Annotated in this window: 48 protein-coding genes and 1 pseudogene (2 of these 49 cut by a window edge); 29 read left to right on the forward strand and 20 right to left on the reverse strand. The window is 50.8% G+C overall.

Features of this window, described 5'->3' with window-relative positions:
* Positions 1-154, reverse strand: partial view of a condensation domain-containing protein gene (locus Pla144_RS15615; RefSeq protein WP_146451600.1) — the 5' end (the start) only. Its footprint begins 1175 nt before the window's first position; the window shows 154 of its 1329 coding nt (coding positions 1-154); it begins with the start codon at positions 152-154; its stop codon lies off the left edge, out of view.
* 154 nt (positions 155-308) lie between these two features.
* On the opposite strand from Pla144_RS15615, the gene Pla144_RS15620 reads away from it, so the two are divergent.
* The gene (locus tag Pla144_RS15620; protein WP_146451601.1) at positions 309-1079 is read left to right on the forward strand and encodes an enoyl-CoA hydratase/isomerase family protein; all 771 of its coding nucleotides are present in this window, start codon (positions 309-311) and stop codon (positions 1077-1079) included.
* Between the two features lie 95 nt (positions 1080-1174).
* Here the strand turns inward: Pla144_RS15620 and Pla144_RS15625 are convergent, their stop codons facing one another.
* Positions 1175-1771, reverse strand: a complete 597-nt coding sequence (locus Pla144_RS15625; protein ID WP_146451602.1) for a hypothetical protein — start codon at positions 1769-1771, stop codon at positions 1175-1177.
* Positions 1772-1965: 194 nt separating this feature from the next.
* On the opposite strand from Pla144_RS15625, the gene Pla144_RS15630 reads away from it, so the two are divergent.
* Both Pla144_RS15630 and Pla144_RS15635 read left to right on the forward strand, forming a co-directional pair.
* Positions 1966-2925, forward strand: a complete 960-nt coding sequence (locus tag Pla144_RS15630) for a S1/P1 nuclease (RefSeq protein WP_197530724.1) — start codon at positions 1966-1968, stop codon at positions 2923-2925.
* Positions 2926-3184: 259 nt separating this feature from the next.
* Positions 3185-3541, forward strand: coding sequence for a SpoIIAA family protein (locus tag Pla144_RS15635; protein ID WP_146451604.1), 357 nt, complete (start codon positions 3185-3187; stop codon positions 3539-3541).
* 32 nt (positions 3542-3573) lie between these two features.
* Here the strand turns inward: Pla144_RS15635 and Pla144_RS15640 are convergent, their stop codons facing one another.
* Entirely contained in the window at positions 3574-5796 is a 2223-nt protein-coding gene (locus Pla144_RS15640; protein WP_146451605.1) for a glycoside hydrolase family 2 protein, read from the reverse strand.
* Positions 5797-5966: 170 nt separating this feature from the next.
* On the opposite strand from Pla144_RS15640, the gene tnpA reads away from it, so the two are divergent.
* Positions 5967-6401 carry an IS200/IS605 family transposase gene (tnpA, locus tag Pla144_RS15645; protein ID WP_146451606.1) on the forward strand — a complete coding sequence of 145 codons (435 nt, stop codon included), beginning with the start codon at positions 5967-5969 and terminating at the stop codon, positions 6399-6401.
* 201 nt (positions 6402-6602) lie between these two features.
* Here tnpA and Pla144_RS15650 read toward each other — a convergent pair whose 3' ends face one another.
* From Pla144_RS15650 to Pla144_RS15705, 11 genes are all read right to left on the reverse strand, one after another.
* On the reverse strand, positions 6603-8066 hold the full coding sequence (locus tag Pla144_RS15650) for a porin (RefSeq protein ID WP_146451607.1): 1464 nt from the start codon (positions 8064-8066) through the stop codon (positions 6603-6605).
* 261 nt (positions 8067-8327) lie between these two features.
* A complete protein-coding gene (locus tag Pla144_RS15655; protein WP_197530742.1) occupies positions 8328-10166 on the reverse strand; it encodes a hypothetical protein in 1839 nt (612 codons plus the stop codon).
* Positions 10167-10213: 47 nt separating this feature from the next.
* Positions 10214-11185 (reverse strand): YybH family protein, encoded by a 972-nt coding sequence (locus tag Pla144_RS15665; RefSeq protein WP_146451609.1) that lies wholly within the window; start codon positions 11183-11185, stop codon positions 10214-10216.
* Between the two features lie 67 nt (positions 11186-11252).
* Complete coding sequence (locus tag Pla144_RS15670) at positions 11253-12380, reverse strand: HlyD family secretion protein (protein WP_146451610.1); 1128 nt, start codon at positions 12378-12380, stop codon at positions 11253-11255.
* Between the two features lie 265 nt (positions 12381-12645).
* Entirely contained in the window at positions 12646-12939 is a 294-nt protein-coding gene (locus Pla144_RS15675; RefSeq protein ID WP_146451611.1) for a DUF3302 domain-containing protein, read from the reverse strand.
* A gap of 435 nt (positions 12940-13374) precedes the next feature.
* Positions 13375-13755, reverse strand: coding sequence for a hypothetical protein (locus tag Pla144_RS15680; RefSeq protein ID WP_146451612.1), 381 nt, complete (start codon positions 13753-13755; stop codon positions 13375-13377).
* Positions 13756-14006: 251 nt separating this feature from the next.
* The gene (locus Pla144_RS15685; RefSeq protein ID WP_146451613.1) at positions 14007-15605 is read right to left on the reverse strand and encodes an arylsulfatase; all 1599 of its coding nucleotides are present in this window, start codon (positions 15603-15605) and stop codon (positions 14007-14009) included.
* A 491-nt stretch (positions 15606-16096) separates the two neighbouring features.
* Positions 16097-16360: a DUF202 domain-containing protein gene (locus Pla144_RS15690; protein ID WP_146451614.1), complete on the reverse strand. Its 264-nt coding sequence runs from the start codon at positions 16358-16360 to the stop codon at positions 16097-16099.
* A gap of 241 nt (positions 16361-16601) precedes the next feature.
* A complete protein-coding gene (locus Pla144_RS15695; RefSeq protein WP_146451615.1) occupies positions 16602-16997 on the reverse strand; it encodes a hypothetical protein in 396 nt (131 codons plus the stop codon).
* Between the two features lie 249 nt (positions 16998-17246).
* Positions 17247-18683: a sulfatase gene (locus tag Pla144_RS15700; RefSeq protein WP_197530725.1), complete on the reverse strand. Its 1437-nt coding sequence runs from the start codon at positions 18681-18683 to the stop codon at positions 17247-17249.
* A 373-nt stretch (positions 18684-19056) separates the two neighbouring features.
* Positions 19057-19761, reverse strand: coding sequence for a hypothetical protein (locus tag Pla144_RS15705; RefSeq protein ID WP_197530726.1), 705 nt, complete (start codon positions 19759-19761; stop codon positions 19057-19059).
* Here Pla144_RS15705 and Pla144_RS15710 point away from each other — a divergent pair.
* The 4 genes from Pla144_RS15710 (at position 19761) to Pla144_RS15725 (ending at position 23175) form a co-directional block, all read left to right on the forward strand.
* Positions 19761-20246: a transposase gene (locus Pla144_RS15710; RefSeq protein ID WP_197530727.1), complete on the forward strand. Its 486-nt coding sequence runs from the start codon at positions 19761-19763 to the stop codon at positions 20244-20246. The two genes, Pla144_RS15705 and Pla144_RS15710, sit on opposite strands and share 1 nt — an antisense overlap.
* Before the next feature lie 80 nt (positions 20247-20326).
* Positions 20327-20557, forward strand: a complete 231-nt coding sequence (locus tag Pla144_RS15715) for a hypothetical protein (RefSeq protein WP_146451619.1) — start codon at positions 20327-20329, stop codon at positions 20555-20557.
* A gap of 199 nt (positions 20558-20756) precedes the next feature.
* Positions 20757-22163 (forward strand): sulfatase family protein, encoded by a 1407-nt coding sequence (locus tag Pla144_RS15720; protein WP_146451620.1) that lies wholly within the window; start codon positions 20757-20759, stop codon positions 22161-22163.
* Positions 22164-22221: 58 nt separating this feature from the next.
* Positions 22222-23175 carry a glycoside hydrolase family 16 protein gene (locus tag Pla144_RS15725; protein WP_146451621.1) on the forward strand — a complete coding sequence of 318 codons (954 nt, stop codon included), beginning with the start codon at positions 22222-22224 and terminating at the stop codon, positions 23173-23175.
* A 41-nt stretch (positions 23176-23216) separates the two neighbouring features.
* On the opposite strand, the gene Pla144_RS15730 is transcribed toward Pla144_RS15725, so the two are convergent.
* Both Pla144_RS15730 and Pla144_RS15735 read right to left on the reverse strand, forming a co-directional pair.
* Positions 23217-23975 carry an MIP/aquaporin family protein gene (locus tag Pla144_RS15730; protein WP_146451622.1) on the reverse strand — a complete coding sequence of 253 codons (759 nt, stop codon included), beginning with the start codon at positions 23973-23975 and terminating at the stop codon, positions 23217-23219.
* 66 nt (positions 23976-24041) lie between these two features.
* Positions 24042-25565 (reverse strand): glycerol-3-phosphate dehydrogenase/oxidase, encoded by a 1524-nt coding sequence (locus Pla144_RS15735; RefSeq protein WP_146451623.1) that lies wholly within the window; start codon positions 25563-25565, stop codon positions 24042-24044.
* Between the two features lie 277 nt (positions 25566-25842).
* Here Pla144_RS15735 and Pla144_RS15740 point away from each other — a divergent pair, with 277 nt between their 5' ends.
* From Pla144_RS15740 to glpK, 16 genes and pseudogenes are all read left to right on the forward strand, one after another.
* Positions 25843-26430, forward strand: a complete 588-nt coding sequence (locus Pla144_RS15740) for a glycerol-3-phosphate responsive antiterminator (RefSeq protein ID WP_146451624.1) — start codon at positions 25843-25845, stop codon at positions 26428-26430.
* Positions 26431-26480: 50 nt separating this feature from the next.
* Positions 26481-28412: a lamin tail domain-containing protein gene (locus tag Pla144_RS15745; RefSeq protein WP_146451625.1), complete on the forward strand. Its 1932-nt coding sequence runs from the start codon at positions 26481-26483 to the stop codon at positions 28410-28412.
* 453 nt (positions 28413-28865) lie between these two features.
* Complete coding sequence (locus Pla144_RS15750) at positions 28866-31292, forward strand: hypothetical protein (protein ID WP_146451626.1); 2427 nt, start codon at positions 28866-28868, stop codon at positions 31290-31292.
* A 59-nt stretch (positions 31293-31351) separates the two neighbouring features.
* The gene (locus Pla144_RS15755) at positions 31352-32359 is read left to right on the forward strand and encodes a DUF1559 family PulG-like putative transporter (RefSeq protein WP_146451708.1); all 1008 of its coding nucleotides are present in this window, start codon (positions 31352-31354) and stop codon (positions 32357-32359) included.
* A gap of 24 nt (positions 32360-32383) precedes the next feature.
* The gene (locus Pla144_RS15760) at positions 32384-33304 is read left to right on the forward strand and encodes a PEP-CTERM sorting domain-containing protein (RefSeq protein ID WP_231936403.1); all 921 of its coding nucleotides are present in this window, start codon (positions 32384-32386) and stop codon (positions 33302-33304) included.
* Between the two features lie 168 nt (positions 33305-33472).
* Positions 33473-33850, forward strand: coding sequence for a glycerophosphodiester phosphodiesterase family protein (locus Pla144_RS15765; RefSeq protein WP_146451628.1), 378 nt, complete (start codon positions 33473-33475; stop codon positions 33848-33850).
* A 6-nt stretch (positions 33851-33856) separates the two neighbouring features.
* Positions 33857-34405: a hypothetical protein gene (locus tag Pla144_RS15770; RefSeq protein WP_146451629.1), complete on the forward strand. Its 549-nt coding sequence runs from the start codon at positions 33857-33859 to the stop codon at positions 34403-34405.
* A gap of 360 nt (positions 34406-34765) precedes the next feature.
* On the forward strand, positions 34766-35005 hold the full coding sequence (locus Pla144_RS15775) for an AraC family transcriptional regulator (protein WP_146451630.1): 240 nt from the start codon (positions 34766-34768) through the stop codon (positions 35003-35005).
* A gap of 15 nt (positions 35006-35020) precedes the next feature.
* A pseudogene (locus Pla144_RS25585) lies at positions 35021-35170 on the forward strand (hypothetical protein); the annotation flags it as partial.
* Between the two features lie 262 nt (positions 35171-35432).
* Entirely contained in the window at positions 35433-36194 is a 762-nt protein-coding gene (locus tag Pla144_RS15780) for a PEP-CTERM sorting domain-containing protein (protein ID WP_146451631.1), read from the forward strand.
* Positions 36195-36350: 156 nt separating this feature from the next.
* A complete protein-coding gene (locus Pla144_RS15785; RefSeq protein ID WP_146451632.1) occupies positions 36351-37445 on the forward strand; it encodes a glycerophosphodiester phosphodiesterase in 1095 nt (364 codons plus the stop codon).
* Positions 37446-37455: 10 nt separating this feature from the next.
* Positions 37456-41517, forward strand: coding sequence for a PEP-CTERM sorting domain-containing protein (locus tag Pla144_RS15790; protein ID WP_146451633.1), 4062 nt, complete (start codon positions 37456-37458; stop codon positions 41515-41517).
* A 128-nt stretch (positions 41518-41645) separates the two neighbouring features.
* Entirely contained in the window at positions 41646-42656 is a 1011-nt protein-coding gene (locus Pla144_RS15795) for a DUF1559 domain-containing protein (protein WP_146451709.1), read from the forward strand.
* Positions 42657-42763: 107 nt separating this feature from the next.
* Complete coding sequence (locus Pla144_RS15800; RefSeq protein WP_146451634.1) at positions 42764-43681, forward strand: glycerophosphodiester phosphodiesterase; 918 nt, start codon at positions 42764-42766, stop codon at positions 43679-43681.
* 59 nt (positions 43682-43740) lie between these two features.
* A complete protein-coding gene (locus Pla144_RS15805) occupies positions 43741-44358 on the forward strand; it encodes an EF-hand domain-containing protein (protein ID WP_146451635.1) in 618 nt (205 codons plus the stop codon).
* 44 nt (positions 44359-44402) lie between these two features.
* Complete coding sequence (gene glpK, locus Pla144_RS15810; protein WP_146451636.1) at positions 44403-45905, forward strand: glycerol kinase GlpK; 1503 nt, start codon at positions 44403-44405, stop codon at positions 45903-45905.
* Positions 45906-45949: 44 nt separating this feature from the next.
* Here glpK and Pla144_RS15815 read toward each other — a convergent pair whose 3' ends face one another.
* Positions 45950-49399, reverse strand: coding sequence for an AAA family ATPase (locus Pla144_RS15815; RefSeq protein ID WP_146451637.1), 3450 nt, complete (start codon positions 49397-49399; stop codon positions 45950-45952).
* 72 nt (positions 49400-49471) lie between these two features.
* Entirely contained in the window at positions 49472-50707 is a 1236-nt protein-coding gene (locus tag Pla144_RS15820) for a metallophosphoesterase family protein (RefSeq protein ID WP_146451638.1), read from the reverse strand.
* A gap of 346 nt (positions 50708-51053) precedes the next feature.
* Here Pla144_RS15820 and Pla144_RS15825 point away from each other — a divergent pair, with 346 nt between their 5' ends.
* From Pla144_RS15825 to Pla144_RS15845, 5 genes are all read left to right on the forward strand, one after another.
* On the forward strand, positions 51054-51320 hold the full coding sequence (locus tag Pla144_RS15825; RefSeq protein ID WP_197530729.1) for a hypothetical protein: 267 nt from the start codon (positions 51054-51056) through the stop codon (positions 51318-51320).
* Positions 51321-51434: 114 nt separating this feature from the next.
* Positions 51435-55049: an isoleucine--tRNA ligase gene (gene ileS / locus Pla144_RS15830; protein WP_146451639.1), complete on the forward strand. Its 3615-nt coding sequence runs from the start codon at positions 51435-51437 to the stop codon at positions 55047-55049.
* Complete coding sequence (gene purN, locus Pla144_RS15835) at positions 55046-55684, forward strand: phosphoribosylglycinamide formyltransferase (RefSeq protein ID WP_231936383.1); 639 nt, start codon at positions 55046-55048, stop codon at positions 55682-55684. Before ileS ends, purN begins: the two co-directional genes overlap by 4 nt.
* On the forward strand, positions 55647-56381 hold the full coding sequence (locus Pla144_RS15840; RefSeq protein WP_146451641.1) for a class II aldolase/adducin family protein: 735 nt from the start codon (positions 55647-55649) through the stop codon (positions 56379-56381). The genes purN and Pla144_RS15840 overlap by 38 nt, the downstream gene beginning before the upstream one ends.
* Before the next feature lie 3 nt (positions 56382-56384).
* Positions 56385-57122: a PIG-L family deacetylase gene (locus Pla144_RS15845; protein WP_146451642.1), complete on the forward strand. Its 738-nt coding sequence runs from the start codon at positions 56385-56387 to the stop codon at positions 57120-57122.
* Positions 57123-57141: 19 nt separating this feature from the next.
* Here Pla144_RS15845 and mscL read toward each other — a convergent pair whose 3' ends face one another.
* Both mscL and Pla144_RS15855 read right to left on the reverse strand, forming a co-directional pair.
* Positions 57142-57534 (reverse strand): large-conductance mechanosensitive channel protein MscL, encoded by a 393-nt coding sequence (gene mscL, locus Pla144_RS15850; protein ID WP_197530730.1) that lies wholly within the window; start codon positions 57532-57534, stop codon positions 57142-57144.
* Between the two features lie 82 nt (positions 57535-57616).
* Positions 57617-57671 carry the end of an RluA family pseudouridine synthase gene (locus Pla144_RS15855; RefSeq protein ID WP_146451644.1) on the reverse strand. It continues 1022 nt past the right edge of the window, so 55 of the gene's 1077 nt are visible here — the last part of the coding sequence; its start codon lies off the right edge, out of view; the stop codon is at positions 57617-57619.

Raw genomic sequence — 57671 nt, forward strand, 5'->3', positions numbered from 1 at the left:
GGCAAGCAAGAATCGCGGCCTCCAGCGGTTCGCGCTTGAGCGGCCCGCGAAACAATAGTTCCAACGGAAACGTTGTCGGATATTCTGGGCGATCGTCACACCAGTAGTAATACTCGAACGGTGTTAAGGGCAAAGGAAACAGCTCTTCGGCCATGGCTTTCTCTGCCCGTGTGGGCCAAGTTCTCGCTCGTTTTGAGGTGTCGTCTAAGCAATAATTGCCTGACACCGATTGTGTTTGTGGTTACAATATTAGTTTACTTGCCATCGCAACCCCGCCGGGGGAAAAAGTCCTTTCTTCAGGAATTACTATGCCGATCGACTACGCTTGTCAGGGCGCCGTAGGCTATATCACGCTTAACCGACCACCCGGAAACAACTACGATCTGGCTGGCATGGAAGAGCTTAACCGTGCGATTCAAGCCGCCGCTAATGATACCTCATCACGGGTGGTCATTCTACGGAGCGGCATTCGGGCGCTTTTTTGCTTGGGGGCAGATGTCGGTTACCTCAGCGAGGCCGCTCTGGAGAATAACATCCACCTTGCCGAGTGTGCCCATGCCACCCTGAGCAGCATTGCCGAAGTTCCCAAGCCATTTATCGCATTGCTCGAAGGTCACACACTCGGTGGGGGCCTGGAAATTGCACTCGCATGCGACTTTCGGTTCGCTGCGAAAGGAAATTATTTTATTGGCCTCCCGGAAGCGGGGTTAGGCATCATGCCTGGAAACGGCGGGACCCAGCGACTGTCTCGCCTTGTGGGTCCTACCAAGGCCCTCGACCTGCTCTTCTCTGCTCGCCGACTCAATCCAAGCGAAGCCAACGAATTGGGAATCGTCGATCATTTGTTTCCGCTGGCGGAAGCGGCTCGCAGCACGCACGAATATGCCGAACGGCTCGCCGCAGGTGCGAGCACAGCCATCGGGGCAATCAAACTTGCCGTCTGGCAAGGCATCGAGCGTCCCCTTAGCGAAGCCTTGACGATTGAGAAGAATCACGCCACTCCATTGCTTACCAGTCCTCAATTCCGTGAAGGTTTGCAGGCTTTCCTCGAAAAGCGACCTCCGAAGTTTCACTCATGACGCTCTAATCAGCTCACTATTTCAAGGGATGAATCGCCCCTGGCCGTAGTTTTCGTTTTTGCGTCCTCCAGAACCGCGTTGCGTTTCTTCGAAGATCACGGAAGCGGATGTTGTTCTGATAGCTTCGTATCCATCACCGCATAGATGAAGACGAACACCGCATAGAAGCTGACAAAGAAGCACCAATAACTGGCACCGCTGTCGGTGAGAAGAAAACTTACTGTTGCCCAGAACCAGCCCCATGACACAATGAGCAAGCTTTGCCAAAAAGGCCGCCACCAGAGCAAAAAGGGAGTGCCGATCACAACCGCCCACAGTCCGAATGCCCAAGAAAGGAATACAGGTGGGTTCTGCGGCGACCACCAGTTCAGATGGCCTTGTGGCGTCACCAGGGTATGGGTTGGGTGATAAATAATGCGGGCAGTGACAACCATGAGTAACCCAGCAACGAGAAGCAGGAAAAATGGCAGGCGACGCTGTCGCAGGGGCACAACAAATGTCGAGCCGAACAGCGGTCCCCAAGCTTGAGCCAATAGAGCTAACGGAATCAGACCGACGGTTATTAATTGGTTTATCGTTCCGTGCGGCAAAGGTCCGTCGAGCCACAACACGGCCTCGACCCACTGCATGGCGGTGACTCCCATCAGTGCTACCGCGGCAAACTTGAGCCGCGGTTGTTCATGTCGCAGCAAATAGGCAGCAACACCATAAGAACAACCGCCAGCAACCAGACTAGATGTTGCATCGAAACAGATACGATTAGCCCTCCATCTTTCTCTCACCCGCTCTTGCGGGTATTTTGCTATTATGAGCACTTGGCATCGCAAGTAAAAGCGTCCTGTTAATGCAGTTAGAATACGAGAAAAATGCGAACGTGAAACCTCTAATGAGATTACTGCTGGGTGTATTAGCTCTTCTGTCTGGATCTTCCGATCGGGCGTTCGCCTGGTTCGAATCGGGTCATCATCTTATTGCCTTAGTAGCTTTCGATCAGCTCACAGTCGAAGAGCAACAGCAATTGCTAGAAATTCTGGCTGCACACCCGCGCTATCGAGAAGACTTCACCCCACTGGCTCCGATTAAGAATGTCGACCGCTGGCGGATCGGGACAGCAGCTTATTGGCCAGACATAGCCCGTGACCAACCGAATTACAACCGACCAACGTGGCACTACCAACTCGGGGCAACGCTCACGATCGGCGATCCAGCACAAATGCAAATTCCCAAAGCGCCTGGCCCCTTGCCTTCGGGTGTGTCTCTTGAAACTCAAGAACTCTACATTGCTCAGGCTTTTGAATTGTGTCGGAATGTCTTGCAGTCTAATGACGCCACACCTGGAGACAAAGCGATAGCCCTTTGCTGGCTTGCACACTTGGCAGGCGATGCTCACCAACCTTGTCATGCAGGAAGTCTTTACGCAGGGGGGCTCTTCCCGGAAGGGGACCGCGGCGCGAATCTGATTCCAACTCTCCAGCGGGACAATATGCATGCCCTATGGGATTCACTGTTAGGTGCGGAATATGACGAAGTTGAGATTGCAAATAGATTGCAAACAATCAGTGATGATCCTCGCTACGCTAGGTTTGGTCAGAAGTGTCTGGAAGACTCTAGTGCTTTTCACCCATTGTGGTGGCTAAGCGAAAGCCGCACCTTGGCAAAAGAATTCACTTACTCCCATGAAGTCTTAGGGCCTCTCCAAGCTGCGATGAGAGAGCAGGTTAGATTGCCGACGCTTTATCTCTCTCAGAGGTACATTGATTTCGCTGGCAAGCTAGCCAATGTGCGAGCGATCCAAGCTGGCTACCGCCTGGCAGAAGTTTGGCGGGAAGGATTGAGGAGCCCTTGAAACGTAAAATTGTAGAGCCTCTTTTGCTCCTCTCTCGGGTCTCTTTGCCAGTTTGCAGTCACAATCGAGTTGCTCGCCGAATCGGTGTAAGTTCTCGCAGGCCGAGTTTTTTCAGCTCTGCCTGAGGGAATGCCACCCTTGAGTACAGGGTTACAACACATAGCTGAATGAAAATCGGGAGAGTGACAAGTGAATGGTATTAGCTTATGCTATGGCTATCTCGTTCTACTGTCCCACGAACCTGAAAGGAGTGTTATTCATGATCGAACAAATCAAGCACGATTCTGAAAAAGTTCTAGGCTTCAAGCTTTCGGGGAAGCTGCACGACGAAGACTACAAGACATTTGTGCCCACGGTCGATGCCGCGATTGCCGAGCAGGGCAAGGTACGAATGTTGGCGTTGTTCGAAGATTTCCACGGTTGGGACATGCACGCCTTATGGGATGATACCAAATTTGCCACAACCCATTGCACTAAGATTGAGCGAATCGCTCTGGTCGGTGACAAAAAATGGGAAGAGTGGATGGCGAAGGTCTGCAAGCCTTTTACGATGGCGAAAGTCAAATACTTCGATGTCCACCAGATTGACGACGCTTGGAAGTGGCTTGACGAGTAGTGGAATCGTTTAGATCATTTGCAGTTGGCCTGCTATTGCTGATCTTGTTCGGTGGCAATCTCTAAGCCAATATCAATATACTGGCCGCCGCCGGTCTGATGGCAGTGGACAGCCAACACGTTTTTGCCATCTCGCAATGCTATCATCGAGTTGTCTTTCGTGGGCAATGTCACGTATTCATTAACGTATTTAGGGTATTCAGTTAGCAATTGGCCGTTGAGATATACTTCAGAATCTTCATCGTGATGTATCCGCAAATAAAGCCGGCCATCTTTCGGCAGTGAATCGATTTGAAACGATCGCCGCAGCCAGATGTCGCTTGTGTCCCAGTTAGTCCTGACGACGGCACCTGGCGTTCCCTCGGTGCCGAAACCTCCCTGTCCACTCTGCCAGCTTGAATCATCGAAATCGGTTTTCTTCCAGTCTAATACTGGTTCGGTCGTCGTGAAGCTCCACTCCTGAGGGATCTTTTCGCTTGTCGGTGCCAACACAGACAGAGTCGGAGGCGGACCATAGAGCCGTTTGGCGGCCGCAGCGATCTGATCGGGATCCATTTTTTCTAGTTTACGATCGTAGGTGAGCATTCCATTCACCTCGATCTCAACGTCGGATGTCTGTGTATAGACAGCGGCTGACAACCCTTCTCCAATCAGGAATCGCATCGCATCGAGCAAGGCCACGTAGGCGTCGGTTAATTCATCCTTCGTTTTGTAAGAGACGTATCCCCAATTCGACTGGTCTTGCCAGGTATGCCCCGGGATGGGCAGACCTAAGCCACCAAATTCGCCGAGGACCACAGCGCGATTCTCTTCGATTGGCCTCATGCCTGGGCCAGGGTAGTTGTGCATATCAGACATTTGGCTGCTACCGCGGTCATGCCACCCGCTTGCTTCATTCACGGGCCGTGTGGGATCGTATTGTTCCAACCAGGCCACGACCTCGGGGGTATCGTGCTGCCCCCAACCTTCATTGAAAGGTACCCACATCACAATCGACGGATAATTGTGCAAGGTATCAATCATTGCCTTTAGTTCGCGGCGGTAGTTGGCTTTACTTTCAGGAGTCTTATCGGCATCACCAGAAGGCATGTCCTGCCACACGAGCAAACCCAGTTTGTCGCACCAGTAGTACCAGCGCGCAGGTTCATACTTGGTGTGCTTGCGAGCCATATTCATGCCAAACTTCTTGGTCATCTCTATATCAAAAACAATCGCTTCATCGGTGGGGGGCGTGTACAACCCGTCAGGCCACCATCCTTGATCGAGCGGACCGTACTGGAAAAGCACTTCGTTATTCAAGAACAGGCGATTAATCCCCTTGTCGTCCTTGCGGACCTCGATCTTGCGGAGCGCACAATAGCTCTCAACCGAGTCAGCAACTTCTCCACTATCCAAGAGTTCGACTTTGAGATCGTACAGGTGGGGGGAGTCGGGAGACCACAACTTAGGCTTCTGGAACTTCACTTTAATCGCTTCACCGACCTTGCCTTCGGCTTCAGAAGTGCCATCCTGGTCACTAGCGATTATTCTCACGCCCTCACCGCCGATAGCATTCACAGTGATGAGTACGGTACTGGTATCCACATCTGGTACGATCTTAAGAGAACTGATGTACTCATTAGGGACAGACTCAAGCCACACAGTTTGCCAAATTCCAGTGACCGCCGTGTACCAGATCCCTTTTGGATTGAGTACCTGCTTGCCGCGCGGCTGAGTCCCAGCGTCCGTCGGGTCCCATACGGCTATCACAATTTCGTTGTTTCCGTCGTGTACCGAATCGGTAATGTCAATGCTGAACGGATCAAAGCCACCTTCGTGTTCGCCCACTTGCTGGCCGTTGAGCCATACGGTGCATTGCCAGTCTACCGCTCCAAAATGAAGCAGCAGGCGATTTCTCCCATTTGAGGGTGCATGCGAAAACTGCCGACGATACCAAAGTGTTTGGTCAGGTGTCACTGCCCTGGCCACACCACTCAGCGCGGATTCGACCGCAAACGGAACCAGAATTTTCCCATCCCATGTTTGAGGCTGAGCATCACTTCGCGGACGGATCGCATAGTCCCATAGTCCATTGAGATTCGTCCACTCGGATCGCACCATCTGCGGGCGAGGGTACTCCTGCCAGACGTTTTCGGGCGAAACGTCCTTCGTCCAGCGAGTTGCGAGGGGTGCCTTAGCAGGTTGCCAATCCGCGGCAACGCACCGAGTCACCATACAAGCAAGCAATCCGATGATAATTGTGAATTTAAAGGACATCAAAGAGGCAGCTCCAATGGTTCATAGATGAGACATCTGATTTCAGCCAGGACTAATTCAAATTCGTAAACTACCAGCTCTGCTGGTGCGTACCCAATAGGCTCCGCCGTTCCCGGAGTATAAACAGGATCCTCTTGAGGAAGGCCCCGAGGGGCTCAGGAGGATCCCCAATGAAAGACTGGCGTAGCCAATCCCATGTGAAGTGGGACTGCAAGTATCATGTAGTGATTGTTCCAAAATACAGGAGGCGCAAGTTTTATGGAAGTCTTCGCGGGGAGATCGGAAAGATTCTCCGCGATCTTTGCCGGCAGAAGGACATGGACTTGGTGAAGGGTAATGCATTGCCTGACCACGTTCATCTGCTGTTGAGTGCTCCCCCGAAATACAGCATTGCCAACACGGTGGGATTTTCGAAGGGGAAGAGTGCCATTCGGATCAACCGAGACCTCGAAAAAGTGAAAGGAAACTTGTACGGACGAGCGTTTTGGTCACGCGGCTATTGCGTGAGTACTGTGGGACTGGATGAAGCGATGATTCGAGAGTATATCCAGAACCAGGAGAAACATGAGCGTGACCAAGAACGCGGATTATTTGACATAGACTAAACCAAGTGGCCCCTTTTAGGGGCCTTCCTCATACTACCGGCTCTGCCGGTAGTTATTGATTTAAGAATGGAGAGAAAACTAAAGCGAATAGCTTCTTGAGGAGACGACATTTGCAAGTCGAATGGTAAAAATTAGCAGTCGCCAAATTGCCGGCCTATAAGCCAAGTAGCTGACAATAGACCACGGCCAGGCCAGAAATTCCTAGAAGGCAAATTGAATTTGCGAACGAAAGAGCCACCCGATGTCGCCGGGCGACATGTCCAAGGAGGCAGAGTCGATGGGAGCTCCATTGATATAAGTTGCATCAGCCGTCAGCTTGGCATTCTGTTCACGAATGTACCAGGCAAAACCACCTGCGATCTCTTCAGAGCTTTGATTTGCGACTCCCAGCGTTCCAGAGTTTCCATCAACGCGCGACCATCTCGAAAGTAATTCGAGTTTACCCGGTACGATGAATTTGCCGAGCTGAAACCAGAATCCATGATCGAATAAGTCGGGGATTGCCCCTCCCTCGAAGTCATTGATATTGCGAAAATAATATTCAAATGTTTGAGACCATCCCCGCCACTTACAAGAATGATTGATCGAGTAGAGATTGACCGTATATTGATCGATATTGGCTGGAAGTATTGAGGCAAGAGTCTGCCCCGAGTCCACGACGCGACTACTATCGAATTCAGTACTGCCACTCTTATTGATCGCCGAGTTGGCCCATCCTGCTCCGACGCGTGTTGCCAGCGTTTCATGCCATTCGAAATCGGCCAATTCACCGTATCCCCATTCTCCAATTGGATAGGCCATGGCTCGCGCAGAATAAGCGAAGTTGTCGTCTAGTTGGCCGCTACTGCCAGTCTCGGCGCCACCAGTCACCAGTCCATTGAATATCGCGGTTTCCCAGTGCCAGGGGATGATTAATCCATCTACAGTTCCGTACAATCCCCAGGCCAAACTGCGGTTGGCATCGAAGTACATGCTGGCCATTGATCGGTCCGTGAATTCGAATTCGCGACCAGAGAGATAGCGAGCTAACGAAAAGGGAATCTTGTATTTGCCGGTTTTAAATCCGAGTGTTCCCTTTTCATATCCCAGTCGATGGTGGCCTACATCGTAGGTCATATAATAATCCAGCAAGCGAAGATTGTCCCCGCTGCTGCTCCTACCATCTAACTGAACGAAATATTCAAAGTCGGGAGTAAAGGCGCTGCCAGAGAAGACAATCCGAGCTCGCTTCAATTGAAACTGATTTTGATTCGGATTCGCGCCTTCCGATTCAAACGTGGTATGCCTCAATTGACCCCAACCATTCAGTCGCATGACAAAGGGAAATTCGTCATCGCCCAAATCGAGATCCCTCTCACTGGCTAGTACGAAGCCATTATCGTATCCGCATCTTACCTGGGTAAACCACTGATAATCCCCCGAATTTGGATAGTAATCTGAGTAGGAAGCCAAGCTTACGTCGGACACATCTGATAATCCTAGTGACTCAATTTGGGTGCTTGTTTGCTGAGCGGTTAATGGATCAGAAACTTCTTGAACCGTTTCTGCAAGCGCAGGCAGCGGGACGAATTCTTGCGCGGAAGAGGTGGAGAACCATCCGCCAAGGGCAGCCAATCCCAAAGCGATTGTCCATCGAATTCGTTGGTATGCGAACGATGACTTCATGGTCAGCAATCACTTCATGCAAATCGAGAATAGAAAGAGCGATAAATGGGCGCGCAGGAGTGCCCAGCCACCATTTACGTAATCGGCATAATCACTAGATTTCCTGCAGTTTGACAGCACGCAGTGCTAGCAAGTGGATGCTGCCATGCGACAATGCCGCTAAACTGCAATCGCGCCAGCCACAAGAACCCCTCCCCCAACCTACGGGGAGGGGTGATGTGTGTACGACAGAAAGTGTGGGAAACCCCGCGAACTCTGAGGCTACTGGTCTTTCTGCTCGTCAAGTCTCACCATCAGCCACTGCTGGGTTGTCCCATCTTCAAAGTGGATCAACGCAGGCGCAGTATCTTGCGTCAGATTGCTGATGCCTGTCTCCATCAAAGGCCGGGTTTGATCCACAATGGTCCAGGCTGCTCGCTGGCTTTCCTTGTCGACCATACCTTCGATAGACTGGACAGAATCCGTGGCTGTATTTTGGAACGAGCCAGAGAGAATGCCTTCCTTGCTGACCGACAACTGGATGAACATCGTGGGGTCTTCGTCAGAATTCTCCCCATCGTTCGTCAACGCAAACACACCCAAGGACATCCACGAATCTTCAGCCGGCTGAACATCGGGGACGCTTGTAGCAATTTGCTCCGCTTGATAGGCGTATTCGTCAGCAGAGCAGAGCGGCTCGTTGTTGTAGTAAACCGTGTCTCCTTGATAGTAGACATTGTCTCCATAATTGTAGTATCGAGGTTCATTCCACCCCCAAGGCATCCAGCTAGCAAGTGCACCGTATGTGGCGACTCCCCAGTAATTGAAGCCTTGACGGAATGGGTAGTGGACATGGGGATATCTTCCCCACCAATTGTTTCCATACCAACCACGGTATCTACCCCAGTTGTTATGGATGTTGGCATTGATGTTTGTGTAGTGATTGCGTCGCCAGGAATTCCATTGATTGTTATCACCGATGTGGCCAGGGCGATGATTTCCTCCGCCATGTTCCCAACCAGGACCTCCGGGTCTGCCGGGTCGATCTCCACCACCTGGCCGTCCAGGTCGTTCACCGTCTCCACCACCGGGTCGTCCTGGTCGATTGCCATCTCCACCACCCGGTCGTCCGGGTCGATCACCGTCTCCACCACCAGGCCGTCCGGGTCGATCACCGTCCCCACCACCCGGTCGGCCAGGTCGATTGCCACCCTCTCCCTCACCCCCGCCAGGCCTACCTGGACGATTGATCCCGCCACCTTCACCACCGCCAGGGCGACCGGGGCGATTGATTCCGCCTCCGTCACCGCCGCCAGGACGGCCAGGACGGTTTATTCCACCACCGTCACCCGCACCAGGGCGACCCGGTCGAGTTCCAGGTCCAGCCGGAAGCGTGGTTGCCCCGCCCCCGGGACGGTTGTTGAAGAAATCATTGGCTGCACCTCCCGATGGTCGGCCAGTGCCAGGTCTTCCGGGTAGAGTTGATGGCCTGCCACCGGTCGAGGGCCTATTTGCAAGCGAAGGTCTTCCCCCTCCACCGCCGCCAGGTAGATCAAGAAAGTTGTTCAGATCTCCCCGCGATGGCCTTCCACCCGTGTTGGGGCGACTAGCCCCGCCACCGAGTTGCGGTCGATTCCCACCCAAATTGGGACGTTGTCCAGGAGCACCCGACCCAGGCGGACGATTTCCCAGATTAGGTTGATTGCCAATGTTCGGTCGGCTGCCGAGATTAGGGCGATTTCCAGCACCCCCACCTACATTTGGTCTACTTCCTGGGTTCGGGCGACTTCCCAGATTCGGTCGGTTGCCTGCTCCTCCACCAATGTTTCCACCAACATTCGGTCGGTTCACTTGTGGCCGCTGAGCGGGTCGCTGAGTTGGGCGAGGTGCCGGTCGACTTACACTGGGCGCGCGGTTCATGGCGGGACGTGCTCCACCTCCTCCGCCACGAGAGATCCCTCCACCACCGCCACCGTCACGCATTCCTCCTCCGCCACCACCACCACCGTGGAAACCACCTCCGCCCCCACCTCCGCGACCACCGCGGGCCATAATATCGCCGACCGAGTAGGTCAAAAAGGTGAGTCCAATTGCCAGTGTCAACAGAATATTTTTATTCATCGAATTACCTTTCTTGATTTGATCGAGCATCCAATAACAGTGTGCAATTACTCAGCAGACCCATTCTGTTCGAGATATTCATCCTCTCCAGGTTGGTCGCGAACTATTAGCACTTCCTCGACATTTGGCAGTAACTGACCCCCGACCTGCCGGCTTACAGATTGCCAAGTGAAGGAATCCTCGTCCACAGGTATTACGATGTTCACCGACGATGATTTTTCACCCGTCGGTAATGTTCCTTTGGAGTGAATTACCCACTGATCTCCCTCGTGGGTCCAGGTTCCCTCGGCAAACCCGCCATGGGAATCGAACACCCAAGAGCGTATTGATTTGGCAGCGGCATCCCAGCCAATGACTTGTACACCCGATAAATCGATCTGATCCCTGACCACCACTGCAAAACTACGAGTCATGAAGTTGTTGTTCTTCGTCCACTTGCACTCGGTCACGATGGAGGAGTCCTCGTCCCCATCGACCCAGGAGCCAATCATCCACTCCAGTTCCTTGAGCTGTTCATAGTTGGAAGGAGGCGGGGGCGGTACCTCAGACTCTGACAACCGGTCAATGAGCCACTTCCCGTCGCGCTTCACATGCACGGCAGAATAAGCCGTTACTTCGGGTTCTTCATCCGGCAGAATCACTGTAGCTCTGCCAGTTTCGATAGCAACGTTGGGTGATACAAAATCGATCGAGTCGATTGTCACTTCGATCTTGATATCAGGTGTGGCCGCAAATTCTTCTTCGAATTGGGCCGTGATTTCTTCCAGGCCGACGATTCCGTCACCCGTGATCGGATCCATGTAGACCGCCTCTGGTGACCACATCTCCGCAACGGCTTTCGCATCCCGTTTGTTGTAGGCCTCGACATAGGCCTCGGCATTGGCGCGAATCGCTGTCTCATCGGGGCTGGCTTGTTCGCTTTCCTCCACTTTCAATTCCTCTTCCTGTCCCCAGCAAAAACCTGGGAGTGGAAGTCCAATTAATACTAACGCCAGAAGCCAAAAGAATGATCTTTTCATATCCTATCTCCACTGATAAGGAATAAACTACAAGGAGGCATAAAGTCAAAGCGACAAGCTCAGTCTATCAAAACAAGTATCCCAACCAACTCTTCATTCGCACAAGTACCATCATGGGGATTCCGGCAATTTGGGCATGATCCGTGTACACGGCTGCGTGGCCCTGAGAACCAGCCGGCATCCGCAAATCTTCACAATCGTCCAGCTTGATGCGGACAGCAAATCGAGTCTTTTCTTGCGATCTTAAAGTACTTGGCACGTTTCCAGAGGCGTCAAGTTGTCCAGCACTAGTCACATCAATCGTGGTGAGGACTTTACCTGTGAAGACCTCACCAGGATAATCCGCCAAAGCAACCTCTGCATAATTCCCGGGTTCAATCAAGAGATAGTTCTTCTGGCCAAAAGTAGCCACGACGACCCCTTGTTCTTCCGAGTCGCGATCAGCCACAAAAGTCAATACAGAATTCGCGCCCACACCCCCCACGAGCATCCCTGACTGCAGTTGCAGATTAGTGATATACCCGTCTCCAGGTGCCACGATCGTGGTTTGTTCCAGGTCGTACTTTGCATCAGCTAGTTGAGTCTGAGTTTGCTCGAGTTGTGCCTTACCAAGCTCTACCGAGATTTCCGCCTGACGAAGTCCGGCGTTCGCCTGCGCCAATGCCGCTACTGCGTCTTCATAACGCGTTAACGATCGCTCATACTCTTCTTGGGAGATTGCTTCGGTGCCAACTAGCTTTTCCGAACGGTCTCGTTCGTTGGTGGCGTACTTGAGATCGGCCGTGGCACGACGGACTGTCGCCGAAAAACTTTCGATGGAGGACTCTGCAACCTTAATTTGCTGTTCCACTTCCTGAGGGGCTGCCCTCAGCCGTTGGACCGAATTCTCATAGGGGACTTTATCGACGTCGAACAGCGGCTCTCCCTTTTTGATCGCCTCGTTGGGCTTTGCATAGATTTCAGAGACACGCCCCATTTGCTTTAGCTGGGGTATGATCGGCACAAACTTCTGGAAGACATGCACGTCCGACGTATAGGGATGGAAATATTGCATGCAGAACAGCACCGCCAGAATCGCCGCTGGCCCGATCGATGCGGTGATGATTGCCAAAGGGAGCGACAACCTCATCAGTTTCCACTTGGCAAACACAAGCCAGAGAACTAGGCAGTAGAGCCCACCAACTAACCACATCATCGAGTCAAGCCCTCCCTGATTGCTTGGCAAGGAGACGAATGCGCTTTTCAAGCGAATCGACTCGTTTTACCAACGCCGTTAGCTGTGCGTTTTCGTCGCCGGAAGTACCAACGGAATCAAGTGTTGGCGAGTTACCTTGATTCAGCTCGTGATAAAGATAGATCACAAAGACACAAGTTAATATTGCAGGAATCATGTCATGTCACAGTGCCTCCGGGGCTTCGTTCGAGGGTATCGACAACTCCCTCAAGTTGGTCAAGATGCGTCACCAACCTTGCAAGGGAAAGGGAACTTGCCTCATTAGACGACACTGCATCGGCAGTGGGCCGCAAAAAGGCCCATACCAAGGCAACAACCCACAAGATTCCCGTGGGTGTCCTAGCCAGCCGCAGATGTTAATAGCAGAGGCCTGGGGATTGCCGCGTCGGGCGGCAATTCTCCCTGGCAAGCCCGCCAAATAAACTGCAAGGGCGACACCTGCCGCCACCAAGGCAAAGAGTATCACCAGAGCCAGGACATGCAGCGCCGGACCAAGCGATTTAAACGCAAAGTCGCTCATAGATGGGCCTAAAGTATTCGGTGTCAGAAATGGACTAACTTTATGAGAAAGAGTGAATGCCTTGATTTCCTCACATTTAACTACAATTTGCAAGGAGTCATTTCGAATCTCTTCACACTCCCATTCCCATTCACGGCAAAAACCACAAGCAGGTAGTTCGGCTTCGAGTACACCTTTGTGAGACGCAGCGGCCTAATTGGCCATTGACCCAAGTAACTCAAGAAGAGGGGCATGACTGACTTGGATTAACCTCCGCCGAGGCCGATCGAAGTCGAACACTACTAACAGCACTAATGCCATCAGAAGATTCAGCACGGCCCACATCCCCCCAATGGCGTCGTCCAGAGAGTCCCGAACTATGACCGATGAGCAGACTTGACATCAACACCGAGGCCACAAGCAATACCAACACAGGCGTCTGCAAATGACTTGAAACTAGCCACTTGCGTGTTGCAGCCAGGTCGATTGTTTCATTCGTGCTCTGAACCAACGTGTTGAGTCGCGTCGGTTGTGCATCTTCCAAAAGGCGGTTGCAATTTGGTTCCACAATTGATCGAGCAATTCACGGAGTCTCGCATTGTTCTTGACCGTGGCCGTCGTATCACGTCCCTCCTCAAGTAATCTGAGACGTGCCTCAACACACTCGCGGAGAATGTCCTGTACTGCCTCACGGGCAGCTTCGTTCAAGAAATCGGCCCGCATATACGTGGTCCCCAGCGCATTAGCTTCATCCAGCACGACATGGCGGCGCTCGAAGTGCCTCGTGGAAGTCAGGGAAAATGAAAACGCGAGCAACGACCCGGCCAGGCCAAACACACTTCCCTCGACTGTGGAAACGGCACTGCGCGAAAGCTCGGAATCATCTCAGGCTCTTTTCACAGCCCAGCGGAAGCCCAGCTCATTCGATATAAAAGTGAAACATAGCAAGCACGCAATAATGGACCACGTGGGAAGCTCGTGCAAAAGTGTCAATATGCCTAATATGGTATGGCTCCCTCCAAGCCAAAATCATTAAACACTGGCAGGGCAGGGAGCCTCAAAGTTCACTTACTCACCTCTTCCCTTAACTAGTGCGAACTCCCACTCCCTTGCAACATTTCCATGGCATCGCCGACAGTAAAACTTGCTGCTTTTTGGCGGGGTGGGAACTCTTTGAAAGTTGCCATGAACTCACCCACCACATCTTGAGCAGGCAGTAACAAAAAGGCGTGGTCGAGATACCAATCCCAGTAGGTATTGGAAGTGACCGTCGCTTTTTCATAAGGATCCGTTCTTAGGTTGTAGAGCCAAGGGATGCGCGTCTTTACAAACGGCTCGCCCCAGACGGCTAGAGTGCCGGGGGAACGCTGCTGGGCGAATACGACCTTCCAATTATCAAACCGCAATCCAGTGAGATCTCCATCGTCGGAAAAATAAAGAAAGCCCTTCCGCGGTCCTTTTTCTTCTTGGCCGGTCAAATAGGGCAAGAAGTTTTGACCATCCAGGTGGACCTTAAAGTCTTTCCCGTTTGCCGAGTAACCTTTGAGCAACTTCTCCTTCACGTCGTCTTCGCCGACAGCGGCCAACAACGTCGGCAACCAGTCCATATTGGACATGATCTCGTTGCATACGGCTCCTTCTTTGATCTTGCCGGGCCAGCGGATGATACAGGGGACCCGATAAGCACCTTCCCAGTTAGTGTTCTTCTCGCTGCGGAAAGGGGTCATGGCTCCATCAGGCCAAGTGTTCATGTGCGGGCCGTTGTCCGTGCCATAGATCACGATCGTATTGTCATCCAAGCCAAGTTCGTCGAGTTTATCGAGGATCGTGCCGACGTTCTTGTCGTGGTCGATCATCGTGTCGTGATACTGGGACTGCCAGCGCCCGGCTTGCCCCACGCTTTCTGGCTTAGTGTGCGTGCGAAAATGCATGTGCGTGAAGTTTACCCACACAAAGAACGGCTTGTCTGCCTTGGCCTCGCGCTCGATGAAGTCCACCGCCCGATCGGCTACATCATCATCGATAGTTTCCATTCGTTTCTTGGTCAGCGGCCCGGTGTCCTTGATCACCTGCTTACCCACGCGACCCCAGCGAGGTTGTTCCGTCGGATCGTCCGTAGCGGAAGCCTTGCAGTCCATCACGCCTCGTGGCCCAAATTTTTCGCGAAACTTTGGATCCTTAGGATAGTCAGGCAGCTCCGGTTCCTCTTCAGCATTGAGATGATAGAGATTGCCATAAAACTCATCGAATCCATGCACCGTGGGCAAAAACTCATTGCGATCTCCCAAATGGTTCTTGCCGAATTGACCCGTCGCGTAACCGTGGTTCTTGAGTAGCTCGGCAATCGTGGGATCTTTGCTGCTAAGCCCAACCGGAGCCGCCGGCATGCCAACCTTGCTTAGACCCGTGCGGAAGACACATTGCCCCGTAATAAACGCCGAGCGACCAGCCGTGCAACTCTGCTCGGCATAGTAGTCCGTAAACAGCATCCCCTCGCGCGCCAGCCGGTCGATATTAGGCGTCTTATAGCCCATTAACCCATGGGTGTAAGCACTGATGTTTGACTGACCAATATCGTCACCCCAAATCACAACAATGTTCGGTTTATCGACAGCTTGAACGACTCCTGTGGCGAGTGCTATGCACGACAGAATTTGACAAGAGATCACACTGAACTTGAATCGCATGGTTGAGTTTTCCAGAGAGTTCAAAAAGAAAGAAAAAACAGATTCTTCGGGCTTAAACAGCCACCGTGTCAAGAACCATAAGCTAACTCGGTAAGCCGATACTTTCAATAGTTTAGATCGCTCGCGGAAAAAAGATGGACTATTGTCGATGTTTTTGGAGGAAGTATTATCCCAGCACATTCAGTGCACAGTCCTGAAACGAATCGAAATCAGGACACGGTGTGCAACCCATCGCCGCAACCAGTTTTTTGATTATGAGTAAACTCAGCAGGAGTCAATTCAGCTCAACGAATACTGGAATAAGAAAGAAAGTTAGACTCAGATGAACACTGTTTGGACGGATTTACACGGATTCCAGAGGAAGTCGGTCTGATTATGATCCGCGCTTCATCCGCTAAATCTGCGTTTGTCCGCGACTAATTTTCCCTCTTTGATTCATGCTGAAATAGTTTTTCGCACCCTGCAAGAAATTGAATCGATAATAGCACAAGTTACTCAGAGGAGAGATAATGCTTTTTAAAGTGGCGAAACCTCAGGACCCCCAGGCCACCAACGGTAATGCCCCCCACGATGATGAGCCATCCAACTATCATCAGGGGAAGAGTCTCCGCCAACAATTTCAGAATGGTTCCACCCGTGGCGAGAAGCATTAATGCCGTGCGAAGATAAGCCAGCAAAGTCCGTTCATTGGCCATCCGCGTCCGCATGAGAGCCAACTGATCGCGGACCGCACTATCGCCTTCCTTTGTAAGCATACAAGCTACCAGCCAAGATTAAAGAACCGCGAGGCAAAGAATTCGTTTCAACTAAGAGTGACAGTTGATCGTAACCAAAGTGAAGGGATGATTCAACAACCGAAGGAACTAGGAATGAGCTCACGCTTTTTTTCGCTTAGAAGCACAATCTCTCCCATCGGCGCAAATCAGCCCAATCAGCGTTTGTCCGCGTTCCATTTCTCCCAAAACCTCTGTTACCTCCGCTTCTTCATGTTCAATCTTATTCCTTGCGTCGAAACCCAGTCGTGAGCCAGATCTCCCGATCCCCCAGGTCTTGCAGCATGGAGAGCAAATGACCCTGGTGGTCGTACAGTTCCCAGATCGTACAATGCGATGCTAAGCGATTGTGATCGTCCAGTTCGATCCGAACTGCCACACGCTCACAGGCCAATTCGCGGACCTCGACAATACGCCGATGCACATTGCTCGACAGCACCCGCCATCGGCCGATCTTGACGTTGATGATGTTATCCTCACCATCGCGATACACGTCCAAGGCAGAGCGTGCCACTTTTTTGGACTCATCAGACAGGCAACTCCGCTCTTGAAGCATGTTCAACAAAATGGAATCAGTCGGGGATTGCGGCTTGAGTGAATTAGTACAGACAGAAACCATGTTCAGCACCTCCAGAATTGAAAAGGACGGGAGACGCTCCGTCCCCTGGAGTACTAAGCGAAGGGGGGATCGGGGTGTTACAAAGAATTTCTAAACCCCTGGTTTGCCGAGAAATACCCTGTTTTTGGCCGCAATTCCACCACTACCCGCATATTGGCAATTGGTGAAGATCGGGAGATTCACGCCCTATTCAAACAGAAAACTTCCCATTCACGAGATGACAGATCACTGAAGAGTTGCTGAAGTTGCTTAGAGGTTTTTCTTAGTCTTGGCTCGCTTGATCGCTTGGCTTTCAGCGGCAGCATTGTATTGAGGATTTAGATCGGTTGGCATCGGCGCTTTCAGATCGTGCTGCCATTCTTTCAGGATGCGATGTAACTCATCGCGCTTTTCCGGCAATTCTCCAGCAAGATTATTCCTCTCACGAATATCCTCACGAAGATTGAATAGCGAGATATGGCCATCCTCAATAAACTCCATCAACTTGAAATCGCCGACCCTAACAGCACTCACGGGTCGCGAGCGGAAGAGAGGGTCTCGCTGCTCAGAGTAGACAGAATAGCTTTCAAGATATGCCGGGAAATGCCAGAAAATCGGACGATCCCCGAAGCTCTCTTGTTTTCCTTGGACCAGTGGCACGATACTTCGACCATCGAGCGGCTGGTGAGGCAATGGTGCTCCGGCCATCTCGCATATTGTCGGAAAGAGATCGACTCCAATGATTGGCTCGAGTGATATTGTTCCTGGCTCTATGACACCCGGCCAATTCACAAAAAACGGGACTCGAATACCACCTTCGAAGTAGGTCCCCTTGTATCCCCATAAAGGATCCATATCCGTTGCTGGTCCATAGCCTCCGTTGTCTGAGAAGAAGAGGACAATTGTGTTTTCGCGAATCTTCAATTGATTCAGGACGGTCATTAATCTACCAATCCCGTCATCAACGGCTTGAATCATGGTCGCCATCACAACGTGATTATGAAGTTTACCCGGCTTCTTTGACTCATATTTTGACAGTAGCTCTTGTTTCGCTTGCAGAGGTGTATGAACTGCAAAATGAGAGAGAAAGACACACCACGGCTCGTCCTTGCTCTGTTTGATAAAATCGATTGCCTGGTCCGTCAATACATCGGCTAGATATTCGCCATTAGGCCCAAAATGGCCTTTGAAACCGGGCAACTTATTATACTCAACGGCCACATCGAAACCTTGTGTCTTGGGATCAGTTCCCAAGTGCCACTTTCCGAAAATGCCAGTACGATACACTGATGCCTGCAGAACTTCTGCCCATGTGACAATTTCCGGGCTCAAAGTATCAGTCCCTGAAATCGGAATCAAGCGGCGATGCTTGGCCTTTCCACGAGGCTTCGTGCCAACGTTAAAAATCTGATGTCGCGGAGTGTACTGGCCTGATAAAAGACAAGCTCGGGCTGGGGCACAATTTGCCGCGCAAGAATAGGCGTCTTGAAAGATCATTCCCTCACGCGCCAGTGTATCAATGTGTGGAGTTTCATAGAAGTCGGATCCCATGTAACCCGCATCTCTCCAACCGAAATCATCCAGATAAACAAACAAGATATTTGGGCGATCCTTCGCATAGCAACAGGCAGAGAGGACTGTTAATAGCAAGAGACAACCGACAGATTCCGTATAACGTCGATGGAGGTTGATTGAGATCGAGTTCATAGGAATCACATCTTGTAACTCGAAGGACAACATTTTGATCGATTCATCTGAATCAACTGTGAGAAGTCAGATCTTGATTTGGCCGGTAAACGACTACGGGAATTAGAGAAGAAGTTCGACAGATAGTACACATGATAACTGTTTCAAGGAGAAACGAAAGAGAAATGTGGGGAAATGAGCGTTCTCTATATTCTAACCGAGATGAAATCCTAAAGAGATTAAAGCCACTAGCCCAGCGCAATTCAAAGTGAGTACCACGAACTTTGACGCCACTCTGGGTTTAATTTCGATAATTTCTTAGTGAGAACACTATGCACTCAAAACGTTGACCGAGATTGCCAATCCGCGCAGGCAGAATGCTGAGGCGGAAAGCTTACTGAGGAAATTCCAGTAGCGGCAGGGGCAGCTCTTCCACTGGTTGCTCGACCGGAGACGGTATCTCTACCGGCGGCTGTTCATCGGCTGCTGGGCCAGATGTCAACGGCTCCTCGCTCGGCAGGCTCAGCAAAGAGACGTATTCCCGAAGCAGCCGATGCGTCGAGCGGAAGGAATGGAGTTGTGCGATCTTTCGCAATTGGTCATTGCTGGCCACCTCATCGAAGTTGTCGAGCGCAGATTTAACGGCGATCGGATCGGGTTGAACCATCGAGCTTTCGCCAGCAGTCTGTCCCTGCCTGAATTCAGCCGGCAGTCGTAAGATCGCTTGCCAATGACTGGCCGAGCGGAATCCGCTCAGATCGCGTTCCAGTCGCGAGGCGGACTTGGCAACGAGGCGGCGTTGGCGTTCCAATAGCGAGAGGTCGGCACCTTGATCGACGTCGTTATAGGTATCGACTTGCTGATCCACAGAGGGTCGTTGGCGATAATGTCGGCCGTATGCAGGTGTACCGCCGTCAACTCTCGTAAACGGCGCCCGCACGGACGTACCATAGGGAGTTCGATAGACTCGCACAAACGGCGCCTTCACATACCCCGGTCCGACTTGAACCAACTGAGCCTCAGAGACCCCCGCCGCAGCCAGAAAACTAGTGAGCATTGCCAGTTGAGAGAATATTGAATGGGAGAGCATTCGCTTCATTGAGTACCTCGAGAATCTTTGCCAGCGTGAAGTGCCCCCCTATAAGTACCTCGGTGCATGCTTCGCCCGAACTTCACCCTCATCGCCACTCAGCCATCGCTTGCTGGATCTCCTACAACGATTATGCGGAATGGCTCAGAACTGCCGGCCCACACCGGGGCCAAGATCGTGGCATCCGATGTTTTGATCCACCAGCGAATCATTCCATTAGATCCATATCCATTCAGCTCCGCACCGCGCACCACATCAACTATTACCAACAGCAACGAAGCTGGTTCATAGTCGCGGCACGTCCAACAGCTTACCGATCGTGGACCGCGGCGCGCGTCTACCAGGATTTTCGTTATCAAACCAGAAAAAGCTGGAGCCGAGATCGACGTGTCATTGGCAAGGCCGAACATCTGGCCAAGGGAGCAAAACCACGCTTTGTGTTCACCGGTTTGTCGACTGAAGATTATGAGGCAGCGACCGTTTATGAAAAATAGTATTGCGGACGCGGTAACAAGAAGAATCGCATCAAAGAGCAGCAATTGCATCTATTTGCGGACCGACGAGTACCTCCACCATGCGGGCTAAACAACTTCTACTCTGGCTTTCGAGTGTTGCTTATGTCTTGGCCAACACGCTCCGTGAGGTGGGCTTACAGGGAACCCAATTCGCCAAGGGAGGGCAGCCTCAATTACCGTTGCGGCCAGTTGCCGAAGGCATTATTTATGTGTTCGGTACGGGAGATAAATGGAGTGGTCGAAAACATTATCAGCCTCTTGCGGCATTTCTCAGCAGTTTTGTTGACTGACGGCAGCCAAAGGTCGTTATCGTAACTCTCAGGGGTTGATTTAGTTTTAGACAGAGTTCATATTCAAAAGGCAAAAATTACATATTTCCGTTGAACAGCGTTAATAAGATCCATCGAGCCAGAGAATTATTAGAAGGGCTCCACGGTTTAACCGTGGAGCCTTTTTTTGTAGCTCAGACGTATTTTTTGAAAGTTAATCATGTTACATCGATCACTGATCTGTTTTCTATCACTAACTATCGTCGCTGGAGTTATTCACGCTGCAGAGCGGCCAAATTTTGTCGTAATATTTGCTGATGACTTGGGTTACGCGGACTTGGGTTGTTTCGGTGCGAAAGATATTGAAACACCTGCTATTGATCGAATGGCTCGCGAAGGGCGTCGGTTCACAGATTTCTATGTTGCTTCTCCAACATGTACTCCTTCCAGAGCCGCGCTGCTGACCGGTTGTTATCCGCTGCGCGCCGGATTTGATGTTTCAATTGCAGTTCGCAAGGATGGGAGTCGGTCCCCAAGCCGTGTTCTTTGGCCCGGATCACCTATGGGTCTCAATCCTGAAGAGGTCACTGTGGCAGAAGCACTTCAGGATGCAGGGTATGCCACTTGCATGGTCGGTAAATGGCACCTTGGAGATCAGCCGGAATTCAATCCTGTGAATCATGGGTTTGATAAATACTTTGGCGTCTTATACAGCAATGATATGTCCCCTTATGAGTATGTTCGCGGGACTGAGCGACTCGATGAACCGCTGGATCGAGATGAGCAGCTTCAGCGGTACACCGAGGAAGCGGTCGACTTTATCCAGCGAGAACGGGATAAGCCGTTTTTTCTGTACTTAGCCCATACAATGCCCCATACGCCTTTAGGGGTGTCAGAGAAGTTTAGAGGTGTGTCCAAACGAGGCCTTTATGGGGATGTGGTTTCCGAAATCGACTGGAGCGTCGGCAAGATATTGGAAGTCCTCCGCGAGCTGGAATTAGACGAACGAACATTGGTGGTTTTCACATCTGATAATGGCCCTTGGCTACACCGCGGGGAAGATGGTGGATTAGCGACTCCGCTACGCGGGGGCAAAGGAAGTACCTATGAAGGTGGGGTGAGAGTACCGTGTATCATGTGGCAGCCAAATACCGTGCCCGCCGATTCTGTTTGCAATGAAATCTCTACTACGATGGATATTTTACCGACCTTTGTTTCGATGTCGGGGGGGGAAGTACCTACGGATCGTACCATCGATGGTTATGACATCTCGCAGCTCGTCTTAGGAGAATCCCAGGCCGCTTCACCCTATGAATATTTGCTATACTATTTTGGCAACGAACTGCATGGTGTCCGTAGCGGTCGTTGGAAGTTGCGTGCGAAGAATAATCTTCGCAATGAAAACATCTATAATTACAGCGCTCCTAAGGATGTTTACCTCCCCGCAGCACTTTACGATCTAGAGCGTGATCCCGGAGAGCAGAAATCAGTCCTCAAAGACCACCCCAAGATAGTCAAACGTCTTCAGGGTTATCTGGATGCAGCGAGGGCCGACTTAGGCGACTCGCTAACAGGTATTAAGCCTTCCAACATGCGGCCTATCGGACGAGTTGTGTCGGCACAGTAAAGAGATTTTGCTTTTCCTAGCCTCCGTGTTCCAATAATTCAGCCCTAAGAAAGACTTCATGACTACTCTCAATTGGCAAACTCGTATCGTAGTCACTTCGGTTTTATTGAATGTGCTTTTTTCAACACTGAGCCATGGCCAATCACAAGCTGCCGAAACCGTAGAATCGACTTGCGAATCTGAAGTTCTATTTTTTGACGATTTCTCCACTTCTGCTTTAGATCGTTCGCAGTGGAATGTAGAGGTCGTGGAAAAACCGCATAATAATGAACAGCAGACTTATGTGGACTCCCCGGAGACACATTATCAATTACAGGGCAGCCAAGTCGTGGGTGCTCTAAATGGTACTCTCGTGCTACACCCCCGATTTAAGGCTGGATATAGAACTCCTGGGGGAAGAACTGTCGATTTTGTTTCCAGCCGGATCAACACCAAGGGAAAGGCAGAATTTGTCTACGGTAGTATTGAATCGAGAATAAAACTTCCCAAGGGGTCGGGAATCTGGCCAGCGTTCTGGGCACTTGGGTCTGGTCCTTGGCCGGCAACTGGAGAGATTGACATCATGGAGTGTGTGGGCGAGCCGGATTGGACTAGCGTGGCACTGCACGGTCCAGGTTACTCAGGCAATACGCCTTTGGTCGAAAAACATTTCTTTAAAAGTGACGAGGACGTAGCACACTGGCATGTCTATTCCGTCGATTGGTTACCGGCGGAACTTTTATTCAAAGTAGATGGACATCCGGTCTACCGTGTGACTCGGAAAATGGTTGAGCAATACGGTGAGTGGGTGTTTGACAGCCCCAAGTATCTTATTCTCAATGTTGCATTAGGAGGGACTTACCCATCCAAGACGAATAATGTGAAATTGCCTTACTCAGGGATTCCGGAGTCCACGGTCGAACTAATTCAGAATGACAAAGCAAAGATGTTCGTCGATTGGGTCCGTGTAACAAAACATGTAAGTAATGCGCCAGCTAGTGATGGATCACATGCTGATTCGCTTGATAAATAGATTTCTATTGATCGAACTTTTACTGGTTTTGCTGGTGGACCTCAACTGATCTGCAAGTAGATGACGGCCGCCAAGACCGCGCCGGCAATGGGGCCCGCTACAGGTATCCAAGCATAGTCCCAATCGGAATCACGTTTCCCGGGGATCGGTAAGAATGCGTGGACGAGGCGAGGCCCCAGATCTCGCGCTGGGTTTATGGCATAGCCCGTGGTTCCCCCCAGAGATAAACCGATCGAGAGTACTAGCAATCCAACCGGTAGAGCACCTAGCGTCCCTAAGCCAATCTTCGCGCTGGGAGAATCGATTCCGGCAATGGTTGGCCCTTCGGCCAGCAAAGATGGCTCAACCGCTAATAAGACGGCCAGAACCAGAACCATGGTCCCAACGGCTTCGCTCAAGAAATTGCTAAAGTTCCGTCTAATTGCTGGGCCGGTTGAGAACGTAGCCAGCTTGGCATTGGCATCATCTGTCACAGCATAGTGATCTAGGTAGACAAGATACACCAGCACAGCACCTGCAATCGCCCCTGCCATTTGCGCCCCGAGGTAACCCGCTACATTCGCCCAGTCAAATTCACCCGCCGCGGCCAGGCCCAAGGTGACTGCCGGATTGAGGTGGGCTCCGCTCATCGGGCCAACACACCAGACACCGACAAACACTGCCATTCCCCAGCCAAAGGTAATGACGATCCAACCGGAATGATGCCCCTTGGTTTCAGATAAGTTGACATTGGCAACAACCCCGTTGCCCAGCAGAACCAATAGCAAAGTGCCCAGAAATTCACCTAAATAAGCAACCATCCGCGAAAGCTCCTATAGAACAAGATCAGATTCAAAGTTTGTCAAAAGAGTAGTCTGAAGACCAAGTCACGATTTGCTATATGTATCTTCTCGCGACAAAATACTTGGGTTTCCATTCAAACTATTATTGAAGTGGGGTGGAGGAACTTTGCCGGATTCAGCAAGCATTTCATAGTGGCTAAGTTCTCGATTCATTGCAACATCGCTCCAGCCAAGGAAGTTCCCCATCCAGTCTGCTACAATCCTGGCAATGCTCATGTGGTCTGAGTGATAATAGCGCCAACTCGTGCGTCGAATCATCACGTCATCAAGATGCACTGCCCATTCCTGGTTGCAATAGTGTTCAACTGCCGCTTCTGACACTTCGGGGGGGAGAATGCCACTCACATGAATTGAATTCGGAGTCTCTAAGAGTGGCGTTGTGGCAGTACGGCAGGGTTCGATAGATGGTCGAAGAAAATGAGCTACGGCATCCACTGTTTCCTCAGCCATTAGCCGATAAGAAGTTAGTTTGCCACCCGTTACATCCCACCATCCCGGATGACTCATCTTGATCTCGTGCCGACGAGAAATGTCCGATGGATTTCCATGCTTGTCGGCTACTAGAGGCCGCAAGCCAGCCCATGTGGAGAGGACGTCTTGGTTCGAAAGGCCGACGGCAGGAAACGCCTCGTTTACTACGTCGAGCACGTATTGTTGATCTTCAGGTTCGCAGCGAGGAGAGTCGATCGGTCCGTCGTAGTCTGTGTCGGTGGTCCCCAGTATTACACGTTCACCCCAGGGGATAGCGAAAAGAATCCTTGACCCTTCCGCAAATACTACTGCGTCCGGCACGGGGAGACGCGAACGATCGATGACCAGATGAACTCCTTTGGTAAGACGCAGAGAAGTTTTGGAGTGTGGCAGATTATGAGACCAGGGCCCCGTCGCGTTGATGACACACTTGGCATGAATTTCATAGGACACATTTGTTGTCGTATTTTGCAATTCGCAACGCCAGATATCATTTTCTTGGTGTGCGTCGATAAAACGAACGTAATTGGTAACTGAGGCACCGTGATTACATGCCGATCGGAGGGTGTCTACTGTCAATCGCGCATCGTTGGTTATGCCGTCAAAGTAGCGCACTGCACCGCTCAAATTCGAGGTCTGCAAACCTGGGAGAAGTTCGAGAATCTGTTTTCGATTAAGAACGGTGCTTTTCCCTAGATTACGTCTACCGCATAGAAGATCGTAAACTTTGACACCGATCCCCAGTTTCCAGAGTGACCATGTCGATCTCTTGTGGGTGGGGAAAATGAAAGCTAAGGGATCAGAAAGATGAGGTGCGATTTTGTGGATGACCATTTTCTCGCGGCTGGCCTCGCGGACGAGTCCAATGTTGCCTTGTGCGAGATAGCGAATACCCCCATGCAGCAGTCGACTTGATCGGCTACTTGTCCCTGATGCGAAATCCTGTTTGTCGATCACCGCAGTGGCTAACCCTCGCATCGCGGCATCCCGGGCCACGCCGGAACCAACGATCCCGCCCCCGACGACAAGCAGATCGAATTCACGATTAGAGAGATCTTTCTCGGTTGCTAAAGCCATGGGCGATATTCCAGTGATTGCGCAATAAAAAAAGGCCCCGCGGTAACACCGCAGGGCCTTCTATTTTTTCTCTAGGCCACTAAGTGCACTAACCGGCAATTGCCGAGATAGCAAATATCGAATTGTTCTTACTAGTTTATACTGTACACTTGATCGAAGTAGTGTCAATTAACTTGTTGCAGTTAATAGCAGTTACTTTATACGCTTGCCATTCGGTATTGACAGGCTTGATTGGTCGAACCGTCGCTGATTCCCGCAACTTTTCACTTCCAGTAAGATGCCAAGTTCTCATCAAATAGATCGTTTTTTCACAAAGCCCGTCATACCGGTCCTCTGGGATATTGGAGCATATTCCGATGTGATTGCCTTAGCAAGTAGCGTAATTCTGCAAGGGGGGCCAATTGTAGAATTATCGAGAGCCATTGATCGCTTTGCCAATCCTCCACTCGATCATTTGCGAATCTTGGTGCATATTGATCTCGTCGCAGGTCTCGAAGCCAACGAAGCTGGACTCGAACTATTGGCTGACATGGGGAATATTGATGGCATAGTAACGGTTCATCATCAGTTAACGAAAGCAGCAAAACGCTTGGGGCTTCTCTCGATCGTCAGAATGTTTCTCTCCGATAGTCGGGCCTTGGAACGCGGGCTAAACGTCGCTGAAAAATCGCGAGCAGATGTTGTCGAAATCTTGCCTGCGGCGGCAGCTGTCAAGGTAGCTTATGAACTCCGTTCCTGTTCCATTCCACACATTACTGGGGGCCTTTGTCGTACAGAAGTCGACATCCGAGAGGCTCTCGAAAGTGGGTGCCTGGCAGTCACGAGCACACGTCCAGAGCTTTGGAGACTGAACGAGAAGATATAGGCGAGTATTGGTATAATAGATCAATTCGGCGTTTCTGAGGTAGTCTTGCCATGTGTGTTATCAGTTCTGCTCGTGCTTTAATCCCTTTCATGCTGCCCAGCATTCAATTGGTGGTATTTCTACTCACTTGCTTTTCTACTCGGCTGGCTGTCGCTGAGGTGATTATTAGTGAGATTATGTATGATCCTCAGGGTTCGGATACTAATAAGGAATGGGTCGAACTATTTAATACCGGGTCTTCAGCGGTTGATCTCGGTGGGTGGACACTTGAGGACATACAAGACGGCAGCGTATCTTCGGTGATTCAATCCGGTGTCGTATTGTTACCGAGTCAGGCTCTCGTCCTCACTGGAGATTCTGCGTTGTTTGATGTGAATTGGGGGCTGGGGATTAATCGCTTGCAACTTAGTTCCTTTCCGACTTTGGCCAATACTCCCTCACCAACAAATGAAATCATCGCAATCCGCGATCATCTAGGAATCGTTCGTGACCAGGTGAACTATGACGATGAATTTGGCTGGCCTGACCTGGTAGGCTCGGACGGGGAGAGTATTTTTCTGCGGCCGAACGCTCTTTCCGCATCACAGAATGACGACGGTACAAACTGGCTTCCCTCAATGACCGGACTCTATGGCGCTTTTTTTACCAGCATGGGTGGCCTCGGAGAAAACCACGGCTCTCCCGGCTATGTGGAACGTCAAATCCAGGAACCGTTTGTTCCATCACCTGATGCCGCTTGGTCGATGGTAATTTTTCCAGATACGCAGAACTATGTGAAGAACGCCTCCCAAGTTCCAATACTGAGCGAGATGACTCAGTGGGTGAGAGACAATCGAGAATCTTGGGGCATCCAACTGGTCTTGCAAGAAGGTGATATCGTCAATAACAACGACACAGTAACTCCAAATAGTGGAGACCAAGACAGTTCGCAACAGTGGCAACATGCCAAAGATGCTTTTTCTCTACTCGATGGGCAAGTGCCTTACATTTTTGCTACTGGCAACCATGATCACGGTTTTCTGAACACGGAAAACCGCGACACGGAGTTTAATACTTATTTTAGCTCCTCAGATAATCCTTTGGTCGACCCCACTCAAGGGGGTATTCTGAAAGGAGTCAAGGATCCAGGCGAATTGCAGAATGCGTATTACGAGTTCACCGCTCCCGACGGACGGGAAATTCTTGTCGTTAGCCTGGAGTGGGCACCGCGCCAACAGACCGTCGCCTGGGCGAATCAAATTGTTTCGCAATCCAAGTATGAGGAGCATACAACAATACTACTCACTCACGGCTATACGGATCAGGATGACACCAGATGGCAAATAGATCCCGCTACTTATCCAGCAGTTACTGATGGGAACGATGGGGAGGATCTTTGGAACGAACTCGTCAAACTTCACGGAAATTTTGAGTTCGTATTTAGCGGTCATGTAGGTGGGGACGGCCTGGGATACCTAACCAGCAATGGCGTTGAAGGAAATCTCGTGCACCAAATCCTTTTCAACACGCAGTTCGAAGCGAATGGCGGCAGCGGTTGGATTCGTGTGTTGGAATTTCTCGATGATGGGCATACTGTGCGCGTGCGAACCTACTCTCCGCACCACGATCTGCAAAAAACTGATCTCGCCAATGCGTTCTTGATGGACATTTCCCCAATCCCAATTTTCACTGCTGATTTCGATGGCGATGGAGATGTCGATGCTGCTGATCTGGTTAAATGGCAAGAAGCCTATGGTTTGACTTCATTGGCGGATGCAGATCAGGATGGAGATAGTGACGGAGCAGATTTCTTGGAATGGCAAAGGCAGTTCGGATCAGGAACTCCTGGCACAGAATCGCTTCGCACAGTACCAGAACCGAATTCAATTCTACTAATCATAATTGTCGGATTTTTTCAATCGTGGTATTTTCGTTGCGTACAACAATTGACCTGCCCAGGGATTGCGATAATTTCGGACCATTTGGTTACAAATCGTCGGTAGAAGGATATTTCTCCGAGAAATTCACTGGATTTACTGGTATCTGCTGGATGCTGGTAAAGGCATTTTCTTGTTCGCCCCTCAGTAAACTGAGCCGGAGGAATCAAACTCCCAAACTGTTGACAAGCATTCTATAGCTGTTAATATCTGGAGATAACTTGAAAACTTAGCCTTTTGTGGGCACTAAGGTCGAGTGAGCCAGAGAATAATGAGAAAGGCTCCGCGAACTGTTCGCGGAGTCTTTTTTTTTGCAAACCCTTTTCAAGATAGGTTTTCTTTTCATTGTAGCGGAGAGATTAACGGTTTTTTCACAAACAGATCGTAAAATCTCCCCCAAATGGGCAGCAATTGTTCTGAACGAACACTAGTTTTAGGGCGATCAACTTATTCATAGTCACGCACATTTCTACCGATTGGCATCAAAAAGGTCCACTTGAATAACAAACGAGGAATACTATGAAGCGATTACTTTTCAGCATTGCATGCAGAGTTTCCACAGCATCTTTGGCAATAGCTTGCTTTACCTCGATTCAGGTACTTCAAGTTTATGCAGTTGAAAATGCAAACATTAATGTAAGTGGCGCCGGAGCCGTTACTATTCCGGCAGGCCAATCAACGAGTGACTTTAATATCTCAGGCAATGGCGGAACTGGTGATATTCCTATTCGAATTGGTGCTAGTTCCACTGATGACGCATCGGGCGGGATCCTCATCGGATCGATCTCTGAGAATGGGAGATCTGCAAACACAACGACTGCGGGTTCGGAAACTCTTTATGCTTCTAGTTCCACCTCGCTTGATGGATCAGGTGGATTGAATCTGATTACAAGAAGAGCGGGTGAGGACACACCCGACACAGTATTCCCGGGCGGGGCACGATTCGACGCTAATCTCGGGGCCGGCTATTTCCCTTTCTCTGAAGGCTGGTTGGGTGGAACCGTTTCGTCCACCGCAGGATCCACCTTCAACTCCTTTAATCTCAACGGGCTCACTTCGGCGAACATTTCGCAAAACCTCTACGGGAACGGTGACAATGTTGTGACCTTCCCGGGGGTCACCGACTCACGTCGCCAGGGCATACTATTGGCCAACCACGCGAGCGATACCAATCAGTATACGCTGGCAACTCCTACTCCAAGTGGTGATGGATTCACTATTACCACAAAGCCGAACAACACTAATGGCAGTGCAGGAACTAGCAACCAATCCATGTCTTTCGTTTTTATCCCACGAAATACACCAGGCGTCACATTGGGTCGGGTCAATGGCGGTAATTCGGCGCTTCCCCCTTCGACTGCCTTCCAAAGTGGCAGCGCGGTGACAATTGTTCGCGAACTCGAGGGCCAGTACCGAATGAGTATTGCTGGTCAAACACCTTCCTCGGGAACTCTGCTTGTGACTACCCATGGTGGACCTACTGGAGAAGGAACTCGCGCGAGCGACAATATGATTACTTATCAAGCATCTGGAAATGACTGGGTAATTCTTTCACAGGATTTGGCTGGCTTAAATGGTTCGGGGCAAGATACGAACGAAAACGAATACTACTTCGATTTCGCATTCTTGCCATTTTCAGGTGGTGCTACGGGACCGGGTGCGATTCCTTCGGTCAGTTCACTCACTAATTTCAGTAAATCCCGAGTTTTTGCTTGGAATGCGAATGTAGCTGAACTTTCTGCGGGCAATAACCCTGGTGAAACTTTGACAACAGTTCCCCAAAAAACCTCAGACGTAGAAGTCACTCCTTTAGGTTTTAACCGAGGGGATAACTTCTATGCCGTTGACGGCGCGTTCCTTGCCGCCACCGACGGCGTCATGCTTGCGTCGGTTCGTGAAGGTCTCCGCGACAACAGCTTAACTGGTGGATTCACTGAATATGGCCTCGCTAGCACAACGCTTTTGCGGGATAGTTGGCAAGTTGGAACAGCCACCTCAAGTGCTTCGCCCGGTGGAAGTACAGAATTTAACATCAATCACGCAGTTGCTTTTTTTGGAGCTGATTCAGGTTTTCAAATGGGAAGCAATCAGTTGGTAAACATGACAACTAGTGAGTTGAGTTTCACACTATCCGGACTTGATCCGGAATCGAATGGTGTATTGATGGTGAATCCCAACACCAACGAAGACAATTTCTTGACTGTGACTCCCCAAGGCGGGTCGGGCACGGGTTGGGACGTTGTTCTGCTAGACAATAGTGGTGAACCCGAGCAAACGCCCGCTTCAACAACTAACGATGGATTCAACTATGTTTACTTGCCCTATGATGCCCAGAATTTAGTGGCCGGAGTTACTCAGGCAAACGGATCATTGATTAGTTCAACCAACACAGCTGGTTTTACGCTCTCTAAAGTCGGCACGGGCGAGTACAAGCTTACGATCCCGGGGAAAAACCCAAATACTGGTATGTTACTGCTTAACTCAACGGCAGAGGGTAATGGCGATAACAGTGTCGTTTATGAGAACGACCCCGATGGATTTAGTTTCCGCATTCTCGGCATCGATCACAAAACTGTCGACGAGATTGAAAATCAGTTCTTGCTGACAGAACCTGAGGACACCGGGTTTTCATTTGCTTACATTGACTTCGAATCGCCACCTGTTTTGCAGATGATAAACGATGCAGATTTTGATCAAGATGGCGACGTCGATGGCAAGGACTTCTTAACTTGGCAACGAGGATTTGGTACAGGATCGACGCTTGCTGAAGGAGATGCCAACGGCAATGGGAGTGTCGGTCCCGAGGACCTTGCCATTTGGAAGACTCAATATGGAAATACGCCACTCGCAGGTGCGGCAACCGCTGTTCCGGAACCCTCCTCAGCAGCAGTCGTTCTGCTGTTGAGCACGATGATTGTAAGTTTTCGCAAACCGAAGGTGAATTAGAGAAACCGGTTGAGGAAGACTTCCCGTTTTGCTAAGGATGCAAAGTTAAGGAATTCTCTATGAACAAACTGAAATCTAATTTGGAAGTTCGAACGTTTGACCAACGGAGTTTTGGTTTTACGTTGGTCGAACTCTTGGTAGTGATTGCGATTATCGGTGTTCTGGTCGCGCTGTTGTTGCCGGCTATTCAGGCGGCTCGCGAGTCTGCCAGGCGCAGTCAATGTACAAGTCAAATGAAACAGATTGGCTTGGCCTGCCTGATGTATGAGGGCCAAAAAAAAGAATTACCTCCTGCATACACCTCTGGAGGAGTTAATGTCACCAATGACCAGGCGGCATTTTACAGTCACAACCTGATTACTTTTTTGCTGCCTTTTATCGAGCAGCAGAATATAGCAGATCTCTATAATTTTAAGCAGAATTGGAACGAACAACGCAAGAAGAATCCCAATGGGATGACTAACTTCGAGGTCTCTCGCAGCTACCCATTGTCGTTGATGCAGTGCCCGTCTGTTGGTAGCCGAGAAGAAGATGTCGTCTCGGATTATTCGGTAAGCGCATACATATCGGCAGCTCAAACAACGGGTTTTGCCCTTCAAGAACTTGAACAACGCTTGAATCGATTAGCTCCGGAAGACCAGTGGGCGAGCATTCTAAACAACTACGATCCCACAAGGACCTATTATAAGCCGGTCAGATTAGCACAAATAAGTGATGGAACCTCCAATTCCTTCATGCTTTTTGAGATCGGTGGACGCCCCACGGTCTACAATCGATCGCATATTGTAAATGGACAAACAAACTCATACGGAAGGTTCTGGGCGAATAGCGAAAACTGGTTTGCACTGCATGGAAACTACACGGATGAATCGGGAAATGACAAGAATAATTGTGACGGCCAGATGATCAATTGCACGAATCTGGAGGAAATTTATTCTTTTCATCCCGGCGGGGCTAATTTTACTTATGGTGATGGATCGGTCCACTTTATTTCCGAGGACTTGGATATTGTTACTTTCGCAGCTCTGCACAGTCGTGCCGGTGGCGAGGTGGTGGAGTTGCCATAGTAAGAGTGCCGTTTTTATTTGTTTGTGTCGGAATGTGCGTTAGAATGGAACTTTGTACTGACTTCTTTGAACTTTACTTGGGAGGTAACGCTGATGAAAAATTTTATGATTGTACTATTATTGGTCTTTAGTTTTATGCTAATGGCCAACCACTCACAGGCAGCTCTTTTGATTAACGAAATTGAAGTAAATACAGAGAATGACGGCCCAAATTCTAGTGATAGTGGAAAAGAGTTCTTTGAGATCCTTAGCGACTTGGGTTCAGAGAGCCTCTCGGGTTTGACTTTTCTCGTGATTGAAGGAGACGGTGGTGGGTCCGGCACCATCGACAAAGCGTTGAGTCTTGACGGTTTCTCAACGGGCACTAATGGACTCTTCCTTTGGAGGGATGATTCAGCAGTCTTGTTGCCTGCTCCAGATGCGGCGACTGTAATCAATGTAGCCGATTTCGATCCCGATCTTGAAAATGGTTCAAATACATTCGCCCTTGTCAGAGGCTTTACCGGCCTAGAAGGCGATGACTTGGACACCGACGATGATGGAACAATCGATGTTGCGTTGCCCTGGTCATCTGTCCTTGACGCAGTATCAGCTAAGGACTCAGGGAGTTCCGACAACGGCTATGCAGCTGCGATGCTTGCTGGAGGGATTGATTTCCCAAATATTTCCTTCGCAGCAGACTCCTTGATCCGTCTTACTACGGGGCAATGGATTGCTGCTGACATCGACGAGGCAAATAGTGATTACCCTGGGCCCTACCCCCTTGATGACACTCAGGCCATCTTTTCCGATGGCACAGCACTTGTCCCCTCGACGGCTCTAACCTTCAATACCCTCAGCCCTGGCAGCGCCAATCCAGCTTTGGTTCCTGAGCCTGCGAGCTTGGTATTAATGTGTTTAAGTGGGTTGTTGGCGGTCGCAGGTTTAAGGCGTCGACAATCATAGTCAAGGCCGTCGAGGCCAGATTAGACTTTTTTAGGATGCACTCTCAAGAGTCGCGTTATGTATCAATCCACCCCTCCCTGGGCATTTCAGGGAGGGGTGTTGTATATTGAGTTTTCTTCTCCCAATCTCAAGCTACTTAGTTACCATTTCACTGGGAATTGATTTAGTATGCCTGTTTCTCCTAGCCGTGCTTTTCGCATGAGAATTTTCGTTGTTGTCGGTCTTTTTTGGGTCTGCCAACTCTTCTGCCTTGGGACTTCGGTTTACGCCCAACTTCTAGTAGCACATCGAGGAGCATCTGCTGATGCTCCAGAAAATACGCTCAGTTCATTTCAACTCGCTTGGGAAGAAGGAGCCGACGCCATCGAAGGAGACTTTTATCTTACGTCCGACAACCAGATCGTCTGCATCCACGATGACACCACAGAACGTGTCAGCGGCGTGGATTTGGATGTTGCTAGCGCCACACTTGAAGAACTGCGTAAACTGGACGTGGGCAGTTGGAAAGAACGCAAGTATATCAATGAGCGAATTCCCACTCTTTAGGAGGTTATGGATACAATTCCGCCGGAGAAGAAGTTTTTTATCGAGATCAAGTGTGGCCCAGAAATTGTTCCCCATTTAAAATGCGTCTTACTCGACTCCAGTGTTCCTCTGGAAAACTTGAAGATTATTTCATTTGATGAAGAGGTAATTCGGGTAGCGAAGCAAGACCTGCCAGAAATCGAAGCCTTTTGGATCGTCCGTTTCAAAGAAGTTAAGAATCAAAACAGACTGACTCCAGAAGTAGACGAAATAATTGCGATCGCGTCACGCATAGGCGCAGATGGGCTGGACTTACAGGCCCGAACCGAAGTCCTCGATGCGGGGTTTGTAATGCGATGTCGATACGCGGGCTTTGGTCTTCATACGTGGGTTGTTGATGATCCTGCCTTGGCAAAGCAACTGGGAGGACTAGGATTCGAGTCGATTACGACCAATCGCCCCGGATTCTTGCGAAAGTCGCTTTCGGCACAGGAGGGAACCGTTCCAGTGACGTCGGAATCGCTTCCTCTCCGAAACAATCCTTCCATTTCGCTTGAGAATGCTTCGACAAGGTAAGTCATCATGTCTTTTACTAACCGGAGCATCCTTGGCTGCTCTCTCGATAGGTGTGAGAGTGTGGAAACTGAGAAAAACTGGTATTCAGCCCTTTTTTTCACCCAATACGCCCAGAATAATTGACACGGAGATCCCCTTTCTATTAAGCTGAGGAGTAGTAGAAAACAGATTTGTAGTTTATTGTGGCTTAACCGCCGGCCTAGAGATATCGAGAAAGGCCCCACCCGGTTTCGGGAGGGGTCTTTTTTTGTGGGTTGCTTTTTGTAGGTCGGAGGGAGATTTGAAGAGTTTTAGGCTGTTTTCGCGGCGCGAATAGAAACGGCCCCTTATCATGGAATTGACTAGGGTGCGAATAGTGAAATGACTAAGGATGCCCCAGATTTCGATTGGTTTCTGGAGAAGCTCCTGGCGACTCAGACTGGCATTCAAGCCAAGGACAAACTCGTCAGAGAAGTCGCAGTTGTGATTTGGAGCAATATACATCGTTCGATTGACGTTAATGCGATCGTGCGAGAGATACCAGCGACTCGTCGAACCCTGGAGCGACGTTTTCGGGATCAGTTAGGACTCACGATTTGCGAGGTTGTTGCTATTGCCTGATTTGAGTTAGCAAAATGGCTCTTAACAGAAACTTCATTGCCAATCCATATAGTAGCAAGACAAGCTGGGTATGCTTCTAGCGATTGGATGGGCAAAGTGATTCGCCAAAATTTGGGGATGACCCCTAGCAACTATCGACTCAAGAGCAGAGAACGACAAAACTAAGATGCATTGAGGTCCATTGAATGGACTGTAACCCTTTAATTGGACTGGAAATTTCGGAAAGGAGAGACTTTAGAGGTCCGATCACTACTTTGTCAGGCATTGCGAAATCGACAAGTTTTTTGGGTTTGTCGCATCAGTCTGATGAAGCATTTGTAGTAGCTGACAAAAATTAACTATATGGGGCCGACTTTTCCTGAGTGTGCGCTCGTGTGCACACGTCTGTATCGGCTCTAAGACCCTGTACCCATTTGGGAGGAGACTAATGATGAGCACTCGAATAACTACAACTCTCGCCGCGCTGGGCCTTGTGGCCCTTCTGGTCGGACCGACTCAGGCAACTGTGCTGGAGTTTGGCGGTCATGGCAGCAACGAAGATATGGCCTTTGACTACGGCAGCAATATATCTGCTGGCATCGCAGGTGAATTTGACATTTCGAATGGGGCTACCCCTAATGTGGCTCTTACGTGGGGACCTCAAATTCCTAACGTGCTTGAGTTTCACAATGCCTCGACTTGGGTAGCTCCTTTAGTAGCGCCCGGTGTATTGCAATTGGATGTGGACACTTCCAGTCAAAACGGGCAATTCCCTGCGGATCCTACGGTCGACTTTTCAGTGCCCGCGGGCGTCCGAGTGAGAATTAATTCTCTGATCATCGGCAACGCCAATGACCAGCACATAGATGACGGTCATGAGCCTGCCAACGATTGGACCATCAATCTGATCCGACTCAGTGACAGCGCAACTGTATTCACGCACACTACCACCGCCTGTGGCGTGGCAACGCAGGGTAGTGGGTGCGGTGAAGTTGTGAACATTGATTACACTGGTGATCCAGGTGTGAGCTATCGGTTGCTCTTCGATGACGGTGGCGACAATACGACTCCTAGCCACACCGGTGGAATTGGTGATCATCCTCGTGGTGCAATTGATAACCTGAGTTTCAACCAGATTCCGGAGCCCACAACAATGGCTCTCTTGGCTTTGCTTGGCTTGGGGGCTGTCGGCACACGGCGCCGAAGCTAAAGGAGTTGATTTACAGATAGCTCGAATCGATCCGGCCTGCCTCATCGAGAATGATGAGGCAGCCGGGTGGATCGGTCTAGCGGCTTATTACAATGTTTTGTTGACAGACAGAGAATTGGACCAAGAGGAATCGAGCTTCGAATCCTCTGGCTGAGAATGATTATCGGCTATCGTAGATTTATTTTGGCGGCGATCGTCTTCATCGCAAGTACTCCACTGGCAGTGGGCAGGGTACTTGTGGAAGCACATCGCGGTTATTCGGCTGTGGCACCCGAAAACACCATTGCCTCTGTTGTTGCGGCGCAGGGAATAGCGGACTTAACTGAATTCGATGTTCGTCCGACTTCGGATGGGGTACTAGTTGTCATGCACGACGGCACAGTCAATCGCACAACCAACGGCACGGGGAGTGTCTCCTCACTGACGCTGGCACAAACAAAAACACTTGATGCGGGATCATGGTTTTCTCCCGCGTATGTAGGCGAACAAGTTCCGACCATGAACGAATTAATGACTTCCGCAATCTCAGTGGGCTTAAAGCCTCTTGTCGAACGTAAGGCAGGCGATGCTCAAGCCTATCACAATGAGTTCGTGACAATGGGACTGGCGACTACAGATTTTAGTGTGATCTCGTTCGATTGGAATTTTCTCAGCGACATGGATGCCTTGGATACAAATTACAACTTGGGAGCCTTGGGCAGCGGTACCCTAACACAAACAACAATCAGCCAGATTCAAGCCCAGGGGGTCGACTTTTTGGACTGGAATCATAGTACGATCGATCAGTCAGTCGTCGACCTGGTGCATGCCAATGGCATGGAACTGCATGCCTGGACCGTCGACAGCCAAGCACGAATGCAACAACTTATTGATTTTGGAATCGACGGAATTACAACGAACCAACCAGCTTCCCTACACCAGTTGGTGATCAATACGCCTGAGTGGGCGGATTTGAATGGAGATGGAATGCTTACTAATGAGGATTGGTTCCAATACAACTCGGGCCGGGGTGTCGATCTGAAGGGAATGTCCCTCGCCGAAGCGCATGCCTGGGGAGATATGGACGACGACTTTGACAATGATATTGCAGATTTCGTGAGGTTCAAGAATCTGTATATCCAAGGCCGGGGATTGAACGCATTAGAGAACCTCTTATCCATACCTGAACCCGCTTCGATTCACTCCGTTCTATGCGGACTCCTGGCGGTTTTTTCTTATTTAACTTGCGCAAAGCGGCACTTTGGCATTTAGAGAGGCTACGATGATAACCCGAATAAATTCCCTATTGTTTGTTTCTGTTGTTGGTGCATTCTTGGTCCAGTCGGCCCATGCGACAAGAATTACGTTTGATAATGCGGCTGGCGGTAACAATGAGGACATTCCGCTCAATTACGGCAGCAACATAGCTGGCAATAGCACTGGTTTCGTAACGACTGACGGATCGGGAGCCACACCAAAGATTGGACTCACTTGGCTGGGAAATGTCCCTGATGAGTGGGAGTATCACACCGCAACCACTTGGACTCACGAATCTCCAGTCCATGTGGCCCAAATTGATCAAAATCGTTTCGAAGGGAAAGATGGCGTTTCAGAGATTCTCTTTAAACCCATCGATGGTCGATCCGTTGTAATTAATTCGTTCCTGTTGAGCGGAGCGAACAATCAAGGTGGGACTGCCGAATGGACTTGGGAAGTTGTCGGCACCGCTTTTAGTAACACAGTGAATGTGCCAAATGACGGTAATACAGGAACCATTAACGTAGGTTTCACAGGTACCCCAGGCTCGGCCTACACACTGCGATTTACCCGAACTCCAAGTGAAATCGATTCGGGGTTTGGAACTGCCTTGGATGATCTTAGCTTCAGTGAGACTTTGCAGGCCGGAGCACCGGTTTTCAAGTTGACCGTAGATCGCTCTACTGGTGGAATTACGCTTACCAACATTGGCTCCTCAGCTGTGAATATCAAAGGCTATTCGATTACCTCCGAAGCCGGTTCGATGAACCAAACCGGCTGGAAATCGATCTCCGGTAACTACGACGTGAACGGTAATAAATCGGTGGATATCAACGACGACTGGACGAAACTTCCTCAAGCGGGAACCAATTCGGATTTGAGTGAATATGAATTCGGAGGGAATGGTGGCACAATTGCTGCCTCTGCCTCGGTGGTTCTCAACCAAGCATCCCCTAATCCCAAAGGGATTGCCTGGCTCAAATCACCCTTTGAAGACTTGAAGCTGGATTTAGTACTCGCTAATGGCAATATCAATCAATACAGTGTCGAGTACGTCAATGGTCCAACGAGCGGCTACGCCATCGGGGACTTGAATTTTGACGGGAGCGTCACAGCCTTGGATTGGCCTATTTTTAATGCTGGACGCGGAGTCGATCTGTTGAACAAATCCTTAGCGGCTGCCTACCAGCAAGGCGATTTAGATGGTGACAAGGACAATGACATCGTCGATTTCGTACTGTTCAAGAGTCTCTTTATTGCATCACAAGGGGCAGCCGCTTGGGCCGCCCTCGAAGCCATTCCAGAACCAACTTCGGGTTTGCTGGTAATTACCGCGCTGGTCTCTTGCCTAGGTGTAAGACCAGGAAGACGAGAGAAATCCCCTAGTAGTCATTTTCAACATCAACGGAGATATTTCGTGAAATCTCAATGTATAGCACTTATCGGTGCGCTGGCTCTGCTATTCACATTAGCCGGACCGTCAAGGGCTACAATTCTCAACTTCAACATGAATGCTGCTGGAGCTATTCCCGCAAGCAATAGCGACATCAATACTACTTACGGCAGCAACATCACCGCAGGAAATATCATCGGTGCCACGGCTGGTGCTGAAGGTTTTACTCCAAATATTGCCCTCACTTGGGCTCCCACAGGAGGTGTAACGCCAGGTGGTCCAGATATTGACATCTTAGAATTCCACAGTGCGGCTTCGTTCTCTGGTGCCGGGTTTAATGTTCCTGTGTTGCAGTTTGATCTGGATTTAAGCCAGCACTCTGAACTGCCGGCCGACCCGACAATTGATTTTACGGTGAGTGGAGGAAAAGCCCTCAAGCTAAATTCCTTCAAGATTGGCAATGCGACAGACCAAGGAGAGCCTGCCTATTCATGGACAATTAATTTGATCCGACTCTCAGATATGAGCACGGTCGCCACCCAAACAACAGGACTCCTGAGCGCAGGAAGTATGGAAACGGTAACTTTCAACTACACAGGCAACAATAACGAGAGTTATCGACTCCACTTCGACGATGGAGGTGCAAATACCGTGCGGAGTGCCATCGATGACCTGAACTTCGCCGAAGTCACCGGTGGTGTAACTCCCCAGCTAAAACTCATCGTTAATACCACGACTGGAAACGTATCTCTAGAAAACACATCGGGACAGAATTTTGACATTGATTCGTATGAAATAACTAGTTCTACGAATTCCCTGAATCCGAGTGGTTGGAGCAGTCTTCAAGATAAAGATTTTGAAGGGAATGGAGCACCAGGAACAGGAAACGGCTGGGAAGAAGCTGGTGGCATTGGAGCGCATCAGTTGATCGAATCCTATGGTTTCGGCAGCAGTGTGTTTGCGAACGGAATGACGCCCATTTCCCTAGGAAACGCCTTTGATACCAGCAAACCTGCTAATGTTTCTTTCGGATATCATGTGACGGGAACGGGAGGCTTCTTGACGGGCGCGGCGGTCGAGTTCATTTCACCTGTCGTCGACGCAGATTTTGATAACGATGGAGATGTTGACGGGAAAGACTTCCTTATCTGGCAACGTGGTTTTGGCTTAACTGGCTCGGCTACGAATTCGCAGGGGGATGCTGATGGCGACATGGATGTCGATGGCCAGGACCTCGCCGCATGGAAGGGCACTTATGGAAACAGTAGTCTAGCTGCCGCTTCGGCAGCCGTTCCAGAACCCAATACTGCCGGATTGTTGGTGTTCGGCTTAATCGCTGCATCGCTTAGCTTCAGGAGAAAACGAACGTCTAGTGAGGAACCCACGATGATGGGTAATTCATTTATGTTATTGCCCTTGGCGTGCTTAGCTATGACGATCTGCTCCACGGAGTTGGCATTAGCAGCCAAGACCACGGATCGCCTGTACAAATTCGGCGATGGAGCTACAAGCAATACGCTGGACTCAGTCTCTCAATCCTCTTCTGACCAACAAAATCTTTCAGTTGGATTTGGAGGTACTTCACCTACCTACGTGAACGTAAGTTCCACCGGATTGAATCGACCTGGAGCTGCCACGGGTGACCTCGGTGCTCAATTCAATGGCATCAACAATGTCCTTTCAGGAACGCCGCTTAACCGACCTGATGAGACCGGTGGCCCCGATTTTGTAGGTATCGGTCCCCTCCTCTTCCCATTTCCTTATAATTACGACAACATTACTGCTCGTGGATTGCAGATGTGGGTTCGCCCAGACGCCTCAGCGCTCGGTACCCATCGTCAAGGCATTGTTTTTGACACCCAGGCTGCGGGTGGCGTATCAATCACCGCTGATGGTAAATGGACTCAGTCCAACGATAGTAGAGTTACAGACGGACTCATCGGCGCTACCGTTCCAGTCGTCGGCAATCAATGGTATCACGTAATGCATCACGTATATCGGTCGGTTGATCCAGGCGCTCCTCAAACATTGCCCGGCGGGTCGGTCCTTGATGCGGGTTTTACAAGCGTGGTCTATGTCAATGGAATGGCAGTTTCTGCCAACAACGGTAATCCTACCCCAGGCGAATTAGACAATGGGATGAGAGTAGGCGTTCTGGCCGTAGGTGCCGAAGAAATCTCCGGTGATGGCTTTACTCCCGTATTCGATAACTATTTCAAAGGAGTCGTCGACAATCTTGAAATGTATGTATATGGAGATAATTCGTCACTCGCAGGACCACCTGCCGGACAAAATTACGGCACATTCAACTTATTAGCCGACAACATATGGATTGCCGACCAAATTGCTTTAATTCCCAATGGCGGCATTCTTCGCGCTGGCGACATCAACCGCGACGGTTTTGTAAACCAGGGAGATGTTACACCCTTTGTGGCTGGCTGGATGAAGGAAAAACGGTTCCAGGGCGCTCTGAACGAAATAAACGTCGGTGACTGGCAGACCTGGGGGTGGGGTGACATCAATCTAGACGGCATCGTGAACCTGAAAGACGCCATCATCCTTGATCAACAACTACAATCTGGGGGGCTGGCCGGACTTGACTTCAATCTATTGGGAACGAGCGTTCCCGAACCAGGAGCTTTTGTATTAGCATTCATGGGGGTGACTGCTCTGATGCTGCGGCGTGCGAGATGAGAGCCCAAGATCACTTGGAAAAAGACTCCTTAAGGAATTTTCCTTTCATTTCGCGATTAATTTAGAGCATCATGGCAGTCTCTTTTATTATTGCTTTAATCCAATAAGGTAACGAAAAGGAACTCAAAATGAGATCAGCCCAACTTGGCAGATCCCGATCAAATTACGGCTTTACGTTAGTCGAGCTCTTGGTGGTAATCGCAATCATAGGTGTATTGGTAGGCTTGCTTTTGCCGGCGGTCCAGGCTGCCAGGGAAGCAGCCCGCCGCATCCAATGCACGAACAAAATAAAGCAGCTTGCATTGGCTGTGCAGAATCACACTGATACCCATCGCTATATGCCTAGTGGAGGCTGGGGCTGGAACTGGGTGGGGGACCCTGACCGGGGTTTTGGCGAGTCTCAACCAGGAGGTTGGACCTACTCGGTTCTTCCTTTTATGGAACAAGCCAATATCTGGAATATGGGAAAAGGTCTACCCGACGGCGCAGATAAAAGAAAGCTCTTGGCAGACATGAATGCGATCCAAATTGCGGATTTTATTTGTCCCAGTCGCCGTCCAGCTGTTCCAACAGGAGTCAAGCCGCACTGGACGCCAAGGAACTGCGAAAAGCTAGAGTTCTCTGGCAAGAGTGATTATGCGATCTCGGTCGGCGACACTGACACGGCGGACGGCCCCGACGGCCCAACGACAATTGCGCAAGCTGAAAACCCTAATTATCCCTGGCTCAAAGATGATAAACATCCTTGGAATGGTGTCTGTGACATGCATAGCGAGCTGCGGCTCGCTGAGATTGAGGACGGGCTTTCGCAAACCTATTTGATTGGCGACAAATACCTCCGTCCAGAGGCCTACGAAGGGGTAGGGGCCATTGGTTCTCCCATGTACACGACTGGAGACAATGAAACGATCTTCACCGGATTCAATCGAGACGTTCAACGTTCCACTAAACTACCTCCTTTCCAGGATCGACCTAGTTTAGTTTTGCCGGAGAGCTTTGGCAGTGCCCATCCAGGAGTCTTCAATATGTCGATGTGCGATGGCTCCGTTCAAAGCATTTCATTCGATATCGACGAAGAGACTCATCGATGGCTCGGGGTCCGCAACGATGGAAGAACCGTATCCAATTCCCAGTTATAGTCACCTTAGAGAGTGACAAAACACAAAGAGAGTGTTGCAATTTAGAGTGCCTCTATCTCCTTCTCCTTGTCATGATATAGTGACGATCTCCTCTCAGATTGAAATACATGAAAATCGCTGTTCTGCTTTGTCTTCTAATATTTAACCAAACTGTCGGAAAAGCTAAATCTGCTTTAGCACAAGTTATCGTAGCACATCGCGGGGCATCGGCGGATGCACCGGAGAATTCGATTAGTTCATTTAATCTTGCTTGGAAACAAGGTGCGGATGCGGTGGAGGGTGATTTTTATCTTACAGCAGATAAGCATATTGTCTGTATACATGATAAAGATACACAACGTGTCAGTGGCGAGGACCTAGAAGTTTCAGAGTCCACTTTAGAGGTCTTGCAGAAGCTGGATGTAGGGAGCTGGAAGGGGCCGCAATTCTGTAACGAACGGATGCCGACTCTGCAGGAAGTACTGGCTGTCATTCCGTCAGGAAAGATTCTCTACATCGAAATCAAATGCGGTCCAGAGATCTTGCCGTATTTGAAGCCCTTGCTAATGGGTTCTAAATTAGAGGCCCAGCAGTTGCGGATCATTTCGTTTAATAAAGACGTTATTCGAACCTCTAAGTTGGTCATGCCAAGCATTGAGGCCTATTGGCTCGTCGATTTTCAGAAGGACAATGACAAGGGCCTTTGGTATCCCTCTGTAGATGTTATAGTGGATGTCGCTCAACGCATTGGAGCGGACGGAGTTGATGTAAGGGCAAAAATGGATTTGCTTGATCCACAGTTCATCTCTCGATGTCAAGAAGCTGGTTTGAGCTTGCATGCATGGACTGTTGACGACTCAAATGATGCCAGAGAATTACAGCGACTGGGATTTGACTCAATTACTACGAATCGACCAGAGTTCCTCCGCCAAGCAATTTCCCAGCTAGAGAACATGCGATCAGGGACTTCTTCGTTCCAAACTCCCGCTGTGTCTCACACCGAAAGACCTTCATCAGCTATTCGCATGGAAGCCAGCACAGAGTGATTTGTTTTACTCTCACAAAATTAGAAAGAATCAACTGGTAGCGTAGGAGAACAATGCTCATGCGAAGTTCACATTATAAGCTTATGGCACTTGTTTTTGGTGCCGTTACAATACTTGGTTGCTATGGTCGACCGGGCGCAGTTGAAGTTCCACATATTGATGCAGATTCGGCAGCGGAGGACGCGCTTAGCAAATACGATACAAATGGCGATAGTAAGCTATCGAAGGATGAGCTAAAGAACTGTCCCTCACTGCTTTCAGCAATTGGCAGTTTTGATAAGAATAATGACAAGAGCATCGACAAGGAAGAATTGACGGATCGATTAGCTATGTGGACCAACAGTGGCCTTGGCGTATCTAACTTGGCCTGCCGTGTCTTTTTTAAGGGCCGACCTTTGTCTGGAGCGAATGTCGAGCTGATTCCCGAAGATTTCCTCCACGATGTGGTGAAACCAGCGAAAGGAGTCACTCAGGACTCGGGGTCTGCGCAGCTAGGTATCGACAGTGCATTTTTGCCCGATGATTTAAAACGATTAAAAGGGGTCCACCAAGGGCTCTATCGCGTAGTGATCACTCACCCGGATATCGAAATTCCATCAAAATACAATGCAGATACAGAACTTGGATTAGAAGTTTCGTACGAAACTGGAAAGAACATGGTTGAGTTTAAACTCTGAATCCAATTTATATATTTGATGTTTTTCCAATGGAGAAAACACGAATGCCCTATCTCTTAGCCCTCGATCAAGGGACCACCTCCTCGCGCGCGATTATTTTTTCTGATGCGGGTGACATTAAAGCGATCGAGCAGAATGAGTTTAAGCAATATTACCCCCAGCCGGGGTGGGTGGAGCATGACCCTGAGGAAATTTGGCAATCTCAACTCGAGGTAGTAACCGCCGTCTTGGACTCGGCGCGGCTAAAGCCTGCTGATATTTCAGCTTTGGGTATCACCAATCAGCGCGAAACGACGGTTGTGTGGGATCGTAAATCGGGGCAGCCGATCCACCCAGCGATTGTCTGGCAGGATCGCCGCACGGCTGATGTCTGCCAAAAATTGCGATCAGCAGGGCATTTGCAAACAGTTCGAGAGAAAACTGGATTGCTACTAGATCCCTATTTCAGTGGGACTAAGATTGCCTGGATTCTGGACCATGTTCCTTCGGCACGCAAGTTGGCAGATTCAGGTCAGCTCGCCTGTGGAACCATAGACACCTGGTTAGTTAATAAGCTTACAGGAGGCTCACTCCACATAACGGATGTTTCCAATGCATCACGTACGTTGTTGATGAATATTCACACGGGTGATTGGGATAATGAACTTTTAGAATTATTCCGTATACCTCGCAGCATCTTGCCAGAGATTCGCCCCTCTAGCGAAATCTACGGAGAAGTAGATTCATCACTTCAGCTTTCAGGAATGAAGATCGGGGGGATTGCTGGCGACCAGCAGTCTGCCTTGTTTGGACAATCATGTTTTGAGAAGGGTGCGACCAAGAACACCTACGGCACCGGTTGTTTCATGCTCATGAATACCTCGACCGAGGCCGCTGCTTCACAGAACAATTTGCTCACCACGGTTGCATGGAAGATTGACGACAAGATCGAATATGCCCTGGAAGGGAGTGTCTTTGTCGGGGGGGCTGTGGTTAGTTGGCTGCGTGATGGGCTGGGGGTAATTAAATCCTCTTCCGAAGTAGAGGCTCTTGCCAGTTCCGTGCCCGATAGCGGAGGCGTGTTCCTTGTGCCCGCGTTTGCTGGCTTGGGTGCGCCGCATTGGGATCCCTATGCCCGAGGAACGATTTTGGGCATTACCGGTGGAACCACTGCAGCACATATTGCCCGAGCAGCAATCGAATCGATTGTGTTTCAAGTTGCCGATTTATTGGAAGCGATGCGTAGCGATACTGGAGTCCATTTGAGTGAGCTGCGCGTGGATGGGGGGGCTAGTGTCAATAATGCAATGCTTCAATTTCAAGCAGATATTTTACAACTGCCCGTTGTTCGCCCCACGGTTACCGAGACGACTGCACTGGGGGCTGCTTATCTAGCTGGTCTGGCGAGTGGAGTATGGGGCAGCCGAGAGGATATTGCTCACCACTGGAAAATTGACCAACGCTTTGAACCTCAAATGCTCCCCGCTAAATCAGAAGTCCTTCGAGCCCGTTGGCAAGAAGCCGTAGATCGCACCAAGAACTGGGAAAAGGCAGAACCGTCTGCTTGAATCTCACTCCGTTGCCGAATCAGGAGGGATAGGAAGTACAATTCTCAACGATAGGTCCTATGGGGCTCGAGATGGTCATGGATCGAATGCTCATAAAGTTGTTCTTTTTGATCGTTCTCTTCCCCGTCCCAAAGCCATTCGTAGGTGGTTTCCGCGGCGGGAACTGTGTACTCAACTACCGGGCTACTGGTTTGAGTGACTGGTGACCGTACCACTTCCTCTTCCACTCGCTCGACAAAGGGATAGTCGTAGAAATCAACCGGCTCGGGAGCGATTACCTCTTGCACTTTCACTCGTCGGAGCTTGCGTGATTTCTTTGGAACTTGTGGTGGTTCCTCTGCGAGTACCTCTTCAACGATCTCGCTTGGCGGTTCCTCAACGATTTCGAGCGTGATACCCGTACGATTTGGAAGCCGCCGACAATCCACTTCAAGGGCTTTAAACATTTGCCACATGTGCTCGTGACAGGTGAATACCAGAAGTTGATGTCCGCCGTCGGCAAAATCTTTCAGGACCTTGGCAGCTCGCTGGGCGCGGATGGCATCGAAATTCACCAGCACGTCGTCAAGAACCATTGGCAAGCGTACACCTCGCTTGGCAAAAGTCGAAACAACCGCCAAGCGGATACTTAGGAATAGTTGCTCTCTTGTGCCGCGGCTGAGTTTGTCGATGGTGATTGATTCCCCGGCGGAATTCTCCACCAACAAGATGTCGTCGGCGATAGGAGTCCACACACGTCGATACTCACCGCCCGTTAGTTGCGACATATAGCGAGTCGCTTCGCCCAGCGTCTCTGGTTGGCGATTGGCCTCGTAGTGATGGCGAACCCGTTCCAAGACGCGGCTAACTGTGGCATGCTCTCGCCAGGCCTGCCGGGCGTTGGAGAGTTGCTTTTCGAGGCAACTCAGCTCTAGCTGTCGCTCAGCGAGGGACCGATCCTCAACAAGCGTTTGTTGCTCATGCCGCAGAGCCCCTCGCTGATCGACCAACGATTTAAGTTCCGTTTGTGAAGCCTCTAATTCGTTGGAATACTGCTCCCATAACGTGTCGAGTCGGTCGATGCACTCTGGGTCGAGCAGCGTCGCAAAGGTTTCTTCGGATGCGTGATTGCCAATAGCTGCGATAATTTCACGGGTAACTCGTTTTCGCTGGCTGCGAAGCTTTTGGGACTGCTCCTGTTCATCAATGAGTCGCCGATAGGAGGATTCATCTTCGCAGTCGGCTGCCTGAAAGAGCGCCTCACGGCGCCGACGAATTCCAGCGATGGTATGACGGTGCTGTCCTTCCTCGGCCTTCAACTCCTTCGCGCGCTCATAAAGTTGCTCACGGCGCTCGACGTCAGCAAGTTGTTTGCGACGCTCAGCTATGAGAGTCTCCAACAAGTCGATAGCAGTGTTTTCACCGTCTACGTCCTGAACACAGCCGACTTCAAGGGCTAGATCGCGAATACGGCGGGTGATAGTAGCATGTTCCCGTTGACGGGCAACGATTTCTTCCTGGCGAAGTTTGACTCGCTCGTCGAGGTCACCAAGCGCGGAGAAACGTTCCGTTACGGCAACAAATCGCTGCGGATCAAGTTTCTCAGAGAATCCAAGCCCCACGAGTTTAGTTTTCCAGGCTGCAAGCGCTTTGTCGTATTGCGCCTTGGCCTGGGTAAGGCGTGATTCAGCCGAGGAGACTTCGTGCCCAGCCCTTTTCCGCTGAGCTTCCACTGGAAGAACGTTCTCCAATTCTGCCAAATGCTTTTCGGCAGCTTGCAGTCGCAGCACTGCGGAGCCATCCGTAAGAGTTAGTTCCGCGTCAAGTAACTGCTTGTCTCGCTCGGCTTCTTCTACTTGGCGGGCAAGCGACTCCATTTGCCGCTGGCAAGCGTCAAGCTTGTCGGCAGCACTATCCTCGATAAAGTACTTCAAGACGAACATGAAGACTGTGGCGGCTAGCCCGGCCAGGGCGATGAGACTGCCATGACTCCCCAGGGGATTGTTAGGTACCCACAACCATAGTCCCACCAACAGCATTCCGATTACCACTGCTGCGAGAGTCCAGCCAAACATCCAAAGAGGCAAAACTTGGTCTTCTAGTAGCTCATGGCTCTGGTGCTCAAGGTCAAGCTCGTGGCTGCGGGCCTGTTCAAGGCGTTGTTCCACTTGCAACCGACGACGCAGCCGAGCGACGAGGTCGCTGGCCTCCTCAAGGTCCATCGGCAAGCCATGGTGCTCTCCTGCGACGATCGCGGACTCAATGCGGGACTTTAGGGACCGTTCGTTCTCGGCCAGACTTGCGAGTTCCTTTGTCTCGAAATCAATCTTTTTTTGTGCAGCCTGAATATCATCCAGCAGAGGGTGCAAACTTTCAAACTCAGATGTCGTGATTTCCTGTAGGTGACCTGTTCTGGTTATCCCCAGCGCCGCGGCAAGACGTTCCTGTTCCGTCGTGAGTCGTTGCTGTAGATCGCGAGATTCGCCACTAAGGTCCCCGATCTGGCGATCAAGCGAAAAGAGCCAGTCGCGTTGTTCGGCGAGAGCATCAATCCGGCAAGCATTCTTTACCAGGAGCTCATTGATTCCCAGTCGTTCGGTCTCTTCTTTTAGTTGGCGGCGCTGTCCTTCAAGAATATCTGCCTCGCGCTGGTGTTCTTCAATCTTGCTGTTGAGAGAGTCGAGCCGAGAAGCGGCGTCCTCAGGGAGCTGGATCGCACCGCTGATTTGCTGAATTTGTGCCGTGAGTTTCAACCGGCGTCGCCAATTCTCTTTGAGTCCCACGGCAATTTCCACCGTGCGGGCTTGATGTTCTGCAGCAGAGACTTCGGCTTCCTGAGCGATGATTTCGGAATCAAGTTCTTCGATTCGCACGGCAAGCTGTGCCCAGCGACGATTTTGCTGCGTTAGCTGGCTAATCTCGCCCCGGAGAACCTCTCGTTGATTTAGCAGCTTCGCGATCTGGGAATCTTGCTCCCGACTGGAAAGCAGCCCTTGGCGAGTTTGCCTGAGACCTTGGATCACGTCGTAGAGGCTTACACGGTCTAGCCCCGAGGTGAGCCGATAGAGCCACTCGGCAGCTTGGGTGTCGGTGAGCGAACCGAGTCTCTGGATTTCGCCCAGTCCCAAGGCGAATATGTTTTCATACGTGACCTCGTCGATGCCCGCGAGCGCATCCCGGAGCAGGCGATCGCCTGTGGAATGCCCCTCTTCGTCGGTGATGGAGACGAGGCCCAAATCAATGTCATCTCGGTCGGCATAGCGTGAAACGGTAAGCGTCTGCTGGCCATCGGACAATTCAATCATTCCGCCGGGGCGACCTCCGTTGATTGGCGGGAGGTAGCGACTTCGCCGGGTCGGTGACACGCCGTACAGGACCGACCGCAAGAACTGCATGAGCGTTGTCTTGCCGGCTTCATTGGCACCGTAAAAGGCCGTCAGATTCGGAGAGATTCCTCCAAGGTGCAGATCGTGCCACACGCCGAACCCGTCGATGTGAATTTTCTTGATTCTCATAAGATTTGGCTCAATAAGTTAAATGAGTTCATTTTCTCTGCGACTCGTTGAGTCGCGGCAAATTACTATCCTCTAGCCTCTACTCAGCACTTCTTCGCCGTCCATGAGGTCGACTCCCAGTTTTGAAGCCGCCCAGAGCAGTTCGGCCCGATCTTCTGGTTCGACGACTGCCACGTCGGCCAGCGAGCCGTCGCGGTATTCAGCGGGGAGAAACTCCTCCAATTTGAGCGAAATGTCAGAGTCTGCTTCCAGTTTGCGGAAATCTCGCAGCAAATCGCCCATGATCGTTTCTTCGTCGACCCATTCCTGGGGCACATCCAGCGGAGCGCGGCATTCAATGCCCACCGTCCAGGCTCCGGGGGATTGAGTGGCGTAGCGTCTTCGTAGCACGTCGACCATTTTGTCACTGATTCCCCCGGATCGAATGTGATTGACGACGCTGCCTCGACCAGTAATCTCCCAGGTGATCAGCAACTCGCTGCCGTGGTGTTTGGTGCGTAATTTGGCAATTCGATCCTCGATCTGCGACATGAGGGCGTCCTCGTCGGTGCCTGCCGTGATTTCCACGATTTCCGAAATCCAGCGAACTGCATCCGTGGCAACAAAGTTTGTCTTTACCTGTCCCGCGTCATCCACGAGCACCACCGTACAACCCCGGGGTCCCGCTTCGCTGGGGTCGCGGCCCTGCGGTGTCCCGCAGTAGTGGGCGATCCCCGGGGACTGATCCACGGTTTGTCGATGATGCTGCCCCCCGAGTGCCATGTAGTCGACGCGATCTCCCTCAGCGCCAGGCGAGGCTGCCGTTCCATACGCTATCCCGACGGTAAACAACCCCAAAGCATCACAATGAAATCCACTGTCGTCGGGGGCTACTCCCGGGGTACGGCTAACCCCCTGAATGCGGGCCACCGGCTTCCCGTCCCTCAGCAGCTCGTAACTCGCCACATGACCAACAGGAAAAATGTGAACGTTCTCGGGCAACTTCGCGCAGGCCGGCCAAGTGTCGGGGGCATCCACCTCACCACAGGCCCAGTAGACAGGGATCCCATGGTCGGCGAGCCTCTGGAAATGATCGCGAAGAAATACTACGGCCCGGGGACCGGCCAGTTCTGAGTCGAGCAAATCGCCGGAAAGTAGTAGCGCGTCAGCTCCTTCAGCTAATACGGTCTCAAATACTTGGCTGGCAGCCAGAAAAGGGGCTTCGAGGAACAGATCTCGTCTTTCTGGAGGAACCTCCGAGACCCCTCCCAGGGGACTTTCCAGGTGAAAATCACTGGCGTGAACGAAGCGAAGCGGTGGATGCGACATCGGAGCCTCCTTGCCGACCGACATGGTGACGGCGCCTACATTGGGCCGTGCAGATCTATGATTACTAAAATCCGACGCAGAGTTTACCCCGAATCTCGAATTTCTCCAACTTCAGATCGTCAGATGCTTGAAGGAGTTATGTGTCCAGATTTGGGTACGAACTTGACAAGACCGGCTGTCTTGAGTCAGAATCCGCGCCTACAATAATTGCTTGGTAGTAAACACTTTAAGTCGATTTCTGCTCAGCAATCTGTGAAGAAGCCAGTGAGCGGCCTACGTAGGGCTGTTTGTATATTGATTTAGTTACGCAGAGATAGGTGAGCGAATGGGGTGCGGAGTGCTAGCTATGCCAGATTTGGCGAGGCCAATTATCGACGAGTCGTGGGATCTGACAGGTAGGACGGCCGATATCGTCGCTGAGATGGATGATCCGTTTGACGATTTCGACGACGACGATTTCGACGACGATTTCGATGACGATTTCGAAGAAGATTGGGAAGACGACCTGACTGAGGACAATGAATTCCCAGACACTTTCGGCGATGATGATGATGATGATAAAGACGACGATGACTCGCCGTTTAGTGACGATCCCGACTTTGACGACGACTGATGTAGATGAATGTCTAATTTCCAATGACCAATGACCAGCAATACGATTGGTCATTGGTTATTTGTTTTTGGCCGTTGATGCACCCGCCGAGATAAGAATCTGCTAACGGAAGCCATGTTTCCTACAATTGATAAGAGCGAAAGTTTTCCCGCGCGTGAATTGGCCATTGGCGAGTTTTGGCGTGAGAATGACATCTATCACAAGTCGCTCGCTTCGCGTGAGGGTGCGCCGCCTTTTGTTTTCTACGAAGGCCCACCTACGGCCAACGGGATGCCTCACCCGGGGCATTGTCTGACTCGCGCGATAAAAGATCTCTTTCCACGCTACAAGACGATGCGTGGCTACCGCTGCGAACGCAAAGCGGGTTGGGACACACACGGACTGCCCGTGGAGGTAGAAGTCTGTAAGGAGATGGGCATCCACTCCAAGGAAGAGATCGAAGCCTTCGGCATTGAACCCTTTATCCAGAAATGCCAACAAAGCGTATGGCGTTACATGCAAGAGTGGCGAAGACTGACCGAGCGGTTAGGCTTTTGGGTCGATCTCGACCAGGCGTATGTCACCTATCATCAGAGCTACGTCGAAAGCGTCTGGTGGAGCCTTAAGACGCTCTTCGATCGGGGCCTGTTATACCGTGGCCACAAAATCGTCTGGTGGTGGGCCCAAGGTGGCACGGCTCTTTCCAGCGGCGAAGTCGGCCAAGGATACCGGCAGGTGGCTGACCCCAGTGTGTATGTTAAGTTTCCGCTACTGGATGATGAGAACAACGAAACGGATACTTCGCTGCTTGTATGGACGACGACACCTTGGACCTTACCGAGTAATCAATACGTAGCGGTAGGCTCTGATGAGATCTATTTTAAAGTTACTGATCCGGATGACAATGGGCGCAAGTTGCTTGTTGCTGAGAACAAGATTAAGGATCTAGAAGTAAAAAGAAAGGTAGAACTCAAGGAACTAGAAGGACCAATTGAGGGATCAACACTTCACGGATTAAGATACAGGCCTCCCTTTGAGCAATACCATTCTAAGTTCAATACTCAATTCAGTGAGTTATCGTATTTAGGCTATGAGGACGCTCCTTCCAGAGCAATCCGCGACTTTTTCACAAGTAATAGTCTTTTAAATAGTGTGGTCGAGGGAGAGCGGACCCATCAAGACAATTTTGAGATTGTAGAAGAGAGGGTCAAGAAAAAAGTTTCTGAGAATCGAATTCGATTCCACGGGTGGTTCATTGTTCCGGCAAACTTCGTAACGACGGATAGTGGGACTGGTCTAGTGCATATAGCACCAGCCTACGGTGAAGATGATTATTCTATTCTAGAGCGCGAATTGAGTTTTGTTGCGCCGCATCAACGAGGCCCCACACTTATCAACGCAGTTGCCCCTAATGGCACTTTTACCGACGAAGGCCCCGAATACTGTCGAGGCCGTTGGGTCAAAGATTGCGACAAAGACATCATCCGCGATCTTAAGACACGCGGGTTGTTATTCCACCAGGAACAATATCTCCACGATTATCCGTTCTGTTGGCGGGCCGAAGAAGATCCGCTTATCCAGTATCCACGTGAGAGTTGGTTCATTCGCACGACCGAGTACAAGGACCAGATGCTCGCTAACAATGCGAAGATCAATTGGCTGCCGGAGCACATCAAAGAGGGCCGGTTTGGCAAGTTTCTGGAGTCGAACGTCGATTGGGCGTTGAGCCGGGAACGCTACTGGGGAACGCCGCTGCCGATTTGGGTTTGCGACAAAACCGGGCAGATGGAAGCAGTTGGCAGCTACGAAGAGCTCTTGGCCAAGCCTGGAGTCAATGGAACTGAAATCTGGGACGAAGCGAAGTCAAAGAACCCCGAATTGCCGGATGATCTTCGGATTCACAAGCCCTATATCGATGGGGTAACGTATGAATCGCCCTTTGCCAAGGGTGCGCGAATGCGTCGGGTCACCGAAGTAATCGACTGCTGGTATGACAGCGGCGCAATGCCCTTCGCCCAGTGGGGCTATCGTGGGCAGGAATCCGGCCTTGAGCGAGAGCGATTCGAATCGCAATTCCCCGCCGATTTCATTAGCGAAGCCCTCGACCAAACCCGCGGCTGGTTCTATAGCCAATTGGCGATTAGCACACTGCTTTTTGGGGGACTGGGAGCTGGGGACTCGAGACTGGGGGATAAAAAGAGCCCTAGCCCCCAACCCCCTTATCCGCATCCCTTCAAAAATTGCATCGTCCTCGGCCTCATGCTTGGCGAAGATGGTCAGAAAATGTCAAAGAGCAAGCGGAACTACCGCGAGCCGAATGAGATTTTCGACAAGTACGGGGCCGACGCGCTCAGATGGTATCTGTTCGCCAACCAGCCCCCCTGGACTTCAATCCGCTACAGCGAAGAGGCGATTAAGGACAGTATCCCGGAGTTTCTGCTCCGATTGTGGAATGTGTACAGCTTCTTCACAATCTACGGGAACATCGATGAGTTCGATCCGGCGGGTGAATTGGAAGCCACCCAAGCGGACTGGTCGCTTCAGCGACCAGTTCAGTTAGACACTCGGACTCTGTCGGGGGCAGATTCCTACCGTCCACTCTGCGAACGGAGCGAGCTAGATCGCTGGATCCTTGGTGAACTCAATGCGACGTGTGCCACAGTCGTCGAACGCATGGATGCCTACGATAATTTCGGAGCCTGCCAGGCAATCACGGCGTTTATCGACGGACTATCCAATTGGTATGTCCGCCGCAGTCGTGACCGCTTCTGGGCGAAAGAGAAGCGATCGACCGACAAGCTTGATGCTTACTGGACGCTGTATGAATGTTTGCTCACGACGACGAAACTGATTGCCCCGTTTGTGCCGTTTTTGGCCGAGCGACTGTGGCAGGACTTGGCCGTAGCAGCTTTTCAAGGGACGAAGGGTGAGAAAGGCATCGTCGAGAGTGTGCATCTTTGTGATTACCCTACCGGCGATGCTTCTGCAACGGATCAGTCACTTTCAGAGCAGATGAATCTGGTCCGCTTGATATCGTCACTAGGCAGACAAGCCCGCAGTGCAGCGGAACTTAAGGTTCGTCAGCCGCTGGCTAAGGTGGAAGTCATCTTGGCGGACACGACCCACCAGTCATGGCTGGAAGACCACGCGGCAGCGATTTCCGAGGAACTCAATGTCAAAGCGGTAGAATTCAGCAACGAGCCTGAAAAGTATGTCGATCACGAGGTCGTGCCGAATTTCAAGCTTCTTGGTCCCAAACTTGGGAAACTCATGCCGAAGGTTAAGGGAGTTCTCGCCAAGCAGAGCGGAAGCGAATTGCTTGCAAATATTCAGGACAATGGGCAAATCAATCTGGAGATCGATGGACAACAAATCTCACTCACTGCGGAAGAGGTCGAGTTTCGTATCCAAGCTAAACCAGGTTGGACCTCTGCCAATGACAGAGGAGTGGTCGTGGTATTGGCGACGGAAGTCACACCTGAGTTGTTGGCGGAAGGGTGGGTCAAAGATTTCATACGCGGTGTGCAGGAACAGCGTAAGGAACTTGGTTGTGAGTTTACTGATAGAATTCAGATTGGCTTGGTAACAAAATCCCCCGAGCTTCTTTCTGCGATCGAGCAGTATCTTGAGCGCATCAAGCAAGAGACGCTCGCGGTCGAGATCGTCTTTGAGCAATTAAAAGGTGCGAAACCTTTTGGTTTTAAGATTGGAGATGCCGAAGTGGAACTCTACCTACGAGTGTCATCGTGAGTCGGCAGACATTGAAACCGATTAGACTCGCCGTTCTCATCTCTGGCGGCGGCCGCACACTCGAGAACATTCTTCATTTGGCAGCCGAAGGAACTCTCCCTGTAGATGTGCGCCTGGTGATATCAAGCAACCGAAGGGCAGGGGGGCTGCAATATGCTCACGAGGCTAGGATCCCATCGGCTGTTTTCGAGCGAAAACAATTTGCATCGGACGAGGCCTTCGGTACGGCGGTCTTCAATTCCTGTCGTGAAGCCGAGGTGGATTATGTCGCCATGGCTGGCTTTTTGAAACTTGCCCCTGTGCCGGAAGATTTTGCGGGACGTGTGTTGAACATCCATCCTTCATTGATCCCGTCTTTTTGCGGCCATGGCATGTATGGCCATCATGTCCATGAGGCGGTGCTTGACTATGGGGCCAAGGTAACCGGATGCACGGTTCATTTTGTCGACAACGAGTACGACCGCGGCCCGATCATTTGGCAACAACCTGTGCCGGTGTTTGACGACGATACCGCCGATACCCTGGCCGCCCGGGTGTTCGAAGCAGAAAAGGAATCCTACCCCCATGTGCTGAAACTGCTTGCGGCAGGAAAGATCCATGTGGACGGTCGTCGGGTTACCATTGTTGGACGGTAGAGAGGTAACCATGACGGACTTGAATCAACTCGATGCCGAACAAATCAAAGAGCAGATTTGCGAGATTGGCCGCCGACTCTGGCAACGTCAACTCGTCGCCGGGATCGATGGGAATATAACAGTCCGTTTGACTGAGAACGAAATCCTTTGTACACCCACGATGCACTCGAAAGGATTCTTGGAACCGACAGATATTTGTCTCGTGAATCTCGCTGGAGAACAGTTGTCAGGTGCCAAACGTCGATCTAGCGAGATTCTCCTACACTTAGAGATTCTCAAGGCACGTTCCGATGTATTGAGTGTCGTACACAGCCATCCACCTCATGCAACGGCGTTTGCGATCAGCGGCCGACCCGTGCCGCTCGGACTGTTGGCCGAGGCGGAGTTTTTCTTGGGAGATGTCCCGGTGGCCCCCTACGAAATGCCGGGAACGGCTACGTTCGCCCGTACGGTCCTACCATTTGTCCATCGCTCAAACGCCTGCATCTTAGCCAACCATGGGGCGGTCACCTATGGTGCGAGTCTCATTGATGCCTACAATCTGATGGAAGTACTGGATTCCTATTGTCGCATCGTATTGCTCGCTGACAGTTTGGGCTCTCCGCAGACGTTGTCAGACGACCAACGGGCCGCACTCGCCCAACTGAGGGTGCAAAGCGGTGTGGCACCATTGCAACCTACTCCAACCATTGAATAGTTCATGGCTACGAATGACTACCCACAACTCGACGTGATCGCCGTGGGTGCCCATCCCGATGATGTGGAAATCGGCTGCGGCGGCACGCTGGCTCAGCTCGTGCGGCAGGGCTATCAGGTGGGAATCATCGATCTCACCGATGGCGAGCCGACTCCTGCGTCTTCAGGACCCGAAGAACGACTAGCTGAGTCACTTGCCGCTGCTGAAGCCCTGGGTATCCAGCATCGTGTGACTCTTGATCTGCCGAATCGCAAGTTATTCGATAGTTACGAGGCACGGGTCAAGTTAGCGACTGAATTTCGCAAGTTCCGTCCGCGGCTCGTGCTGGGATTAGGGGAAAAAACGCCTCTGGCCTCCCCCGACCACTGGCAAGCGATGCAAATCACCGATGCGGCCGTGTTCTACTCACGTCTCACGAAGTGGGACATTGATTTTACCAATCTGCCGCCGCACACGATCGCTGCTCAAATGTACTACACGCTTGAGTCGCACCGAGCCGCTCCACTCGAAGGGGCAGGGCACATGGTCGTCGATATTGGGGAAACACTTGCCGCAAAACTGGCAGCCGTGCGATGTTATAAGTCGCAATTCCCACCAGAAAAGCAATACATTTTTCCACGAATCGAGGCGATCGCAAGTCAGCTAGGACATGCTGCTGGTTACCTTGCAGGTGAATTGCTAGTGAGCCCGCGGACCTTGGGAACTCGCGACCTGATGGGAACGCTGTTTGACAATGTTTAACTTCGGATTGCTTGACTGTTCAATTCTTAGCCAGCGAGTCGCGAATCTCACGCAGCAGGAGGATTTCTTCAGGTGGAGCAGATGGAGCGGCCTCTTCCTTCTTCTTGAGCGTGTTCATGCCTTTGATTACCAAGAACAACACGAAGGCCACTATCAGAAAGTTGAGAAGTGCTTGCAGTACAGCACCATAGCCAATGCTCGGGGCCGCCACACCTTCCGCAAGTTCGGGAACAGGTAGCTTATAAACCTTATCTTTGAAATCGACTCCTCCCTGCATATAGCCGACAATTGGAGTGATGACTTTTCCCACGAGTTCAGTCACTATGGCACCAAAAGCACTACCGATTACGATTCCGACCGCCATGTCTACTACGTTTCCTCGCATGGCGAATTCTTTGAATTCTTTGAGCATTCCCACGAGTCTTTCCCTTATGGTGAGTGAGCAGTTTTCACTAGAGCTAGTTGAGCATCATCAGAAAATCTGATGGCGTGTTCTATCGCGATTCGTTAGATTGCCGCAATAGCAGCAAGAGCGATTCTAGGTCGGGG

It is taken from the genome of Bythopirellula polymerisocia, from assembly GCF_007860015.1.
Taxonomy (GTDB): domain Bacteria; phylum Planctomycetota; class Planctomycetia; order Pirellulales; family Lacipirellulaceae; genus Bythopirellula; species Bythopirellula polymerisocia.

What these genes read in the sequence shown, in the direction of transcription:
- Pla144_RS15755 (WP_146451708.1), top strand. Translation starts at nt 31,352, where the DNA reads ATGAACAAACTGAAATCTAATTTGGAAGTTCGAACGTTTGACCAACGG.
- glpK (WP_146451636.1), top strand. Translation starts at nt 44,403, where the DNA reads ATGCCCTATCTCTTAGCCCTCGATCAAGGGACCACCTCCTCGCGCGCG.
- tnpA (WP_146451606.1), top strand. Translation starts at nt 5,967, where the DNA reads ATGAAAGACTGGCGTAGCCAATCCCATGTGAAGTGGGACTGCAAGTAT.
- Pla144_RS15650 (WP_146451607.1), bottom strand. Translation starts at nt 8,066, where the DNA reads ATGAAGTCATCGTTCGCATACCAACGAATTCGATGGACAATCGCTTTG.
- Pla144_RS15785 (WP_146451632.1), top strand. Translation starts at nt 36,351, where the DNA reads ATGATTATCGGCTATCGTAGATTTATTTTGGCGGCGATCGTCTTCATC.
- Pla144_RS15795 (WP_146451709.1), top strand. Translation starts at nt 41,646, where the DNA reads ATGAGATCAGCCCAACTTGGCAGATCCCGATCAAATTACGGCTTTACG.
- Pla144_RS15745 (WP_146451625.1), top strand. Translation starts at nt 26,481, where the DNA reads ATGTGTGTTATCAGTTCTGCTCGTGCTTTAATCCCTTTCATGCTGCCC.
- Pla144_RS15715 (WP_146451619.1), top strand. Translation starts at nt 20,327, where the DNA reads ATGCGGGCTAAACAACTTCTACTCTGGCTTTCGAGTGTTGCTTATGTC.
- Pla144_RS15695 (WP_146451615.1), bottom strand. Translation starts at nt 16,997, where the DNA reads ATGGTTTCTGTCTGTACTAATTCACTCAAGCCGCAATCCCCGACTGAT.
- Pla144_RS15840 (WP_146451641.1), top strand. Translation starts at nt 55,647, where the DNA reads ATGTGGACGGTCGTCGGGTTACCATTGTTGGACGGTAGAGAGGTAACC.
- Pla144_RS15740 (WP_146451624.1), top strand. Translation starts at nt 25,843, where the DNA reads ATGCCAAGTTCTCATCAAATAGATCGTTTTTTCACAAAGCCCGTCATA.
- Pla144_RS15725 (WP_146451621.1), top strand. Translation starts at nt 22,222, where the DNA reads ATGACTACTCTCAATTGGCAAACTCGTATCGTAGTCACTTCGGTTTTA.
- Pla144_RS15720 (WP_146451620.1), top strand. Translation starts at nt 20,757, where the DNA reads ATGTTACATCGATCACTGATCTGTTTTCTATCACTAACTATCGTCGCT.
- Pla144_RS15730 (WP_146451622.1), bottom strand. Translation starts at nt 23,975, where the DNA reads ATGGTTGCTTATTTAGGTGAATTTCTGGGCACTTTGCTATTGGTTCTG.
- Pla144_RS15700 (WP_197530725.1), bottom strand. Translation starts at nt 18,683, where the DNA reads ATGAACTCGATCTCAATCAACCTCCATCGACGTTATACGGAATCTGTC.
- Pla144_RS15690 (WP_146451614.1), bottom strand. Translation starts at nt 16,360, where the DNA reads ATGCTTACAAAGGAAGGCGATAGTGCGGTCCGCGATCAGTTGGCTCTC.
- Pla144_RS15735 (WP_146451623.1), bottom strand. Translation starts at nt 25,565, where the DNA reads ATGGCTTTAGCAACCGAGAAAGATCTCTCTAATCGTGAATTCGATCTG.
- Pla144_RS15685 (WP_146451613.1), bottom strand. Translation starts at nt 15,605, where the DNA reads ATGCGATTCAAGTTCAGTGTGATCTCTTGTCAAATTCTGTCGTGCATA.
- Pla144_RS15705 (WP_197530726.1), bottom strand. Translation starts at nt 19,761, where the DNA reads ATGAAGCGAATGCTCTCCCATTCAATATTCTCTCAACTGGCAATGCTC.
- mscL (WP_197530730.1), bottom strand. Translation starts at nt 57,534, where the DNA reads ATGCTCAAAGAATTCAAAGAATTCGCCATGCGAGGAAACGTAGTAGAC.
- Pla144_RS15820 (WP_146451638.1), bottom strand. Translation starts at nt 50,707, where the DNA reads ATGTCGCATCCACCGCTTCGCTTCGTTCACGCCAGTGATTTTCACCTG.
- Pla144_RS15800 (WP_146451634.1), top strand. Translation starts at nt 42,764, where the DNA reads ATGAAAATCGCTGTTCTGCTTTGTCTTCTAATATTTAACCAAACTGTC.
- Pla144_RS15675 (WP_146451611.1), bottom strand. Translation starts at nt 12,939, where the DNA reads ATGAGCGACTTTGCGTTTAAATCGCTTGGTCCGGCGCTGCATGTCCTG.
- Pla144_RS15665 (WP_146451609.1), bottom strand. Translation starts at nt 11,185, where the DNA reads ATGAAAAGATCATTCTTTTGGCTTCTGGCGTTAGTATTAATTGGACTT.
- Pla144_RS15780 (WP_146451631.1), top strand. Translation starts at nt 35,433, where the DNA reads ATGATGAGCACTCGAATAACTACAACTCTCGCCGCGCTGGGCCTTGTG.
- Pla144_RS15620 (WP_146451601.1), top strand. Translation starts at nt 309, where the DNA reads ATGCCGATCGACTACGCTTGTCAGGGCGCCGTAGGCTATATCACGCTT.
- Pla144_RS15750 (WP_146451626.1), top strand. Translation starts at nt 28,866, where the DNA reads ATGAAGCGATTACTTTTCAGCATTGCATGCAGAGTTTCCACAGCATCT.
- Pla144_RS15670 (WP_146451610.1), bottom strand. Translation starts at nt 12,380, where the DNA reads ATGATGTGGTTAGTTGGTGGGCTCTACTGCCTAGTTCTCTGGCTTGTG.
- Pla144_RS15775 (WP_146451630.1), top strand. Translation starts at nt 34,766, where the DNA reads ATGACTAAGGATGCCCCAGATTTCGATTGGTTTCTGGAGAAGCTCCTG.
- Pla144_RS15655 (WP_197530742.1), bottom strand. Translation starts at nt 10,166, where the DNA reads ATGAATAAAAATATTCTGTTGACACTGGCAATTGGACTCACCTTTTTG.
- Pla144_RS15770 (WP_146451629.1), top strand. Translation starts at nt 33,857, where the DNA reads ATGGATACAATTCCGCCGGAGAAGAAGTTTTTTATCGAGATCAAGTGT.
- Pla144_RS15635 (WP_146451604.1), top strand. Translation starts at nt 3,185, where the DNA reads ATGATCGAACAAATCAAGCACGATTCTGAAAAAGTTCTAGGCTTCAAG.
- Pla144_RS15765 (WP_146451628.1), top strand. Translation starts at nt 33,473, where the DNA reads ATGCCTGTTTCTCCTAGCCGTGCTTTTCGCATGAGAATTTTCGTTGTT.
- Pla144_RS15845 (WP_146451642.1), top strand. Translation starts at nt 56,385, where the DNA reads ATGGCTACGAATGACTACCCACAACTCGACGTGATCGCCGTGGGTGCC.
- Pla144_RS15630 (WP_197530724.1), top strand. Translation starts at nt 1,966, where the DNA reads ATGAGATTACTGCTGGGTGTATTAGCTCTTCTGTCTGGATCTTCCGAT.
- Pla144_RS15805 (WP_146451635.1), top strand. Translation starts at nt 43,741, where the DNA reads ATGCGAAGTTCACATTATAAGCTTATGGCACTTGTTTTTGGTGCCGTT.
- Pla144_RS15825 (WP_197530729.1), top strand. Translation starts at nt 51,054, where the DNA reads ATGCCAGATTTGGCGAGGCCAATTATCGACGAGTCGTGGGATCTGACA.
- Pla144_RS15640 (WP_146451605.1), bottom strand. Translation starts at nt 5,796, where the DNA reads ATGTCCTTTAAATTCACAATTATCATCGGATTGCTTGCTTGTATGGTG.
- Pla144_RS15815 (WP_146451637.1), bottom strand. Translation starts at nt 49,399, where the DNA reads ATGAGAATCAAGAAAATTCACATCGACGGGTTCGGCGTGTGGCACGAT.
- Pla144_RS15790 (WP_146451633.1), top strand. Translation starts at nt 37,456, where the DNA reads ATGATAACCCGAATAAATTCCCTATTGTTTGTTTCTGTTGTTGGTGCA.
- ileS (WP_146451639.1), top strand. Translation starts at nt 51,435, where the DNA reads ATGTTTCCTACAATTGATAAGAGCGAAAGTTTTCCCGCGCGTGAATTG.